Source organism: Janthinobacterium sp. CG3, from assembly GCF_000344615.1.
Lineage (GTDB): Bacteria > Pseudomonadota > Gammaproteobacteria > Burkholderiales > Burkholderiaceae_D > Janthinobacterium.
This window is the reverse complement of record NZ_KB467825.1, coordinates 1-56,310: the sequence shown is the minus strand read 5'-3', so window position 1 is coordinate 56,310 and position 56,310 is coordinate 1. Positions and strand designations below refer to the sequence as shown.

General features: G+C 67.1%; 52 protein-coding genes and 1 riboswitch. Of the genes, 23 read left to right on the top strand and 29 right to left on the bottom strand.

The features are described from left to right. Positions 1–63: 63 nt before the first annotated feature. Positions 64–243: a hypothetical protein gene (locus tag JANGC3_RS33000; protein WP_157406998.1), complete on the bottom strand. Its 180-nt coding sequence runs from the start codon at positions 241–243 to the stop codon at positions 64–66. Between the two features lie 2 nt (positions 244–245). On the opposite strand from JANGC3_RS33000, the gene mraZ reads away from it, so the two are divergent. From mraZ to JANGC3_RS0124775, 16 genes are all read left to right on the top strand, one after another. Continuing rightward, positions 246–674, top strand: coding sequence for a division/cell wall cluster transcriptional repressor MraZ (gene mraZ / locus JANGC3_RS0124850; protein WP_026133482.1), 429 nt, complete (start codon positions 246–248; stop codon positions 672–674). A gap of 9 nt (positions 675–683) precedes the next feature. Then, complete coding sequence (rsmH, locus tag JANGC3_RS0124845; RefSeq protein WP_026133481.1) at positions 684–1,643, top strand: 16S rRNA (cytosine(1402)-N(4))-methyltransferase RsmH; 960 nt, start codon at positions 684–686, stop codon at positions 1,641–1,643. Beyond that, positions 1,640–1,912 (top strand): cell division protein FtsL, encoded by a 273-nt coding sequence (ftsL, locus tag JANGC3_RS0124840; RefSeq protein ID WP_017879201.1) that lies wholly within the window; start codon positions 1,640–1,642, stop codon positions 1,910–1,912. Before rsmH ends, ftsL begins: the two co-directional genes overlap by 4 nt. After that, entirely contained in the window at positions 1,912–3,690 is a 1,779-nt protein-coding gene (locus tag JANGC3_RS0124835) for a peptidoglycan D,D-transpeptidase FtsI family protein (protein WP_017879200.1), read from the top strand. Before ftsL ends, JANGC3_RS0124835 begins: the two co-directional genes overlap by 1 nt. Next, complete coding sequence (locus tag JANGC3_RS0124830) at positions 3,690–5,231, top strand: UDP-N-acetylmuramoyl-L-alanyl-D-glutamate--2,6-diaminopimelate ligase (RefSeq protein ID WP_017879199.1); 1,542 nt, start codon at positions 3,690–3,692, stop codon at positions 5,229–5,231. The genes JANGC3_RS0124835 and JANGC3_RS0124830 overlap by 1 nt, the downstream gene beginning before the upstream one ends. After that, positions 5,231–6,649 (top strand): UDP-N-acetylmuramoyl-tripeptide--D-alanyl-D-alanine ligase, encoded by a 1,419-nt coding sequence (locus JANGC3_RS0124825; protein WP_017879198.1) that lies wholly within the window; start codon positions 5,231–5,233, stop codon positions 6,647–6,649. Before JANGC3_RS0124830 ends, JANGC3_RS0124825 begins: the two co-directional genes overlap by 1 nt. Before the next feature lie 2 nt (positions 6,650–6,651). Then, positions 6,652–7,827, top strand: a complete 1,176-nt coding sequence (gene mraY / locus JANGC3_RS0124820) for a phospho-N-acetylmuramoyl-pentapeptide-transferase (RefSeq protein ID WP_017879197.1) — start codon at positions 6,652–6,654, stop codon at positions 7,825–7,827. After that, a complete protein-coding gene (murD, locus tag JANGC3_RS0124815) occupies positions 7,827–9,326 on the top strand; it encodes a UDP-N-acetylmuramoyl-L-alanine--D-glutamate ligase (protein WP_017879196.1) in 1,500 nt (499 codons plus the stop codon). Before mraY ends, murD begins: the two co-directional genes overlap by 1 nt. Further along, entirely contained in the window at positions 9,326–10,537 is a 1,212-nt protein-coding gene (gene ftsW, locus JANGC3_RS0124810) for a putative lipid II flippase FtsW (RefSeq protein ID WP_026133479.1), read from the top strand. The genes murD and ftsW overlap by 1 nt, the downstream gene beginning before the upstream one ends. After that, a complete protein-coding gene (murG, locus tag JANGC3_RS0124805; RefSeq protein ID WP_035789053.1) occupies positions 10,534–11,601 on the top strand; it encodes an undecaprenyldiphospho-muramoylpentapeptide beta-N-acetylglucosaminyltransferase in 1,068 nt (355 codons plus the stop codon). The genes ftsW and murG overlap by 4 nt, the downstream gene beginning before the upstream one ends. Positions 11,602–11,611: 10 nt before the next feature. Beyond that, complete coding sequence (murC, locus tag JANGC3_RS0124800) at positions 11,612–13,012, top strand: UDP-N-acetylmuramate--L-alanine ligase (RefSeq protein ID WP_017879193.1); 1,401 nt, start codon at positions 11,612–11,614, stop codon at positions 13,010–13,012. A gap of 20 nt (positions 13,013–13,032) precedes the next feature. Continuing rightward, positions 13,033–14,001 carry a D-alanine--D-alanine ligase gene (locus JANGC3_RS0124795; protein WP_017879192.1) on the top strand — a complete coding sequence of 323 codons (969 nt, stop codon included), beginning with the start codon at positions 13,033–13,035 and terminating at the stop codon, positions 13,999–14,001. 7 nt (positions 14,002–14,008) lie between these two features. After that, positions 14,009–14,830, top strand: coding sequence for a cell division protein FtsQ/DivIB (locus tag JANGC3_RS0124790; RefSeq protein WP_017879191.1), 822 nt, complete (start codon positions 14,009–14,011; stop codon positions 14,828–14,830). Between the two features lie 8 nt (positions 14,831–14,838). Next, positions 14,839–16,071 (top strand): cell division protein FtsA, encoded by a 1,233-nt coding sequence (gene ftsA / locus JANGC3_RS0124785; RefSeq protein ID WP_017879190.1) that lies wholly within the window; start codon positions 14,839–14,841, stop codon positions 16,069–16,071. Between the two features lie 174 nt (positions 16,072–16,245). After that, a complete protein-coding gene (gene ftsZ / locus JANGC3_RS0124780) occupies positions 16,246–17,457 on the top strand; it encodes a cell division protein FtsZ (protein WP_026133478.1) in 1,212 nt (403 codons plus the stop codon). 258 nt (positions 17,458–17,715) lie between these two features. After that, positions 17,716–18,222, top strand: coding sequence for a peroxiredoxin (locus tag JANGC3_RS0124775; protein WP_017879188.1), 507 nt, complete (start codon positions 17,716–17,718; stop codon positions 18,220–18,222). Positions 18,223–18,303: 81 nt separating this feature from the next. Here JANGC3_RS0124775 and JANGC3_RS0124770 read toward each other — a convergent pair whose 3' ends face one another. Further along, the gene (locus JANGC3_RS0124770; RefSeq protein ID WP_232429815.1) at positions 18,304–18,618 is read right to left on the bottom strand and encodes a BrnA antitoxin family protein; all 315 of its coding nucleotides are present in this window, start codon (positions 18,616–18,618) and stop codon (positions 18,304–18,306) included. Beyond that, entirely contained in the window at positions 18,560–18,871 is a 312-nt protein-coding gene (locus tag JANGC3_RS31900; RefSeq protein ID WP_081612030.1) for a BrnT family toxin, read from the bottom strand. Before JANGC3_RS31900 ends, JANGC3_RS0124770 begins: the two co-directional genes overlap by 59 nt. A gap of 392 nt (positions 18,872–19,263) precedes the next feature. On the opposite strand from JANGC3_RS31900, the gene JANGC3_RS0124760 reads away from it, so the two are divergent. Together JANGC3_RS0124760 and lpxC are read left to right on the top strand one after the other, a co-directional pair. Further along, positions 19,264–20,106 carry a DMT family transporter gene (locus JANGC3_RS0124760; RefSeq protein ID WP_017879185.1) on the top strand — a complete coding sequence of 281 codons (843 nt, stop codon included), beginning with the start codon at positions 19,264–19,266 and terminating at the stop codon, positions 20,104–20,106. Positions 20,107–20,194: 88 nt separating this feature from the next. Continuing rightward, complete coding sequence (gene lpxC / locus JANGC3_RS0124755; RefSeq protein ID WP_017879184.1) at positions 20,195–21,130, top strand: UDP-3-O-acyl-N-acetylglucosamine deacetylase; 936 nt, start codon at positions 20,195–20,197, stop codon at positions 21,128–21,130. Between the two features lie 47 nt (positions 21,131–21,177). Here lpxC and JANGC3_RS0124750 read toward each other — a convergent pair whose 3' ends face one another. Beyond that, on the bottom strand, positions 21,178–21,672 hold the full coding sequence (locus JANGC3_RS0124750) for a DciA family protein (protein ID WP_017879183.1): 495 nt from the start codon (positions 21,670–21,672) through the stop codon (positions 21,178–21,180). Between the two features lie 252 nt (positions 21,673–21,924). On the opposite strand from JANGC3_RS0124750, the gene secA reads away from it, so the two are divergent. Further along, positions 21,925–24,672 carry a preprotein translocase subunit SecA gene (gene secA, locus JANGC3_RS0124745; protein ID WP_017879182.1) on the top strand — a complete coding sequence of 916 codons (2,748 nt, stop codon included), beginning with the start codon at positions 21,925–21,927 and terminating at the stop codon, positions 24,670–24,672. A gap of 179 nt (positions 24,673–24,851) precedes the next feature. Here the strand turns inward: secA and JANGC3_RS0124740 are convergent, their stop codons facing one another. The 3 genes from JANGC3_RS0124740 to JANGC3_RS0124730 all read right to left on the bottom strand — a co-directional run bounded on the left by JANGC3_RS0124740 (position 24,852) and on the right by JANGC3_RS0124730 (position 28,612). Next, positions 24,852–26,873 (bottom strand): ATP-binding protein, encoded by a 2,022-nt coding sequence (locus JANGC3_RS0124740; protein WP_017879181.1) that lies wholly within the window; start codon positions 26,871–26,873, stop codon positions 24,852–24,854. A gap of 95 nt (positions 26,874–26,968) precedes the next feature. Next, positions 26,969–27,382, bottom strand: coding sequence for a hypothetical protein (locus tag JANGC3_RS0124735; RefSeq protein WP_017879180.1), 414 nt, complete (start codon positions 27,380–27,382; stop codon positions 26,969–26,971). A gap of 9 nt (positions 27,383–27,391) precedes the next feature. Further along, positions 27,392–28,612, bottom strand: a complete 1,221-nt coding sequence (locus JANGC3_RS0124730) for a porin (protein ID WP_017879179.1) — start codon at positions 28,610–28,612, stop codon at positions 27,392–27,394. A 269-nt stretch (positions 28,613–28,881) separates the two neighbouring features. Here JANGC3_RS0124730 and argJ point away from each other — a divergent pair, with 269 nt between their 5' ends. From argJ to JANGC3_RS0124715, 3 genes are read left to right on the top strand one after another with little or no spacing between them, the layout of a single operon-like run. After that, positions 28,882–30,120, top strand: coding sequence for a bifunctional glutamate N-acetyltransferase/amino-acid acetyltransferase ArgJ (gene argJ, locus JANGC3_RS0124725; RefSeq protein WP_017879178.1), 1,239 nt, complete (start codon positions 28,882–28,884; stop codon positions 30,118–30,120). Next, the gene (locus JANGC3_RS0124720; protein WP_017879177.1) at positions 30,117–31,007 is read left to right on the top strand and encodes an ATP-binding protein; all 891 of its coding nucleotides are present in this window, start codon (positions 30,117–30,119) and stop codon (positions 31,005–31,007) included. The genes argJ and JANGC3_RS0124720 overlap by 4 nt, the downstream gene beginning before the upstream one ends. Then, positions 30,994–31,407, top strand: coding sequence for an NUDIX domain-containing protein (locus JANGC3_RS0124715; protein ID WP_017879176.1), 414 nt, complete (start codon positions 30,994–30,996; stop codon positions 31,405–31,407). Before JANGC3_RS0124720 ends, JANGC3_RS0124715 begins: the two co-directional genes overlap by 14 nt. Positions 31,408–31,523: 116 nt before the next feature. Here JANGC3_RS0124715 and yacG read toward each other — a convergent pair whose 3' ends face one another. The 8 genes from yacG to JANGC3_RS0124665 all read right to left on the bottom strand — a co-directional run bounded on the left by yacG (position 31,524) and on the right by JANGC3_RS0124665 (position 40,622). Continuing rightward, positions 31,524–31,706 carry a DNA gyrase inhibitor YacG gene (gene yacG, locus JANGC3_RS0124710; protein WP_026133475.1) on the bottom strand — a complete coding sequence of 61 codons (183 nt, stop codon included), beginning with the start codon at positions 31,704–31,706 and terminating at the stop codon, positions 31,524–31,526. A 14-nt stretch (positions 31,707–31,720) separates the two neighbouring features. Beyond that, a complete protein-coding gene (zapD, locus tag JANGC3_RS30075) occupies positions 31,721–32,476 on the bottom strand; it encodes a cell division protein ZapD (protein ID WP_017879174.1) in 756 nt (251 codons plus the stop codon). Positions 32,477–32,540: 64 nt separating this feature from the next. Next, the gene (gene coaE / locus JANGC3_RS0124695) at positions 32,541–33,191 is read right to left on the bottom strand and encodes a dephospho-CoA kinase (RefSeq protein ID WP_017879173.1); all 651 of its coding nucleotides are present in this window, start codon (positions 33,189–33,191) and stop codon (positions 32,541–32,543) included. A 45-nt stretch (positions 33,192–33,236) separates the two neighbouring features. Then, positions 33,237–34,106, bottom strand: a complete 870-nt coding sequence (locus JANGC3_RS0124690) for a prepilin peptidase (RefSeq protein ID WP_017879172.1) — start codon at positions 34,104–34,106, stop codon at positions 33,237–33,239. Between the two features lie 451 nt (positions 34,107–34,557). After that, on the bottom strand, positions 34,558–35,784 hold the full coding sequence (locus tag JANGC3_RS0124680) for a type II secretion system F family protein (RefSeq protein ID WP_026133473.1): 1,227 nt from the start codon (positions 35,782–35,784) through the stop codon (positions 34,558–34,560). Between the two features lie 10 nt (positions 35,785–35,794). Then, positions 35,795–37,516, bottom strand: coding sequence for a type IV-A pilus assembly ATPase PilB (pilB, locus tag JANGC3_RS0124675; protein WP_035789052.1), 1,722 nt, complete (start codon positions 37,514–37,516; stop codon positions 35,795–35,797). Positions 37,517–37,680: 164 nt separating this feature from the next. Further along, positions 37,681–38,970 carry an HlyC/CorC family transporter gene (locus tag JANGC3_RS0124670; protein ID WP_017879168.1) on the bottom strand — a complete coding sequence of 430 codons (1,290 nt, stop codon included), beginning with the start codon at positions 38,968–38,970 and terminating at the stop codon, positions 37,681–37,683. Between the two features lie 239 nt (positions 38,971–39,209). Then, positions 39,210–40,622: an MFS transporter gene (locus JANGC3_RS0124665; protein ID WP_017879167.1), complete on the bottom strand. Its 1,413-nt coding sequence runs from the start codon at positions 40,620–40,622 to the stop codon at positions 39,210–39,212. Positions 40,623–40,812: 190 nt separating this feature from the next. On the opposite strand from JANGC3_RS0124665, the gene JANGC3_RS0124660 reads away from it, so the two are divergent. Next, the gene (locus JANGC3_RS0124660) at positions 40,813–42,558 is read left to right on the top strand and encodes an alkaline phosphatase D family protein (RefSeq protein ID WP_017879166.1); all 1,746 of its coding nucleotides are present in this window, start codon (positions 40,813–40,815) and stop codon (positions 42,556–42,558) included. A 59-nt stretch (positions 42,559–42,617) separates the two neighbouring features. Here JANGC3_RS0124660 and JANGC3_RS0124655 read toward each other — a convergent pair whose 3' ends face one another. The 14 genes from JANGC3_RS0124655 to JANGC3_RS33965 all read right to left on the bottom strand — a co-directional run. After that, the gene (locus tag JANGC3_RS0124655; protein WP_026133471.1) at positions 42,618–44,084 is read right to left on the bottom strand and encodes a cobyric acid synthase; all 1,467 of its coding nucleotides are present in this window, start codon (positions 44,082–44,084) and stop codon (positions 42,618–42,620) included. 10 nt (positions 44,085–44,094) lie between these two features. Next, entirely contained in the window at positions 44,095–44,982 is an 888-nt protein-coding gene (locus tag JANGC3_RS0124650; protein ID WP_017879164.1) for a cobalamin-binding protein, read from the bottom strand. Next, the gene (cobD, locus tag JANGC3_RS0124645) at positions 44,979–45,971 is read right to left on the bottom strand and encodes a threonine-phosphate decarboxylase CobD (RefSeq protein WP_017879163.1); all 993 of its coding nucleotides are present in this window, start codon (positions 45,969–45,971) and stop codon (positions 44,979–44,981) included. Before cobD ends, JANGC3_RS0124650 begins: the two co-directional genes overlap by 4 nt. Then, positions 45,964–46,917, bottom strand: coding sequence for an adenosylcobinamide-phosphate synthase CbiB (cbiB, locus tag JANGC3_RS0124640; RefSeq protein WP_017879162.1), 954 nt, complete (start codon positions 46,915–46,917; stop codon positions 45,964–45,966). The genes cobD and cbiB overlap by 8 nt, the downstream gene beginning before the upstream one ends. Beyond that, the gene (gene cobU, locus JANGC3_RS0124635; protein ID WP_017879161.1) at positions 46,911–47,468 is read right to left on the bottom strand and encodes a bifunctional adenosylcobinamide kinase/adenosylcobinamide-phosphate guanylyltransferase; all 558 of its coding nucleotides are present in this window, start codon (positions 47,466–47,468) and stop codon (positions 46,911–46,913) included. The genes cbiB and cobU overlap by 7 nt, the downstream gene beginning before the upstream one ends. Beyond that, a complete protein-coding gene (locus JANGC3_RS0124630; RefSeq protein ID WP_017879160.1) occupies positions 47,465–48,787 on the bottom strand; it encodes a cobyrinate a,c-diamide synthase in 1,323 nt (440 codons plus the stop codon). The genes cobU and JANGC3_RS0124630 overlap by 4 nt, the downstream gene beginning before the upstream one ends. After that, complete coding sequence (gene cobO, locus JANGC3_RS0124625) at positions 48,781–49,413, bottom strand: cob(I)yrinic acid a,c-diamide adenosyltransferase (protein WP_017879159.1); 633 nt, start codon at positions 49,411–49,413, stop codon at positions 48,781–48,783. Before cobO ends, JANGC3_RS0124630 begins: the two co-directional genes overlap by 7 nt. Next, on the bottom strand, positions 49,410–50,183 hold the full coding sequence (locus JANGC3_RS0124620; RefSeq protein WP_017879158.1) for an ABC transporter ATP-binding protein: 774 nt from the start codon (positions 50,181–50,183) through the stop codon (positions 49,410–49,412). Before JANGC3_RS0124620 ends, cobO begins: the two co-directional genes overlap by 4 nt. Next, on the bottom strand, positions 50,183–51,208 hold the full coding sequence (locus JANGC3_RS0124615; RefSeq protein WP_017879157.1) for a FecCD family ABC transporter permease: 1,026 nt from the start codon (positions 51,206–51,208) through the stop codon (positions 50,183–50,185). Before JANGC3_RS0124615 ends, JANGC3_RS0124620 begins: the two co-directional genes overlap by 1 nt. A 103-nt stretch (positions 51,209–51,311) precedes the next feature. Further along, entirely contained in the window at positions 51,312–53,285 is a 1,974-nt protein-coding gene (locus JANGC3_RS0124610) for a TonB-dependent receptor (protein ID WP_017879156.1), read from the bottom strand. An 82-nt stretch (positions 53,286–53,367) separates the two neighbouring features. Continuing rightward, positions 53,368–53,586: riboswitch (cobalamin riboswitch) on the bottom strand. Positions 53,587–53,630: 44 nt separating this feature from the next. After that, positions 53,631–54,185 (bottom strand): histidine phosphatase family protein, encoded by a 555-nt coding sequence (locus JANGC3_RS0124605; protein WP_017879155.1) that lies wholly within the window; start codon positions 54,183–54,185, stop codon positions 53,631–53,633. A gap of 2 nt (positions 54,186–54,187) precedes the next feature. Next, positions 54,188–54,991 carry an adenosylcobinamide-GDP ribazoletransferase gene (locus JANGC3_RS0124600; protein WP_017879154.1) on the bottom strand — a complete coding sequence of 268 codons (804 nt, stop codon included), beginning with the start codon at positions 54,989–54,991 and terminating at the stop codon, positions 54,188–54,190. A 10-nt stretch (positions 54,992–55,001) separates the two neighbouring features. Beyond that, the gene (gene cobT / locus JANGC3_RS0124595) at positions 55,002–56,036 is read right to left on the bottom strand and encodes a nicotinate-nucleotide--dimethylbenzimidazole phosphoribosyltransferase (RefSeq protein ID WP_017879153.1); all 1,035 of its coding nucleotides are present in this window, start codon (positions 56,034–56,036) and stop codon (positions 55,002–55,004) included. 35 nt (positions 56,037–56,071) lie between these two features. Further along, positions 56,072–56,310: hypothetical protein (locus JANGC3_RS33965; protein ID WP_232429814.1), on the bottom strand; the 239-nt coding region annotated here is incomplete at its 5' end.

The following is a 56,310-nucleotide window of genomic DNA, read 5'->3' as shown; positions in this document are numbered from 1 at the left end:
TAAGTATCTAATTTATCGATATATTTTGATGTGGAGCTCCTTCAAGGATATCCGCTAAGTCCTTCATTTCATTAATAAAATCACTGTTTCGATAGAAGGAAAGCGCTTGACCACCCTCTTGGCATCCTCTAAAGTGGGCAACTGTGTGAAAAAGTGTGTTTTTGTGGGAATTTTTTGAGAAAAACTTCCCTTCGCCAGCGCCGCGCTCACCCGCTTGTTAATAATTCTGAGGTCAAAGGTCATTCGTGTTTCAAGGCGCGTCCGCAATCAATCTCGATGCTAAGGGCAGGATGTCTATCCCCGCCAAGCACCGTGACGCGCTGTCGATCGAATGCGAGGGCCGCCTGACCCTGACCAAACACCCGGACGGCTGCCTGCTGTTCTTTCCGCGCCCCGTGTGGGAAAACCACCGACAGCAAATCGCCGCTTGGCCGATGGCCGCGCGGGCCTGGCAGCGCATCTTCCTCGGCAACGCCTGCGACGTCGAGCTCGACTCGGCCGGCCGCGTCCTGATCTCGCCCGAGCTGCGCAACGCCGTCGGCCTGGCGCGCGAGGTCATGATGATCGGCATGGGCACGCATTTTGAAATTTGGGACGCGGCCAAGCTGGCCGAAAAAGAGCAGCAGGCGATCGACGCCGGCGCCCCCGATGTCCTATCCAATTTTTCTTTCTAAGGCTCCGCGATGACTACTTTACCGGTGCCGGAATTTCTGCATCGTACGGTGCTGCTGGACGAGGCGGTTGACGCCCTCGATCTGCTCGGCCCGCGCGCCGACGGCATCTATGTCGACGGCACCTTCGGCCGCGGCGGCCACAGCCGCTTGATCCTGTCGCGCCTGGGCGCGCAGGCGCGCCTGGTCGGCTTCGACAAGGACTTGCAGGCGATCGCCACCGCCGAACAGATCGCCGACCCGCGCTTCCAGATCGTCCACGACAGCTTCGCCACCATGCGCGACAGCCTGGCCGCGCGCGGCATCGCCCAGGTCGACGGCATTTTGCTCGACCTAGGCATTTCCTCGCCGCAGGTGGACGACGCCGCGCGCGGCTTCAGCTTCCGCAACGACGGCCCGCTCGACATGCGCATGGACACCACCCGCGGCCAGTCCGCGGCCGAGTGGCTGGCGCTGGAGAACGAACAGGTTTTAGAAAGGGTGATACGTGAATATGGGGAAGAACGGTTTGCTTTTCAGATTGCAAAGGCGATTGTTGCTCGCCGCGCGGTCGAGCCAATTTCAAGCACACGACAGCTTGCCGGCCTCGTGGCGGGCGTTGTCAAAACCCGCGAGAAGGGTAAGGACCCCGCCACCCGCACCTTTCAGGCTATCCGCATTTTCATTAACAAAGAGCTGGAAGACCTCGAAACCGGCTTGAACCAGGCCTACGACTGCCTGGCGCCGGGCGGGCGCATGGCCGTGATCAGCTTCCATTCGCTGGAAGACCGCATGGTCAAGCGCTTCTTCGCCTCCAAGGCCAACGTGGCGCAGCCGGACCGGCGCCTGCCGATCCGCGCGGTCGACCTGCCGCAGCCGGAAATGAAGCTGGTCGCCAAGATGAAACCGTCCGACGCCGAAGTCGGCGCCAACCCGCGCGCGCGCTCGGCCGTGATGCGCGTCGCGCTGCGCCTGCCCTGGAGCGGCCGATGAGCGGCAAGCTGAATCTGCTGCTGACGGCCATCCTGGTCGGCTGCGCGCTGTCGCTGGTGAACGCGCAGTACCAGGCGCGCCACCTGTTCATCGAGTTGGAGCGGGCGCAGGCCTTGTCGCGCCAGCTCGACATCGACTGGTCGCAGCTGCAGCTGGACCAATCGACCTTCGGCAAGCACGAGCGCATCGAGGCGATCGCCCGGCGCGACCTGGACATGACGCCGCTGACGGCGGCGCGCACCCAGTACCTGACCCAGGGCGAGCCGTGATGCGCGGCGGCGGCGCGACTGGCTCGCGCGTGGCGGCTTCCAAAGGGGTGCCGTTCTCGAAGAATCCGATGCTGGCGGTGAGCCTGCCGGTGTGGCGTTCGCGGGTGGTGCTGTTCGTGCTGTTCGCCGCCTTCGCGGCGCTGGGCGGGCGGGCGCTGTGGTTGCAGGGCGTCTCCACGCAGTTCCTGCAAAAGCAGGGCGAGATCCGCTACGCCCGCACCATCGAGCTGCCCGCCACGCGCGGCAAGATCACCGACCGCAACGGCCAGGTGCTGGCCTCGTCGGTGCCGGTCAAGGCGATCTGGGGCATCCCGGACGACGTGCTGGCCTCGCCGCCGGAGAAGATCCGCGCCCTGGCCGGCCTGCTGGAAATGAGCGAGGCCGAGCTGCGCAAGAAACTCGACTCCGACCGCAGTTTCGTCTACCTGAAGCGGCAGGTCGAGATGGACGTGGCCGACAAGATCGCCAAGCTCGACATCGACGGCATCGACGCCCGCAAGGAATACAAGCGCTTCTACCCGCAGGGCGAAGTGATGACCCACGTGGTCGGTTTCACCAACGTCGAGGACGTCGGCCAGGAAAGCATGGAGCTGGCGCAGCAAAAGACGCTGGTCGGCAGCACCGGCAGCCGGCGCGTGATCAAGGACCGCCTCGGCCACATCGTCGAGGACATCGGCTCGATCCACGAACCGCACGACGGCAAGGACCTGGTGCTGTCGGTCGACAGCAAGATCCAGTACATCGCCTTCACGCAGTTGAAGGAGGCGGTCGAGAAGTTCAAGGCCAAGGCCGGCGCCGCCGTGGTGCTGGACGTGCACACCGGCGAAGTGCTGGCGTTGGCGAACTACCCGAGCTACGACCCGAACGACCGGCGCAAGCTGACCGGCCAGCAGTTGCGCAACCGCGTCATGACCGACACCTTCGAGCCCGGCTCGACCTTGAAGCCGTTTACGGTCGCGCTGGCGCTCGACAGCGGCCGCGTCAAGCCGACCACGCTGATCGACACCGGCGCCGGCCGCTACACCATCGCCGACCGCACCATCACCGACACCAAGGCGCACGGCGTCATCAACGTCTCCGAGATCATCGAGCAGTCGTCCAACATCGGCACCTCGAAGATCGCGCTGAGCATGCCGTCGCAGGAAATGTGGGAAATGTTTACCAAGGTCGGCTTCGGCCAGCAGCCGAAGTTCGGTTTTCCCGGCGCCGTCGCCGGCCGCGTGCGCCCGTATAAATCCTGGCGCCCGGTCGAGCAGGCCACCATGAGCTACGGCAACGGCATCTCGGTTTCGTTGATCCAGCTGGCGCGCGGCTACATGATGTTCGCCCGCGACGGCGACACCATTCCGCTGTCGTTCCAGAAGGTCAGCGAGCTGCCGGCCGGGCAGCAGTTGATCAAGCCGAAGACCGCCGCCGACATGCGCGCCATGCTGGAACTGGTGGTGTCGGGCGAGAAGGGCACCGCCAAGCAGGCCCAGGTCGCCGGTTACCGCGTCGGCGGCAAGACCGGCACCGCCTACAAGGTTGAAAACGGCCGCTACGCGATGCCGCGCAAATACATCGGTTCCTTCGTCGGCATGGTGCCGATGTCGGCGCCGCGCTTCATCATCGCCGTCATGATCGACGAACCGACCAGCGGCGGCCACTACGGCGGCCAGGTCGCCGCGCCGACCTTCGCGGCGGTGGCCACCAACGCGCTGCGCGCGATGAATATACCGCCGGACTCCTCCGTCACCGAAATCGTTATCCCGGCCAACGCCGGTCCGGAGTCAATGTAATGTCCGACATGACCATACCAGAAATCAGTTTGTGGATCGCCCAGGCGGCGCCCGGGGGCCAGCTGGCCTCCGATTCGCGCCGCATCCAGGCCGGCGACGTGTTCTTCGCCTATCCGGGCGACGCCGGCGACGGCCGCGGCTTCATCGCCGCCGCCATCGCCCAGGGCGCCGCCGCCGTCGTCTACGAGGGCGCCGACTTCGCCTGGGACGCCGCCTGGGGCGTGCCGCACCTGGCGCTGGCCGGGCTGAAACGCCTGGCCGGTCCGATCGCGCACGCCCGCTACGGCATGCCCGACGCCGCCATGTTCAGCGTCGCCGTCACCGGCACCAACGGCAAGACCTCCAGCGCGGTCTGGCTGGGCCAGGCCCTGGCGCGCGTGGGCGTGGCCACCGCCGTCATCGGCACGCTCGGCGTCGGCCTGGCCAAGCCGCGCGGCGAAGTGGCCTTCGACGCCACCGGCTACACCACGCCGGACGCGGTGCTGTTGGCGCGCACCCTGGCCGAGATGCGCGACGCCGGCGCCGGCGCGGTGGCGATCGAGGCTTCCTCGATCGGCCTGGAGCAGGGCCGCACCGCCGGCATGCACTTCGACGTCGCGCTGTTTACCAATCTGACCCGCGACCATCTGGACTACCACGGCGACATGCCGTCCTACGAGGCCGCCAAGACCATCCTGTTCGACTGGCCCGGCCTGCAAACGGCGGTGCTGAACCTGGACGACGAGATGGGCCCGCGCCTGGTCGCGCGCCTGCGCGGCAAGCCGGCCGGCGCGTTGCCGCTGATCGGCTACACCCTGCGCGACGCGGCGGCCCAGCCGGACCTGGACGGCGTGTGCATGCTGCGCGCCAGCCAGTTCCGTAGCCGCCACGCCGGCACCGATTTCCACCTCGACTGCCAATTCGGCTCGGCGCTGGTGAAAACCCGCCTGGTCGGCCATTTCAATATCAGCAACGCGCTCGGCGTGATGGGCGCGCTGCTGGCCAAGGGCGTCGGCCTGCGCGCCGCCATCGAGGCCATCGAAGCCTTGACGCCGGCGCCGGGACGCATGCAGCAGGTCGGCGGGCAGGACGCGCCGATGGTCGTGGTCGACTACGCCCACACCCCGGACGCGCTGGAAAAAACCCTGGCCGCGCTGCGCCAGGTGGCGCAGGAACGCGGCGGCCAGCTGTGGTGCGTGTTCGGCTGCGGCGGCGACCGCGATCCGGGCAAGCGGCCGCAGATGGGCGCCATCGCGCAAATGGCCGACCACGTCGTCGTCACCAGCGACAATCCGCGCAGCGAAGACCCGCACAGCATCATCGCGCAGATCGTCGCCGGCATGGACCCGCGGCATCCGGCTTCGGTCACGCAAGCCATCGAGAACCGCGCCAGCGCGATCCTCTCGGCGGTCAAGCACGCCGCCAAGGCCGACGTGATCCTGTTGGCCGGCAAAGGCCACGAGGCCTACCAGGAAATCAAGGGCAAGAAGCTGTCGTTCTCCGACACCGACCACGCCCAACTGGCGTTGTCGGCGCGGCTGACCATGATGAGGACCAACTGATGCGCGCGACACTGGCCCAGTTGGTGGCGGCGATTCCGGGCGCGGTACTGGTCCCGGGCCCGGCGGCGCAGTCCGAGCTGGCCTTCGACGGCGTCTCGACCGACAGCCGCAAGGTGCGGGCCGGCGCGCTGTTCGTCGCGCTGCGCGGCGACAGCTTCGACGCCCACGACTTCCTGGCCCAGGTGGCCGGGCAGGGCGCGGCCGCCGTGGTGGTCGAGCGGCTGCCGGCCGGCTGGACCCTGCCGGCCGTCGTCGTGCCGGACACGCTGGTGGCGCTGGGGCGCATCGCCAACCTGTGGCGGCGCCAGTTCGCGCTGCCGGTCATCGGCGTCACCGGCAGCAACGGCAAGACCACGGTCAAGGAAATGCTGGCCTCGATTTTGGCGGCGGCCTACGGCGAAGACGGCCGCCTGGCCACCCGTGGCAACCTGAACAATGAAATCGGCGTGCCGCTGACCCTGTTCCGCCTGGCGGCCGGGCAGCGCGCCGCCGTCGTCGAACTGGGCATGAACCACCCCGGCGAAATCGCCCGGCTGACGGCGGTCGCCGAGCCGACGCTGGCGCTGGTCAACAACGCCCAGCGCGAACACCAGGAATTCATGCACACCGTGGAAGCGGTGGCGCGCGAAAACGGCGCGGTGCTGGCCGGCTTGCCGGCCGACGGCGTGGCGGTGTTCCCGCACGGCGACGAGTTTACCGAATTGTGGCGCGCCCTGGCCGGCGCGCGCCGCTGCATCACCTTCGGCCTGGGCAAGGACGCCGACGTCAGCTGCACGCACCGTCCGGCCGAGGACTTCGGCAGCGACATGTTCGTCAGCGTGCGCGCCGGCGCCGACCTGCCTATGCTGCAATTTTTCGTCGGCCTGCGGGCGGCCGGCGAGCACAACGTGCGCAACGCGCTGGCGGCGGCGGCCTGCGCCTTCGGCGCCGGCGTCGCGCCGGAGGCGATCCGGCGCGGCCTGGAGGCGTTCGCGCCGGTCAACGGCCGCCTGCAGAAAAAGCGCGCGGCCGGCGGCGCCACCGTCATCGACGACAGCTACAACGCCAACCCGGACTCGGTGCGCGCCGCCGTCGACGTGCTGGCGCAAGCCCGGGCGCCGCGCATCCTGGTGCTCGGCGACATGGGCGAAGTCGGCGGCCAGGGCCGGCAATTCCATGAAGAGATCGCCGACTACGCGCTCGCCAAGGGTATCGAGCACGTGCTGGCGACGGGCGAACTGGCGCGCCATCTGCGCGGCGCCAACGTGGAGCATTTTGAACTGTTCGACGATTTGCTGGCGGCGCTAGATGTACATCTTGCGCGTCTGGCGGCTGGTCCGGACGCAACGATATTGGTCAAGGGCTCCCGCTTCATGAAGATGGAACGGGCCGTGCAGCATTTGATTGGATCACAAAACAACAACAAGGAGGCCCACTAATCATGCTGCTCTGGCTCGCTCAATACTTTCAACAAGACCTAGGCCCGCTGCGGGTCTTCAACTTCATCACCTTCCGCGCCGTGTTCGCCACGATGACGGCGCTGGTGATCGGCCTGGGCGCCGGTCCGGCCGTGATCCGCATGCTCACGCGCATGAAGGTCGGCCAGGCGGTGCGCGCCGACGGCCCGCAAACGCATTTGATCAAGCACGGCACCCCGACCATGGGCGGCCTGCTGATCCTCATTTCCATCGGCGTCTCGACGCTGTTGTGGTGCGACCTGTCGAACCGCTTCATCTACCCGGTGCTGGTGGTGACGCTCGGCTTCGGCGCCATCGGCTGGGTCGACGACTACCGCAAGGTGGTGCGGCAGGACCCGAACGGCATGGCCTCGGGCGAAAAATACTTTTGGCAGTCGCTGATCGGCCTGGGCGCCGCCTTCTACTTGGCGTTCTCGGTCTCGGTCTCGGAGCCGAACGCGAGCAACGTGTGGAACCTGATCTACGCCTGGGTGCAGTCGGGCTTTTCGATGGACTTGCCGCCGAAGGCCGACTTGATCGTGCCCTTCTTTAAAACCGTCAGCTACCCGCTGGGCGTGTGGGGCTTCATCGCGCTGACCTATTGCGTCATCGTCGGCACCAGCAACGCCGTCAACCTGACCGACGGCCTGGACGGCCTGGCCATCATGCCGACCGTGATGGTCGGCACCGCGCTGGGCCTGTTCGCCTACCTGACCGGCAGCGCCACCTATTCGAAATACCTGTTCATCCCGCACATTCCGGGCGCCGGCGAGCTGATCATCTTTTGCGGCGCGATGGCCGGCGCCGGCCTGGCCTTCCTGTGGTTTAACACCCATCCGGCCCAGGTCTTCATGGGCGACGTCGGCGCGCTGGCGCTGGGCGGCGCGCTCGGCACGCTGGCCGTCATCGTGCGCCAGGAAATCGTCCTGTTCATCATGGGCGGCATCTTCGTGGTCGAGACCCTGTCGGTGATCGCCCAGGTGACCTGGTTCAAATTCACCAAAAAACGCTTCGGCACCGGTCGCCGGATTTTCCTGATGGCGCCCTTGCACCATCATTTTGAACAAAAAGGCTGGCGCGAAACCCAGGTCGTGGTGCGCTTCTGGATCATTACGATGATGCTGGTCCTGTTCGGTCTCTCCACTTTGAAATTACGCTAATGATCTATTCGGGCAAACACGCATTGGTTTTGGGGCTCGGCGAATCCGGGCTGGCGATGGCGCAATGGCTGGCGCGCAGCGGCGCCTCGGTGCGCGTGGCCGACACGCGCGAGCAGCCGGCCCGCCTGGCGGCGCTGCGCGCCGCGGTGCCGCGGGCCGAATTCGTCGGCGGCGCCTTCCACGCCGGCCTGGTCGAGGGCTTTGACTTCATCGCCGTCAGCCCGGGCCTGGCGCCCGGGGGCGAGCTGGCCGCCATCATTCCGGCGGCGGCCGCCAAAGCCATCCCGGTGTGGGGCGAGATCGAGCTGTTCGCCCAGGCCCTGGCGGCGCTGAAGGAAGAGCGCGGCTATGCGCCGAAGGTGATCGCCATCACCGGCACCAACGGCAAGACCACCGTCACCAGCCTGGTCGGCCTGCTGTGCCAGCGCGCCGGCCTGAGCGTGCGCGTGGCCGGCAACATCAGCCCGGCGGCGCTGGACGTGCTGCGCCAAGCGCTGGAACAGGATCAGCTGCCGCAGGCCTGGGTGCTCGAACTGTCCAGCTTCCAGTTACACACGACTTTTAGTTTGCAAGCCGACGCCGCGACGGTGCTGAACCTGTCGCAGGACCACCTCGACTGGCACGGCGACATGGCGTCGTACGCGCGCGACAAGCAGCGCATCTTCGGCGCCCACACGGTGCGCGTGCTCAACCGCGACGACGCGGCCGTGATGCGCATGGCCGATCCGGGCGCCACCGTGGTCACCTTCGGCACCGACGAGCCGACCGAGGTCGACAGCTTCGGCCTGGAGAACGCCCGCGGCGTGTTCTGGCTGACGGCCGCGGCCCCGGCCGAGGACCTGCCCGAGCGCAAGCGCAAGAAAAACGAGCCGCCGGCGCCGATTCCCTTCATCGCCAAGCACATGATGCCGGCCGACGCGCTGAAAATCCGCGGCCAGCACAACGCCGCCAACGCGCTGGCCGCGCTGGCGCTGTGCCGCGCCATCGGGCTGCCGTTCGCGCCGCTGCTGTACGGCCTGCGCGAATACCAGGGCGAGCCGCACCGGGTCGAACTGGTGGCCGCCATCAACGCCGTCGAATACTACGACGACAGCAAGGGCACCAACGTCGGCGCCACGGCGGCGGCGCTGAACGGCCTGGGTAAAAGCTTCGGCGGCGCCGAGCAGCGCCTGCTGCTGATCGCCGGCGGCGAGGCCAAGGGCCAGGACTTCGCCCCGCTGGCCGAGCCGGTGGCGCGCTACGTGCGCGCGGTGCTGCTGATCGGCCGCGACGCGCCGGCCATCCGCGCCGCGCTGGCGCAGACCGGGGTCGAGCTGATCGACTGCGAAACGCTGCCGCTGGCGGTGCGCCGCGCGCGCGAGCTGGCGCAGGCCGGCGACGCCGTGCTGTTGTCGCCGGCCTGCGCCAGCTTCGACATGTTCAAGAACTACGGCCACCGGGCCGAGGTCTTCGTCGACGCCGTGCGCGAGATCGCGCTGGAACAGGGACAGGATATCTGATGCCCCTGCAACTGCCATTCAGCTTTTCTGGATCGTCGGCGAACAAGCCGATGGACAGTCACGCCCGGCAGTCGAAGATGATGGAGTACGACCAGCCGCTGGTGTGGGTGACCCTGCTGCTGATGCTGCTGGGCATGGTGATGGTGTATTCGGCGTCGATTTCGCTGCCCGATTCGCCCAAGTTCTCGAACTACAAGAACTCCTACTTCCTGACGCGCCAGGCCACCTTCATCGCCATTTCGCTGATGGCCGGCTTGTTCGTGTTCCGCATCCGCATCGCCACCTGGCAGCGCGCCGCGCCCTACCTGTTCATCGGCACCCTGGTGCTGCTGGTGCTGGTGCTGGTGCCGGGCATCGGCGTGGCGGTCAACGGCGGGCGCCGCTGGTTGTCGCTGAAGGTGTTCAACGTGCAGCCGTCCGAGCTGATGAAGGTGGTGGCGGTGCTGTACGCCGCCGACTACACGGTGCGCAAGCAGGAATACATGCACAAGCTGACCAAGGGCTTCATGCCGATGGCCGGCGCGGTCGGCCTGGTCGGCCTGCTGCTGCTGCTGGAACCCGACCTGGGCGCGTTCGGCGTGATTGTCTGTATCGCCATGGGCATCCTGTTCCTGGGCGGCATCAACGCGATCTGGTTCGGCGGCATCGGCGCGGTGCTGGTGTCGGTGTTCGTCGCCATCGTGGCGCTGTCGCCGTTCCGCCGCGAGCGCTTTTTCGCCTACCTGAACCCGTGGCAGGAGGACAACGCGCTGAACAAGGCCTACCAGCTGACCCATTCGCTGATCGCCTTCGGCCGCGGCGAACTGTTCGGCGTGGGGCTGGGCGGCAGCGTCGAGAAGCTGCACTACCTGCCGGAGGCGCACACCGACTTCCTGCTGGCGGTGATCGGCGAAGAGCTGGGCCTGGCCGGCGTGCTGGTGGTGATCGCCATGTTTTATTGGCTGGTCAAGCGCGCCTTCGACATCGGCCGCCAGGCCATCGCCATCGACCAGACCTTCGCCGGCCTGACGGCCAAGGGCATCGGCATCTGGGTCGGCGTGCAGACCTTTATTAATATGGGCGTCAACCTTGGCCTGCTGCCGACCAAGGGTCTGACCCTGCCGCTGATGAGCTATGGCGGTTCGGGCGTGTTGTTCAATTGCGTCGGCCTGGCGATCCTGCTCAGGATCGACTACGAGAACCGGGTGCTGATGCGTGGTGGCAGATTATGAAACGATTGATGATTATGGCGGCCGGCACCGGCGGCCACATTTTCCCCGGCCTGGCGATCGCCCAGACCATGCGCGCGCGCGGCTGGCAGGTAAGCTGGCTGGGCACTTCGCACGGCATGGAGCGCGAGCTGGTGCCGCGGCACGGCGTCGAGATGGACGCCATCGAGTTTTCCGGCATGCGCGGCAAGGGCTTGCGCCACACGTTGACCGGCGGCTTCAAGATGCTGGCCAGCTTCTTCGCCTGCTTCGGCTACATCGGCCGGCGCAAGCCGGACGTGGTGCTGGGCATGGGCGGCTACGTGACGGTGCCGGGCGGTCTGATGGCGCGCCTGCGCGGCGTGCCGCTGGTGCTGGTGAACGCCGACGCGGCCCTGCTGCTGTCGAACAAAACCCTGGTGCCGCTGGCGCAGCGGGTCTGCTTCGGCTTCCCGGCGGACTTCGGCAGCGCCGCCGGCAAGGCCAGCGTCACCGGCAACCCGGTGCGCCGCGAAATCCTCGACCTGGCCGGTCCTCGGGAGCGCTTCGAGGGCCGCACCGGTGCGCTGCGCATCCTGGTGGTCGGCGGCAGCCTGGGCGCCAAGGCGCTCAACGACAACCTGGCGCCGGCGCTGGCGCTGATCGCGCCGGAGCGGCGCCCGCTGGTGACGCACCAGTCGGGCAAGAAGAACATCGAGGCGCTGCGCGGCGCCTACGCGCAGGCCGGCGTGCTCGCCGAGGTGGTCGACTTCATCGACGACATGGCGGCGGCCTACGCCGGCGCCGACCTGGTGATTTGCCGCGCCGGCGCCATTACGCTGTCGGAACTGACGGCGGCCGGCGTGGCCAGCGTGCTGGTGCCGCTGGTGGCCTCGACCACCAGCCACCAGCGCGACAACGCGCAATGGATGGCGCAACAACACGCGGCGATCCACCTGCCGCAAACGGAAATGAACCCGGCCGCGCTGGCGGCGCTGCTGCAAAATCTGACGCGCGGCGCCTGCCTGGAGATGGCGCTGGCGGCGCGCGCGGTCGGCAAGCGCGACGCCAACGACGCCATCGCCCTGGTATTGGAACAACTAGCATGAGACTCGATTCGTGAAACATAAAGTAAAAAACATCCATTTCGTCGGCATCGGCGGCAGCGGCATGAGCGGCATCGCCGAGGTGCTGGTCAACCTGGGCTATAACGTCTCCGGTTCCGACCTGGGCAGCAACGCCGCCACCCAGCGCCTGGCAAGCCTGGGCGCCAAGGTGCTGCTCGGCCACGCCGCCGAGAACGTCGGCAACGCCGACGCCGTCGTCACCTCCGGCGCGGTGCCGCAGGACAATCCGGAAGTCGCCGCCGCGCGCAGCCGCAAGATTCCGCTGGTGCCGCGCGCGGTCATGCTGGGCGAGTTGATGCGCCTCAAGCGCGGCATCGCCATCGCCGGCACGCACGGCAAGACCACCACCACCAGCCTGGTGGCGTCGGTGCTGGCGCAGGGCGGCATGGACCCGACCTTCGTCATCGGCGGGCGCCTTACCAGCGCCGGCGCCAACGCCAAGCTGGGCGCCGGCGACTACCTGGTGGCCGAGGCCGACGAGTCCGACGCCTCCTTCCTGAACCTGTCGCCGATGATCGAGGTGATCACCAACATCGACGCCGACCACATGGAAACCTACGAGCACGACTTCGAGAAATTGAAGGCGGCCTTCGTCCAGTTCACCCAGCGCCTGCCGTTCTACGGCCGCGCCATGTTGTGCATCGACGACCCGCACGTGCGCGACATCATTCCGATGATCTCGAAACCGATCACCACCTACGGCTTCCACGAGGACGCCGAGGTGCGCGCCGTGAACGCCCGCGCGGTCGGCCTGGAGATGCATTTCACGGTGATCCAGGAAGGCTATCCGGCGCTGGACGTGGTGTTGAACCAGCCCGGCATGCACAATGTGCAGAACGCCTGCTCGGCCATCGCCATCGCCCGCGAGATCGGCATCGACGATACGGCCACCCAGCAGGGCCTGGCCGAGTTCGCCGGCGTCGGGCGCCGCTTCACCCGCTACGGCGAGGTGGCGCTGGAAACCGGCGGCAGCTTCGCGCTGGTCGACGATTTCGGCCACCACCCGGTCGAGACCGCGGTGACGGTGGCCGCCGCGCGCGCCGCCTACCCGGGCCGCCGGCTGGTGCTGGCGTTCCAGCCGCACCGCTACACCCGCACCCGCGACCTGTTCGAGGACTTCGTCAAGGTGCTCGGCAGCGTCGACGTGCTGCTGCTGGCCGAGGTGTACGCGGCCGGCGAGGCGCCGATCGTCGCCGCCGACGGCCGCGCGCTGGCGCACGCGCTGCGCGCCCGCGGCAAGATCGAGCCGATCTTCGTCGAACTGATGTCCGACATGCCCGACACCATCATCAGCGTGGCGCGCGACGGCGACGTCGTCGTCACCATGGGCGCCGGCTCGATCAGCGGCGTACCGCACAAACTGACCACTTTTCCAAAGGCCGCTGAATCATGAGCCCTACATTGAGCCCTACCATGAGCCCGACCACAGCCATCGACGTGAGCGCCTTCGGCAAGGTCGGCGTGCTGTTCGGCGGCCGTTCGGCCGAGCGCGAAGTGTCGCTGATGTCCGGCGCCGGCGTGCTGAAGGCCCTGCTTAGCCGCGGCGTCGACGCGCACGCCTTCGACACGGGCGAGCGCGGCCTGGCCGAACTGGCCGGCGAAAAATTCGACCGCGTCTTCATCGCGCTGCACGGCCGCTTCGGCGAGGACGGCAGCCTGCAGGGCGCGCTCGAGCAGCTCGGCGTCGCCTACACCGGCAGCGGCGTGATGGCCTGCGCGATCGCCATGGACAAGGTCTACACCAAGATGATCTGGCTGGCGCACGGCCTGCCGACGCCGAAGTACGCGGTGCTCGACGCCGGCTCCGACCTCGACGCGGTGGCCGTCGAACTGGGCCTGCCGCTGATCGTCAAACCGCCGCACGAGGGTTCCAGCATCGGCATCACCAAGGTCGTCGAGGCCGGCGCCTTGCGCGCCGCCTACGACATCGCCGCCGCGCTGGACGACTCGGTGCTGGCCGAGGAGTTCGTGACCGGGCGCGAGTTCACCGTCGCCGTGTTGGGCCAGGGCGCCGGCGCGCGCGCGCTGCCGCCGATCGAGATCGTCGCCCAGGGTGGCAACTACGACTACCAGAACAAGTACTTCACCGACACCACCGAGTATTTCTGTCCGCCCGAGCTGGACCCGGCCGACCGCGCCGAGATGGAGCGCATCGCCGTGGAAGCCTACCGCGGCCTCGGCTGCGAGGGTTGGGGCCGCGTCGACGTGCTGCTGCGCGCCTCCGACAAGCAGCTGTTCCTGATCGAGGCGAACACCTCGCCCGGCATGACCAGCCACTCGCTGGTGCCGATGGCGGCGCGCGCGCTGGGCATCAGTTACGAGGACCTGTGCCTGGAAATCCTGGCGTCGGCGCGCCTGAAGATGGCCAAAGGGCGGGGCTGAGACGAGCATGTGGCACGACGCTAAATCCCTGAACGCGACCGCCAGCGGCATTTTTGCCGTGGTGATGCTCGCGTGCGTGGCCGCCGGCGTCTGGTGGGTGTCGCAATGGCCGATGTTCACGCTGCAGGCGATCAGCGTGGAGAGCATCGACCAGGAGGAGCTGCGCCACGTCAACCACCTGACGCTGCGCAACGGCACCCGCGGCCGCATCAAGGGCAATTTTTTCACGGCCAACCTGGACGCGGTGCGGCTGGCCTTCGAGTCGGTGCCGTGGGTGCGCCGCGCAACGGTGCGGCGCGAGTGGCCGAACCAGCTGGTGGTGGCGCTGGAAGAGCACGACGCGCTCGGCACCTGGGGCGAGGACGGCCGCCTGCTGTCGGTCAAGGGCGACGTCTTCACCGCCAACCTGGCCGAGGCCGAGGACGACCACGAGCTGCCGCAGTTTTCCGGCCCCGACGGCAGCGAGAAGGAGGTGCTGGCCCGCTACGCCGAGCTGCACGCCTGGTTCGCGCCGATCGACCTGGTGCCGCAGGCGCTGTCGCTGTCGGGGCGTTACGCCTGGACCGTCAAGCTCGACAACGGCATGAGCGTGGCGCTGGGGCGCGAGCAAAGCAAGACCACATTGAAGGAGCGGGTCGACCGGCTGACCGGGATCTACCCGCAACTGGCGAGCCGGCTGCAGAACATCGACACGATCGACATGCGTTATCCGAACGGCCTGGCCCTGAGTTCCGCCGGCCTGGTGATCCCGCCCGAGGGGAAAAAACCGGGCACCGCAGCAAAGAAAAAACCGAATAATTCAACGCCCATCAGCAGGCTCACACAGTAGGCACAGAAATGACAAAAGACGCGAAAAACCTGATCGTCGGCCTCGACATCGGCACCTCGAAAGTGGTGGCGGTGGTGGCCGAGGTGATGCCCGACGGGCGCCACGAAGTGATCGGGCTGGGCCAGCACGAATCAAAGGGATTGAAGAAGGGCGTCGTCGTCAACATCGAGGCGACCGTCGAGTCGATCCAGCGCGCGCTCGAGGAAGCCGAGCTGATGGCCGACTGCAAGATCCGCAACGTCTACGCCGGCATCGCCGGCAGCCATATCCGCAGCTTCAATTCGAGCGGCATGGTGGCCATCAAGGACAAGGAAGTGACCGCCGCCGACGTGGCGCGCGTCATCGAAACGGCGAAAGCGGTTAACATACCGACCGACCAACAGTTACTCCACATGGTGCCGCAGGAATTCATCGTCGACAGCCAGGAGGACGTGCGCGAGCCGATCGGCATGAGCGGCATCCGCCTCGAGGTGAAGGTGCACATCGTCACCGGCGCGGTGTCGGCGGTGCAGAACATCGTCAAGTGCGTGCGCCGCTGCGGCCTGGAAGTGTCGGATCTGATTTTGCAGCCGATGGCCTCGGCCGACGCGGTCCTGACGCCGGACGAAAAAGAGCTGGGCGTGGTCCTGATCGACATCGGCGGCGGCACCACCGACGTGGCGGTGTTCTCGGACGGGGCGATCCGCCACACCGCCGTGATCCCGATCGCCGGCGACCAGATCACCAACGACATCGCGATGGCGCTGCGCACGCCGACGTCGGAAGCCGAGGAGATCAAGATCCGCTACGGCGTCGCCAAGCAGGTGCTGGCCGACCCGGGCGAGTCGCTCGAGGTGCCGGGGCTGGGCGACCGCGGCCCGCGCAACCTGTCGCGCCAGGCGCTGGCGGCGGTGATCGAGCCGCGCGTCGAGGAGCTGTTCGCGATGGTGCACCAGGTGGTGCGCGAATCCGGCTACGAGGGCGTGCTGTCGTCGGGCATCGTGCTCACCGGCGGCACCGCGATCATGCCGGGCATGGTGGAAATGGCCGAGGATATTTTCCTCAAGCCGGCCCGCCTGGGCACGCCCGAGTACCGCGGCCAGCTGGCCGACGTGGTGCGCAGCCCGCGCTACGCGACGGTGTTGGGCCTGCTGCTGGAAGCGAAAAAACAATACCTGCGCGGCCATATCGTGACGCGTCAGGACGGTTCTGTGAAGGCGGTCTGGCAGCGCATGAAGGAATGGTTTTTAGGGAATTTTTAAGGCGCTGGTTTGGCGCCGGCAGCGGAATAAGAATAAGCACAATAAGCACAACAAGCAGAACAAGCATTCAGGAACACACACGATATTTTATATTTAACCGCAGTTTTCAATCTCCAGCTCTCCTATTCGTATGAGGCCTGGCGCCTGGAAACGGCACACTGATAGGAGCACATCATGGAATTCGATATGGTCGATAACGCAGCTGTAGGCACGGTCATCAAGGTCGTCGGCGTCGGCGGAGCAGGTGGCAACGCGGTTCAACACATGATCAACAAGGGCATGTCGGGGGTCGAGTTCATCGCCGCCAACACCGACGCGCAGGCGCTGTCGACCTCGAAGGCCGACAACATCATCCAGATCGGCGAGACCGGCCTGGGCGCCGGGATGAAGCCGCAAGTGGGCCGCCAGCTGGCCGAAGAGTCGCGCGCGCGTATCGAAGACGCGCTGCGCGGCGCGCACATGGTCTTCATCGCCGCCGGCATGGGCGGCGGCACCGGCACCGGCGCCGCGCCGATCGTCGCGGAAATCGCCAAGTCGCTGGGCGCGCTGACGGTGGCCGTGGTGTCGAAGCCGTTCTCGTACGAAGGCCAGAAGTGCATGGACATCGCCGACGAGGGCCTGGAGCAGCTGTCGTTGCACGTCGACTCGCTGATCATCATCCTGAACGAAAAACTGGAAGAGATCTACGAAGACGAAAGCATGCTGGAGTGGATGCAACACGCCGACGATGTGCTTAACAACGCGGTCGCCGGTATCGCCGAGATCATCAACGTACCGGGCCATATCAACGTCGACTTCAACGACGTCAAGACCATCATGGGCGAGCAGGGCAAGGCCATGATGGGCACGGCGACCGCGTCCGGCGTCGACCGCGCGCGCATCGCCGCCGAGCAGGCGGTGGCCTCGCCGCTGCTGGACGGTATCGACCTGTCGGGCGCGCGCGGCGTGCTGGTCAACGTCACCGCCAGCCGTGGCCTGAAGGGTAAGGAAATCAAGGAAGTCATGGCCGCCGTGCGCGCGTTCGCGGCGCCGGACGCCTCGATCGCCCAGGGTATCGCCTACGACGACAACATGGGCGACGACATCCGCGTCACCGTGGTGGCTACCGGCCTGGGCCGCGCCAAGAAGTCGATCCAACTGGTGCCGCAGCAGATGCTGCGCACCGGCACCCACAACGGTCCGCTGACGCCGTCGGCGGCTATGGGCGGCGTCGGCGGCGCCGGCAGCACCACGGTCGGCATGGCCGTGCCGGGGCAAGCGTTCGACGGCATGAAGGCGCCGGCGGTATGGCGTCGCGAATCGGCTTCCGAGCAGGTGCGCGCGATGGAAAAGAACGGCATGGAAACCTACGACATCCCGGCCTTCCTGCGCAAGCAGGCGGACTAAGCGGCGCAGGTTTTGTAGGCCGGCTTAGCCCATTGGGCGTAACCCGACAACCTTGGCCTGGAGCGGCGTGCCTCGCTTCGGCCAACGTTGTCGGATGACGCTTCGCGAATCCGACCTACATGACATTGGGTTCGGCGTGTTTCCTGCACAAACGAAAAGACTCAGGCATACTGCTGTCCAGTGCTTGGGTATGCCGCGCCCCGCGCGGCTTTTTTATGCCCCGGCCACCCCCATAACCCCCTACACAAGGAGTCAAGCATGACTATCAAAATCGGCGATGCCCTGCCAGAAGGCACCCTGTCGGAATTCATCGAATCCGAAACCGAAGGCTGCGCGCTGGGTCCAAACACGTTCAAGGTTGAAGAGCTGACCAAGGGCAAGAAGATCGCCATCTTCGGCCTGCCGGGCGCCTACACCCCGACCTGCTCCGCGCAACACGTGCCGGGCTACGTCCAGCACGCGGAAGAATTGAAAGCCAAGGGCGTCGATGAAATCTGGTGCATCTCGGTCAACGACGCCTTCGTCATGGGCGCCTGGGGCCGCGAACTGAAAGCCACCGGCATCGTGCGCATGATGGCTGACGGCAACGCCGCCTACAGCAAGCTGCTGGGCCTGGACGCCGACTTCAGCAAGTTCGGCATGGGTACGCGCTCGCAGCGCTACTCGCTGCTGGCCGAGAACGGCGTCGTGACGCAGTTGAACGTCGAGCAGGGCGGCAAGTTCGACGTGTCGAACGCGGAAACGCTGCTGGGCCAACTGGCTTAAGCTGCGCCCGTATCGGCAATGGAAAACGGCGCCGCGGCGCCGTTTTTGTTGCCCACATGCGCCGTTTGGCAACGCGACGCCTTAGATTTCCCGCTGACCCCGCATATCGTGCGACTCGACGTAGTCACGCAAGGCATCGTTGATGCGGGTTTGCCATCCTTGGCCAGTCATCTTGAACGCATTCAGGATATCCAGGTCAAGGCGAAGGCTGATGGCAACTTTGGTCACGTCTGAAGGGGGACGGCCGCGGCGCCGTGTGAATTGGGCCAACTCCTCCGGCGTTGACGGTAGCGCGTCCGGATCACTCAGGGCGGCCGCCGTGATTGCCGCCTGTTCTTCATCTGTGGAGCGGATGAATGGAGTCGAGCGGGGGTTGCGCTTCATACTGGCTTGCATATTCATCCTCCTCCGTTTGCGTTGCTTTGCGCAGGCTAATAATACGCAGGACATCACCGCGCTCGACATAGATGACCTTGTACAAATGGCTGCCTATCGTACCAATACCAGCTTCCCTGTCTTCGCCATAGTCTTCGCGGCGATCTAATTTCCACAGGAAGTCTTGCCAGTTGAAGTGCTCTGCCTCTGCCAGCGACACCCCATGCTTGTTACGGTTCAGTCTGTCTTTTTCCGGGTCAAATGTGATCTTCATTTAGTGTATGTACAAAAAAAAGAGAAGTCAATCGGGTTTGACACCGCGTCGCCGTCAACGCAGTGCGACTATCGCTTCGGTTCATTCTTTATAAAAGCGGCCGCGTCATCCCCCAATACTGTTTTTTGTCTAATTCTTGCCAGTTTTGATGGATCTCAAGACCGCGGCAATGCGCCGCTTTTCTCTTAGACGCGTCTCTTCACGGTGTGAAAATTGCCCGCCAAACACGGTTGGCAACGCCTTGCTATAATTCCCGCACAACATTGGTGCACATTCATCAAGCGGCTTTTGCTGGCTGGGGATATCTATCCCGCGCGCACCCCGCCGCGGGGACCACCAGCGAGGAGCCCGCTTTGACACCCCAAGCCCAAAACCTGCGCAGCATTTATGCGATGCTCATCGCCGTCGCCATGTTCTCGCTGATGGACACGGCGATGAAGCTGCTCTCGGCCACGTATCCGGCGATGCAGGTGACGGCGCTGCGGGCGCTGTCGTCGCTGCCGCTGGTGTGCATTTACGTCGCCTGGCGCGGCGCGTTCAAGGGCGTGCTCAAGGTGCGCTGGCCGCTGCACCTGCTGCGCGGCTTGCTCGGCATCGTGATGATTACCACCTTCGCCTACGGCCTCAAACTGCTGTCGCTGGCCGAGGCGTATTCGATCTTCTTCATCGCGCCGACGCTGATCACGGCCTTGTCGGTTTTCATCCTGAAGGAAAAAGTCGACGCGGCGCGCTGGTGCGCGGTCGCCGTCGGCATGGGCGGCGTGCTGGTGGTGCTGCGCCCGACCGGCGGCGATTTCTTTTCAATCGGCGGGCTGGCGGTGCTCGCTTCGGCGGCCTGCTACGCCGTCTCGGCCATCACCGGGCGCGTGCTCAGCCGCAGCGACGCCAGCGAAAGCATGGTGTTCTGGCTGATGCTGATGATGGCAATCGGCGGCGTGGCGCTGTCGGCGCACGAGTGGGTGGCGATCCGCGAGCAGGACTGGCTGCTGCTGGCCGGCCTGTCGCTGAGCGGTTTCCTGGGGCAGTTGGCGATCACCGAGGCGTTCCGGCTGGGCAAGGCGTCGAGCGTGGCGCCGTTTGAATATTCGGCGCTGGCCTGGGGCATGGGGCTGGACTGGATCCTGTGGCAGGTGCTGCCCGACCAGTACACCTTGCTGGGCGCGGCGATCATTATCGCCAGCGGCGTGTACCTGATCCGCCGCGAAGCGGTGCACGCCGAGTCCGAGCATCCCTGAGCCGGCGACGCAGGCTTGCTGTTGTCCGCGGACGGGATCTGTGATGCCGCGGCGAAACGGTTTCGCCGCAAGTTGATATAATCTTCGGATGTTAAAACAACGCACCATCAAGAAACTGGTCCGCACCGTCGGTGTCGGCCTGCACTCCGGCACCAAGGTGGAGCTGACCCTGCATCCGGCCGCGCCGGACACCGGTATCGTGTTCCGCCGCGTCGATTTGCTGCCCATCGTCGAATTCCCCGCCAGCGCCGGCATCGTCGGCGACACCCGCATGGCCTCGGTCCTGGTCAAGGACGGCGCCCGCGTCTCCACCGTCGAGCATTTGATGTCGGCCGCCGCCGGCATGGGCATCGACAACATGGTGGTCGATATCAGCGCCGAGGAAATCCCGATCATGGACGGTTCCGCCTCGTCCTTCGTGTTTCTGCTGCAGCAGGCCGGCGTGCAGGAGCAGCCGGCGGCGAAGAAGTTCATTCGCCTGCTGAAGCCGGTCGAAGTGCGCCAGGGCAAGGGCGATGCCGAGAAATGGGCCGGGCTGAGCCCGTACAACGGCTTCAAGCTCGATTTCTTCATTGAGTTCAACCATCCGGCGGTCGACGGCACCACCCAGCGCGCCTCGGTCGATTTCGGCGACGTGTCGTATGTGCACGACGTGGCGCGCGCCCGCACCTTCGGCTTCATGCAGGACGTCGAGAGCTTGCGCGGCATGGGCCTGGCCCGCGGCGGCTCGCTGGAAAACGCCATCGTGATGGACGAGTACCGTATTTTGAATTCGGACGGCTTGCGCTACGACGACGAGTTCGTGCGCCACAAGATCCTCGACGCGATCGGTGATTTGTATCTGATCGGCCATCCGCTGCTGGCCAGTTACACGGCGCACAAGTCGGGCCACGCGCTCAACAACCTGTTGCTGCTGGCGCTGCTGGAGCGGCCGGACGCGTACGAAATCGTCTCGTTCGACACCAACGCGGCGGCGCCGCCGTCGTATCTGCGCCAAATGGCCAGGGAGTGGGCGCTGACTTAAGGCGTCTATGCACCGGCCTTGCGTGCCGCCGGCCGCGTCGCGGCGACTTAGCCGCCCGGTTCGCGGCGCCGCTGCACCATCGCCCGCAGCGCGGCGATCAGGCCGTTGTTTTGTTTCGACTCGGGCAGGCTGTTGCTCAATTCGTCGAAGGCCGACACCGCCATGCTCGGCAGCAGCAGTTGGCGCGTGTGGACCACCGGCGCGATGCTTTTCGTCACCTGCACCTTGAGTTTGATGCCGCGCACCTGCCAGCCGCGCTTTTCCAATTCCGCCTGTAATTTCGGCAATTGCTGCTTCAGCTTGGCCGCCACCGCCGACGTCGGCGTCGCCAGCACCAACTGGCCGTCCTCGAACTGCAGGATATCGCAGTTGTGGAACATGGCCGGCAGCGCGCCGGCGCAATCCTTTTGCAGCGCCATCATGCGGTTCACCGCCGGCATCAGGGACGCCATCGTGGCGTTGCTGCGCAGGAAGTCCGTGGCGCCGGGCAGCGCCGGACCCGAGCGGGCGCGGCTTGCTTGGTAGAAGGTGTGGGATCGCATTTGCCGAAACATATCACAGCCGGGGCCGCGTGGCGAGTCCGGCGCGCGCGGGGAAATATTTGGCGGAAAGCCTCATCTGCGCCGGTTTTCGCGACATTGTTTATCATTTAGCTATTGTGATACAAGTCAATAACCCAATCTTCGCCACATCGCATGATAAAATCACCGTCTTTTGCCATATTCGAACTCCGTGCGGTAACGCGATGTAACCAACAGAGCTTTTTTTAACGGCGTTTTTTCAAGAATTCAAGCATGTCATTACTGACCCAGATTTTCGGTAGCCGCAACCAGCGGCTGCTCAAGCAATACCAAAAAACGGTACGCGAGATCAATGCGCTCGAGCCGTCCATCGAAAAGCTGTCGGATGCGGAGCTGCAAGCGAAAACCCCCGCCTTCAAGGAGCGCATCGCCAAGGGCGAAACGCTGGACGCGCTGCTGGTGGAGGCGTTCGCCGTGTGCCGCGAAGCCAGCCGGCGCGTGCTGCGCATGCGCCACTTCGACGTGCAGCTGATCGGCGGCATGGTGCTGCATTACGGCAAGATCGCCGAAATGGGCACCGGCGAGGGCAAAACCCTGATGGCGACCCTGGCCGCCTACTTGAACGCGCTGTCGGACAAGGGCGTGCACATCGTCACCGTCAACGATTACCTGGCCCAGCGCGACGCCGACACCATGGGCCGCCTGTACGGCTGGCTGGGTCTGTCGACCGGCGTCAACCTGTCGCAGATGGAGCACGATACCAAGCAGCGCGCCTACGCCGCCGACATCACCTACGGCACCAACAACGAATTCGGTTTCGACTACCTGCGCGACAACATGGTGTTCGAGTCGCGCGAGCGGGTCCAGCGCGCGCTCAACTTCGGCATCGTCGATGAAGTCGACTCGATCCTGATCGACGAGGCGCGCACGCCGTTGATCATCTCGGGCCAGGCTGAAAACCATACCGACCTGTATCACAAGATCAACGAATTGCCGGGCATGCTGACCCTGCAAGTCGGCGAGGAAACGCCGGACGGCAAGGGCAAGATCGAGGTGCCGGGCGACTACACGAAGGACGAGAAGGCGCACCAGGTGCTGCTGACCGAAGCCGGCCATGAAAAGGCCGAGGGCATCCTTACCCAGATGGGCCTGCTGCCGGAAGGCGCCTCGCTGTACGACTCGGCCAACATCACGCTGGTGCACCACCTGTACGCGGCGCTGCGCGCGCACGCGCTGTACTTCAAGGACCAGCACTACGTGGTGCAGAACAACGAAGTGGTGATCGTCGACGAATTCACCGGCCGCCTGATGACGGGCCGGCGCTGGTCGGACGGCCTGCACCAGGCGGTCGAGGCGAAGGAGGGTGTGAAAATCCAGAACGAGAACCAGACGCTGGCCTCGATCACCTTCCAGAACTATTTCCGCATGTACGGCAAGCTGGCCGGCATGACCGGCACCGCCGACACCGAGGCCTACGAGTTCCAGGAAATCTACGGCCTGGAAACGGTCGTGATTCCGCAAAACCGGCCCTTGCAGCGCAAGGACCGCCAGGACCAGGTCTACAAGTCGGCCGAGGAAAAGTATGGCGCGATGCTCAAGGATATCGCCGACTGCTGCGAACGCGGCCAGCCGGTGCTGGTCGGTACCACCTCGATCGAGAATTCCGAGCTGTTGTCGGGCATCCTGACCAAGGCCAAGCTGCCGCATAACGTGCTGAACGCCAAACAGCATGCGCGCGAGGCGGAAATCATCGCCCAGGCCGGCCGTCCGAAAGCCATCACCATCGCCACCAACATGGCCGGCCGCGGCACCGACATCGTCTTGGGCGGCAACGTCGAAAACCAGATCAAGGTCATCGACGCCAACGCCGCGCTGTCGGACGCCGACAAGGCGGCCCAGGCGCAGACCCTGCACGACGAATGGCAGTCGCTGCACGACCACGTCGTCAACGCCGGCGGCCTGCACATCATCGGCACCGAACGCCACGAATCGCGCCGCGTCGACAACCAGTTGCGCGGCCGCGCCGGCCGCCAGGGCGATCCGGGTTCGTCGCGCTTCTACCTGTCGCTCGACGACGCGCTGCTGCGCATCTTCGCCGGCGACCGCGTGCGCGCCATCATGGACCGGCTGAAAATGCCGGAAGGCGAACCGATCGAGGCGGGCATCGTGTCGCGCTCGATCGAATCGGCCCAGCGCAAGGTCGAGGCGCGCAACTTCGACATCCGCAAGCAACTGCTCGAATACGACGACGTCGCCAACGACCAGCGCAAGGTGATCTACCAGCAGCGCAACGAGCTGCTGGAGACGACCGACGTTTCCGAGCTGATCGCCTCGCTGCGCCACGGCGTGTTCACCGACCTGGTGCGCGTCAACGTGCCGGAAGAATCGGTCGAGGAACAGTGGGACATCAAGGCGCTGGAGGCGACCCTGGCCGCCGAATGGCAAATCGACCTGCCGCTGCAGGCGATGATGGCGGCCGAGACCAACCTGACCGACGAGGACCTGCTCGAGCGCGTCATCGGCGCGGCCGACGCGGTCTACCAGTCGAAAATCGACATCGTCGGCAAGGAATCGTTCGGCGGCTTTGAACGCAACGTTATGCTGCAGGCGGTCGACAGCCATTGGCGCGAACACCTGGCGGCGCTGGACCATCTGCGCCAGGGTATCCACCTGCGCGGCTACGCCCAGAAGAATCCGAAGCAGGAATACAAGCGCGAAGCGTTTGAACTGTTCGGCCAGATGCTCGACATGATCAAGAACGAAGTGGTCAAGCTGGTCATGACGGTGCGCATCCAGTCGCGCGAGGAAATCGACGCGGCCGAGTTGGCGATGCAACAGTCGCACGTGGAAAACCTGCACTACGAGCACGCCGACTTCAACCCGAACGCGGCGCCGGAGGATTTGCTGGCGCCGAGCGCGGCGCCCGGCGAGGTGGCCGAGGGCATGCGCGTCGGCCGCAACGACCCTTGTCCTTGCGGCAGCGGCAAGAAGTACAAGGCTTGCCACGGCAAGCTGGCGTAAGCCGCGAGGCTGAATGGAAAAGGGCGGAGAATGCGAATTCTCCGCCCTTTTTTGCGTTAACAATGCGCGCGCCGCGACGCCGAAAAAACCAGCGGCGAAGAGCCGGGGGCCGGCCTTCTCGCCTTGCCGCGGGGGAGGGCTGGCCCCAGGGTTGCGCCCCTGGTCTTTGGATGCGCCGCCTACACGGCCAGCGCCGCCGCCGTGCTCTTCTTGCCGCCGTCGCGCAGCGGCGCCGCGCGCGGCATGACGATGCGGATCGTCGTGCCCCGGTCCGGCGCGGTGGTGACGTTGATGCGCCCGCCCAGCACGCCGGTGACGATGTTGTAGACGATGTTCATGCCCAGGCCGGTGCCGCCCTGGCCCATCTTGGTGGTGAAGAAGGGGTCGAAGACGTGGCGCAGCACCTCGTCGCTCATGCCGTTGCCGTCGTCGCCGAACTGCAGCGCGATCTGGCCGTCGCCGATGTCGCAGGCCTGTATCGTGATGGCGCCCGAGGCGCGCCGGTCGAAGCCGTGCACCAGGGCGTTGTTGATCAGGTTGTTGAGCACCTGGTACAGGCTGCCCGGGTACGAGTCCATCGTCAGTCCCGGCGGAATCTCCAGGCGGGCCACGCAGTGGGCCCGGCGCAGGCGCGGCAGGTAGGTCGCCAGCGTATCCTGCAGCACCAGCAGCAGGTCGAAGCTGCGGCGCTGGTCGTTGGTCTGGTCGACCGCCACCTGCTTGAACGAGGAGATCAGGTTGGCGGCCTTTTGCAGCGAGCCGGAGATCAGGCCGGCGGCCTGCTTGACCTCGTCCAGGTGCGCCACCAGCGCCGAGCGCCGCAGCGCGCCGCCGGCGATCACCCGGTCGAATTCGACGACCCGGTCCGACAGCGTCGTCGAGGCCAGCAGGCTGTTGCCGATCGGCGTGTTGAGTTCGTGCGCGATGCCGGCCACCAGCGAGCCGAGCGAGGCCATTTTCTCGGCCGCCAGCAGGTCGTGCTGGGTGCGCTGCAGCGTGTCGAGGGCGTCGCTGAGGTCGCCGTTGGCGCGCTCCAGCTCGGCCGAGCGCTCGCGCACCCGGCTCTCCAGCGAGGTGTTGAGTTCCTTCAGTTCGCCCTTGGCGTTGAGTTCCTCGGTCAGGTCGAGCAGCGCCCAGATGATGGCGGTGGCGCCGTCCAGCGACAGCGACGAGGTCCAGATCGCCACACTGCCGGCGCGGCCGTCGGCCAGCCGTACCCGGGCGATTTCACCGTCGACGGCGCCGTCGCGGGCCTGGATCGCCATCACCCGGCGCGGTTCGGCGGCGTCTTCCCAAAACGAGATGTCGGTGGCGTTCTTGCCGACGATGGCGCCGGCGCCGGCGTTGAAGGTGCGTTCCAGCGCCAGGTTGGCGGCGATGATGGTGCCGTCGCGGTCGGTCACGCTGAGCGGCACCGGCGCCACGTCGAACAGGATCTTGAAGCGCGCCTCCGACTCCGACAGGCGCCGCTCGGCCTGCTCGAGCTGGGCGATGCGGGCGCGCAGCGCCAGGTTCATCGTGTTCAGCGAGCGCGACACCACTTCGATCTCGTCGCCGCCGTGCTCGGGCAGCAGGGCGCCGTAGTCGCCCTGCACCAGGCGCTGCGACTGCGCGTTCAAGCCGTCCAGGCGCCGGCCGATGCCGCGCGTGAAGGCGTAGAACAGCAGCAGGCCGATGCCGAAGCCGACGATCGAGATCACGCTGCCCTGGCTGAGCACCTCGTCGCGCGCCTGCGCCAGGTCCGAGGTCGACAGGCCGAAGTGCAGCGAGCCGACCTGGTTGTCCTTCAACAGCAGCGGCGCGCGCGCGTGCAGCATGGCGTCCACCAGCAGCGTTTTCAAGCCCTGGTTGGTGCGCACGCCGGGCCGTTGCAGCAGCGCCGGCAGCTTCGGCGGCACGCTGCCGGCGACGATGATGGGCAGCTCGTCGCGGTCGAGTACGACGATGTAGCGCACGAAGCTGTCGGCCGGATCGGCCAGCATTTCGTTGAGGTAGGAGCGCAGTTCGGGCAGCCGGCCCTTGCTGGCATAGGCGCCCAGCGACAGGTTCAGCGTGACCGCGTATTCGTGGGCGACGCGGTCGGCGTTGTTGCTGACGGCCTGGTCCATGATGCGCATATTGTTCCAGATCAGCAGGCCGACCACCAGCGCCTGCACCACCGCGCTGAGTATCAGGAATTTCGCCCGTAGCGACAGGTTCACGCTGCTCTCCCCACTGTCCGGCCGACGCCGGCGTACCAATCGGATGCCTTCGGCCGCGGCCGCAGGCGCTGTGTCGCCGTCGCCGCCACGGCGGCTCAATGCACGATCAGGACCACCCTGACGGTATCGTCGACGGCGGCCTTGTCGATGTAGCCGATCGCGCCGCTGTCGGCGGCGACGGCTTTCTTAACGTCGGCCGGGCTATTGTATTCCTTGGGCGGAAAGCCGCGCCCGGTGAAGACGATCTTCGACCAGATCGCCTTCACCTGGTCCTGGTCCTTGCCGGCGATTTTCTGGTAGAAGTCGCTGCGGGTGGCCGAGTTGTCGGCCAGGTCGATCGGCGTCAGCTGGTTTGATTTGCCAAGGAAGATCTGGGCGGCCTGGTCGCTGACGATGCGGGTGGCGGTGTTGCGCGCGCTGACGATGATGGCGGTGGCGGCGCACGCCGGCGCCAGCGGCGCGCTGAACAACAGCGCGAGCAACAGCGCGAGGGCGGACGGTGTTTTCATCGCGCCCCCTTAAAACACGGCGTCGAGCGCGAACGCCACGACCACCACAGGGTGCTTCAGGCCGTCCGCGGGGCCGTTGATCAGGCCGCCGGATTTGCGCGTCGGCCGGAGCCGGTCGATCTGCACCTTCAGCGCGCGCGCCTTGGCGAAATTCCAGCGCAGGCCGAGCAGGTCAGAGTGTTGCTCGGCCGCCGTCAGGTAGCCGAAGTCGACGCGCCGCGCCAGCGCCCCGCCGGCGGGGAAGTTGGCCGGCAGCGTCACCGAGCGGCCCTTCTGCCACACCGCCGCGTGGGCGTAGTAGGGCAGCAGCGCGCCGACCCGGTAGCCGGCCATCACATAGTAGGCGTCGTTGTCGGGAATGTAGACCGGCTCGTTGGCCTGGCGCCGGCCGTATTCGCCCTGCAACAGCAACTGCTGCCAGTCCATGGTCGCGCCGACCGAACTGAAGCTGATCTTCTTGCCGCCCACCAGCGTCAGCTCGCGCGCCAGCGCCGCGAAGCCGGCCTGCCGCAGGCGCGCCGTCAGGGTGTTGAGCATGCGGAAGTCGCGGCTTTCCAGCTCCGTCGTCAGGCGGCTCAGGCGCAGCGTGAACGGGCCGTTTTCCAACGCCAGGTTGAGCGCGTAGAGCGGCGCGCGGATGGTGGCGATGGAACCGCCGCCGCCGGCGACGAACAGCTTGCCGTGGCTGACGCCGGCGGCCAGCTGGGCCGTCACGGTGCTGGCGCCGAAGGAGCGCTGGTACGTCAGGTCGGCGCCGTCGATGTGCTCAATCGCCGCCAGGCCGTACATCTCCAACGGCGGGCGCATCATCGTGTTGGCGTAGCCGACGTTCTGGTAGTCGGACATCATGAAGCTGGGCACCACCACCCGGCCCGCGCGCAGGCTCAGCTCGTCGCGCAGCTGGTACTTTAGAAAGGCCCAACTCAGTTCGGGGGCGTAATGGGTGCTGGTGTATTGGCGCGTGAGCACCTGCGCCGTGGCCGACAGCTCCGGCGTGAACTTGTAGCTCGCCTGCAAGCCCAGGTTGCTGTCGGTGCCGCTGTTAACGCCCGAATCGACGCCCTCGGCCTGGTTGTAGCGGACGAATTGGGCCTCGTCGCTGTTGGTGCGCGCCATGCCGAAGGTGGCGAAGCCGCTCAGGCTCAACTTGCCGTCGGCCGGCAAGCCGTCGGCGCAGGCGGGCGCGACGGGCAAGCCAGCCAGCAGCAGCGCCAGGATTCGTGGATTCATCGTGCTCTCGTCATGTGTTGTCTTTCATATGCGTAAGTTGTCACTCCGCAATTGATAGTTCCGTAACATAACGCGATTTGCTATGGAGGGGGAAGGAAATATGCCATTTCAGCGATATGAAGCCGATCTGTTGTTTTTTTGACTCGATTGCCATCGCCGGCGCGGCGCCGCCGCCGCGTCGATCCCGCGCGCGATTCCAGCCGCCGGCGCTGCGCCGCGCCCGGAGGCATTACAATAGCGGCTCCCATTTCCCTACCAGAAAAACTCATATGGCCGTCAATTCCCCCAAGCCCGTCGCCGCAGACTTGAAAGCCGTCGCCGGCATCGACATCGGCGTTGCTGAAGCCGGTATCAAGAAACCGAACCGCAAGGATGTGCTGGTGTTGGCGCTGGCGCCGACGGCGTCGGTGTCGGGCGTGTTCACGCTGAACCGCTTCTGCGCCGCGCCGGTGCAGGTGTGCAAGGCCAACCTGGCGGCCGTGGCCGCCGGCGCCGCGCCGATCCGCGCGCTGCTGGTCAACACCGGCAACGCCAACGCCGGCACCGGTCCGTCCGGGCTGGCCGACGCCCACGCCAGTTGCGCCGCGCTGGCCGACCTGCTGGGCTGCGCGCCCGGCCAGATCCTGCCGTTTTCGACCGGCGTGATCCTTGAACCGCTGCCGCTGCAGCGCCTGGTCGCCGGCCTGCCGCGGGCCGTCGGCGCGCTGAGCAACGACAACTGGTTCAGCGCCGCCGAGGCCATCATGACCACCGACACCCAGCCCAAGGCGGCCTCGCGCAGCGTCGTCATCGACGGCCACACGGTCACGCTGACCGGCATCAGCAAGGGCGCCGGCATGATCAAACCGAACATGGCGACCATGCTCGGCTTCCTGGCGTTCGACGCCACCGTGGCCCAGCCGGTGCTGGACCAACTGGTCAAGCAGGCGGCCGACAAGTCGTTCAACTGCATCACCATCGACGGCGACACCTCGACCAACGATTCCTTCATCGTCGTGGCCACCGGCGCCGGCACGCTGAAGGTCGATTCGCTGGACACGCCGCAGTACGCCGCGCTGGCGGCCGCCGTGACCGAGCTGTCGACCTTCCTGGCGCAGGCCATCGTGCGCGACGGCGAGGGCGCCACCAAGTTCATGACGGTCACCGTGGAAGCCGGCCGCGACGCCGGGGAATGCCGCAAGATCGCCTACTCGATCGCCCATTCGCCGCTGGTGAAAACCGCCTTCTTCGCCTCCGACCCGAACCTGGGGCGCATCCTGGCGGCGATCGGCTACGCCGGCGTGGACGACCTCGACGTCGACACGCTGAACCTGTACCTCGACGACGTCTGGGTCGCCAAGAACGGCGGCCGCAATCCCGACTACCAGGAGCAGGACGGCCAGCGGGTGATGCAGCAAAGCGAGATCACCATCCGCGTCAACCTGGCCCGCGGCGACGCCACCGCCACGCTGTGGACCTGCGACCTGTCGCACGACTACGTCAGCATCAACGCCGATTACCGCTCATGACACCACTCGACCAATTCCTGCGCCGCGCCGAGGCGCTGATGCAGCGCGTCGAGGCGGCGCTGCCGCCGCCGCAGCGCGCCACCGACTGGAACCTGGGCCACGCCTACCGCTGGCGCAAGCGCGCCGGCGGCGCCAGCTACCTGCAGGCGGTTGCGCACGTGTCGCAGATCGGCCTGTCGGACCTGCACAACATTGGCACGCAAAAGAGCCAGATCGAGCAGAACACGCGCCAGTTCGTCAGCGGCCGGCCGGCCAACAACGTGCTGTTGACGGGCGCGCGCGGCACCGGCAAGTCGTCGCTGATCAAGGCCTGCCTGAACCAGTTCGCCAAGGACGGCCTGCGCCTGATCGAGGTCGACAAGGACGACCTGGCCGAACTGCCCGACATCGTCGACCTGGTCGCCGGGCGCGCCGAGCGCTTCATCGTCTTCTGCGACGACCTCTCGTTCGAGGAGGGCGAGAGCGGCTACAAGGCGCTCAAGGTGGCGCTCGACGGCAGCATCTCGGCGCAGTCGGACAACGTGCTCATTTACGCCACCTCGAACCGGCGCCACCTGCTGCCGGAGCGCATGTCCGACAACAGCAGTTACCGCCAGACCGAGGACGGCGACCTGCATCCGGGCGAGACGGTGGAGGAGAAAATCTCGCTGTCGGAGCGCTTCGGCCTGTGGCTGTCGTTCTACCCGTTCAAGCAGGACGACTACCTCGACATCGTGGCGCACTGGCTGGGCACGTTCGGCTGCGACGCCGCGCAGATCGCCGCGGCGCGCGGCGACGCCTTGCGCTGGGCGCTGATGCGCGGCTCGCGCTCGGGCCGCGTGGCTTGGCAGTTCGCCAAGGACCACGCCGGCAAAATGCCGGACGGGCCAGCCGATGAGCCAGCTTAAGGCGGCGCCGGTCGACGTCGCCGTCGGCATTTTGATGAAGCCGAACGGCGACGTGCTGCTGGGCCAGCGGCCGGCCGGCAAACCCTACGACGGCTACTGGGAATTCCCGGGCGGCAAAGTGGAGGCGGGCGAGGCGATCCTCGACGCGCTGAAGCGCGAATTCGTCGAAGAGCTGGGCCTGCACATCGTCAGCGCCGAGCCGTGGTGCGGCGTCGAATACGTCTACCCGCACGCGCACGTGCGGCTGCACTTCTACATCAGCCGCGAGTGGCGCGGCGAGCCGCAAAGCCTGGAGGGACAGGCGTTCGCGTGGCAGGGCGAAGTCGGCGTCGCGCCGCTGCTGCCGGCCACCATTCCGCTGCTGGAATGGCTGGACGTGGTGCGGCGCGAAGCGCGGTAAAGGTGCCGCCGGGGCGTTTAAAACCCCTGGCAAAGTGCTGGCGCCAAGGCGGGAAGGTCAGACCTGGAGGTCTGGCTCCGGGGTTGCGCCCTCGGTGTTGATTCTTTCAACGAACATCAGGTGGCGCTGTCATCGTCCAGCACATCGTCGGGCGATTTCACCGCGGGGATGCTGTACTTTTCCTCGGCCCAGGCGCCCAGGTCGATCTGTTTGCAGCGCTCCGAGCAAAACGGGCGGAAGGTGTTTTTTTCAGTCCACTCGACTTTGGCGGAACAGGTAGGGCAGTTAACAACGGTCATGGTGTTCAACAAATTTAAAAATTACAGAGCGTAAGCTCGAAAGGGACGTCGTCTTCCAGCGGCTTCGGCTTCAAGTCGCCGCCCTGGGTGGTGAAACGCACCCACAGCATGTATTTATTGGCCGAAATCTCCGGGATCGCGCCGGTGGTTTCGTCCAGGCTCAGGCGCAGCATCTGGTACACCTTGCCTTGCAACATCTGCTGGTAGCTACCGGCGCCGGCGATCATCTTGACCGGGCGGCCGGAGTCGCGCAGCAGGCGCAGCACCAGCGACAGCGCGTCGAACAGCGGCGCCAGCGGCGCAAACCAGCCGCAAATATCGGCGAAGCGGTGTTGGGCGCTGCGCTTTTGCCAGGCGAAATACGACGGCAGGTCAAACTCGCAGGCGCCGCCCGGGATGATGGTGCGCCCGCGTATGCTCATCAGCCATTCGTTGTCGCGGATGTTTTGCCCGGTCTTGCCCTGCGACGCCACCAGCGCGCTGCTGACCGCGTCGAGTTCGGCCAGGATGGCGTCCAGCGTGTCGGCGGCGACGTTCGGGTTGGAGCGGTAGCCCAGCAGGCTTTGGCGCTGGCGTTCCAGCTCTTGCAGCAAATCGGACTTCAAATCGGCGCGGCCGGCCACCTCGAGCATGTCGAAGATGGTGGCGAGGGCGACGTGGTGTTGCATTGGATGTTCTTGGTGGACAAAGAACTTGAATTTGTCGTACAGGTCTTCCAGCCGCAACAAAGTACGTATGCGTTCGTTGAAAGGGTATTCGTAGACAATCAAAATAACATCCCTTTAAATATGGAACCGCAAAGAATCCCGTGATTCTGAACCAAGAGTCGACAAATTACAAACGTTGTGATGGTATTGTTGGCATTCTTTCCGCAAAAGCCAAGTATAGCCGGTGCAGGCGCTCCACTTGCGGCGCCAGGCGCTCTACAGCGCCGTCGTTGACGATGACGTCGTCGGCCGCCGCCAGCCGCTGCGCCCGCGTCGCCTGGGTCGCCATGATGGCTTGCACTTGCTCGGGCTGCAAGCCGTTGCGCGCGATCACCCGTGCAATTTGCAGGCTTTCAGGGCAGTCGATCGCCAGCACGCGCTCGACCCGCTCGCGCCAGCCGCCCGATTCGACCAGCAGCGGCACCGCGAAAATCACGTAACTGCCGCCGGCGACGGCCGCCGCGGCCATGGTCGCGGCGCGTATGCGCGGGTGCAAGATGGCTTCCAGGCGGACTTTGGCGCGCGCGTCGCCGAACACCAGCGTGCGCATCTTGGCGCGCTCAAGCGCGCCGTCGGCGTCGGCGAAGGCGGCGCCGAACTCGGCCAACAGGGCCGGCATGGCGGCGCCGCCGGCACCGGTCAGGCTATGGGCAATCAGGTCGGTGTCGACGATGCTGGCGCCGCGGACGGCGAACAGGTCGGCGACCGTGCTCTTGCCGCAGCCGATGCCGCCGGTCAGGCCGACGCTGAAGTAGGCTGCGTGTTGGACTTGTTCCATCGATATCCTGGTACTGGTGCTGGTGCTAGTGCTGGTTCGGAAGGCTCAGCCCAGCAGGCCGAGCGTGAAGCGCGAAATGGGCGCGCCGTACAGCAGCGCGATCAAGCCGGCCGCCGCCAGATACGGGCCGAACGGAATCGGCTTGTCGCGGCCGCGCTTGGTGAAGACGATCAGGCCGATGCCGACCAGCGCGCCGACCACCGAGGACAGCAAAATAATCGTCGGCAGCATGGTCCAGCCCAGCCACGCGCCCAGCGCCGCCAGCAACTTGAAGTCACCATACCCCATTCCCTCCTTGCCTGTCGCCAGCTTGAAGGCCCAGTAAATGCTCCACAAGACCAGATAGCCGGCGGCGGCGCCGACCACGGCGTCGTGCAGCGGCACGAAGGTGCCGTTCAGGTTGACCATCAGGCCGGCCCACAGCAGCGGGTAGGTCAGGTCGTCGGGCAGCAATTGGGTGTCGGCGTCGATGAAGGTCATGGCGACCAGCGAGCAGCCGAAAAACAGCGCCGCCAGGCCGGCCCAGCCGCTGCCGAAATGCCAGACCAGCGCGAAAAACAGCGCGCCGGTGAGCGCCTCGACCGCCGGGTAGCGCGCCGAGATCGGCGCCTTGCACGCGCTGCACTTGCCGCCCAGCGCCAGGTAGCTGGCGACCGGGATGTTTTCCAGTGCCGTGATCTGGTGGCCGCAGTGCGGGCAGCACGAGCGCGGCAGCATCAGGTTGAACTGGTCGGTGTGGGGCTCTTCCTTGCCGCTTTCCGAGGCGACATAGTTGTCCGACTCGCGCTGCATCATCTTCGGCACGCGGTAGATCACGACGTTCAGGAAGCTGCCGATCAGCAGGCCGAACAGGGCCGCCACCAGGCTCACGACCAGGTTCGCGGGGGCGGCAAACAACAGCGTTTCTTCAGGCATCGTATTTTTCCCGGCGGGTCGGATTGGTCGGTGGGCGCGCTTTTTGTTGCTGTACGCCCGTATTAGACCGCATGAATGGGGCGGGTGGCAATGCCGCTCAGTGAAAGATTCTCGTGGGTCGGGTTAGCCCGCCAGGGCGTAACCCGACAACGTTGACCCGGAGCAGCGCGTCTCGCTTCGGCCAACATGGTCGGATTACGCTTCGCTCATCCGACCTACGACACGCCAACGCCATTCGCTACAAGCGCTCGTCCTTGAGCGCCGCCTCGATCCGCCGCAGTATCCGCAGCTGATACGACGCGTTGCCCGATGGATTGCCGTCGTCGAGTTTATTCATCATCACCGTGTAACTGACGCCCGACGGGAGTTGGCGGGCGCCGGGTCCGGGCGGACGCGGCTGCCGTTTCGTCGTGCGGATCGCCGCGCCGCCCGGGCCAGCTGCGCCGCCGCGCTAGACCACCGAGCCGAGCTTGAAGATCGGCAGGTACATGGCGATCACCAGGCCGCCGATCAGCACGCCCAGGATGACCATGATCAAGGGTTCCATCAGCGACGACAGCGCGGCGACGGCCTCGTCGACCTCCTCCTCGTAGAAGTCGGCGACCTTGCCGAGCATCGCGTCGAGCGAGCCGGACTCCTCGCCGATGGCCACCATCTGCGTCACCATGTTGGGGAAGACGTCGGCGTTCTGCATCGCCACCGTCAGGCTGGTGCCGGTGCTGACCTCGTTCTGGATGCGCCGGGTGGCGTCCAGGTAGACGGCGTTGCCGGCGGCGCCGCCGACCGAGTCGAGCGATTCGACCAGCGGCACGCCGGCGGCGAACATGGTGGCCAGCGTGCGGGTCCAGCGGGCGATGGTGGCCTTGCGGATCACCTCGCCGAAGATCGGCGCCTTGAGGATCAGCACGTCCATGAAGCGCTGCATTTTCAGCGAGCGCCGCCAGGACTGGAAGAAGAAGTAGATCGTGGCGAAGATGCCGCCGAAGATCAGATACCACCACTGCACGAAAAACTCCGACACCGCCATTACGAACAGGGTCGGCGCCGGCAGGTCGGCGCCGAAGCTCTGGAACACCTCCTTGAAGGCCGGCACCACCCAGATCATGATGACGGCGGTGACGATGAAGGCGATCGCCATGATCGAAATCGGGTACGTCAGCGCCGACTTGATCTTGCCCTTGATGGCGATGGTCTTTTCCTTGTAGATCGCCAGCCGGGTCAGCAGGTCCTCCAGGATGCCGGCCTGTTCGCCGGCGCCGACCAGGTTGCAAAACAGCGGGTCGAAGTACAGCGGGTATTTGCGGAACGCCTGGTTCAGGCTGGTACCGGTCTCGATGTCGGCGCGCAGGTCCATCACCAGCTTCGACACCGACGGGTTGGCGTGGCCCTTGCCGACGATGTCGAACGACTGCAACAGCGGCACGCCGGCCTTCATCATCGTCGCCAACTGGCGCGTGAACAGCGAAATGTCCTTGTCGGTGATCTTCTTGCCGCTGCGGTAGGCCTTCTTCTTGACCTTGGTGACCATGATGCCCTGGCGCCGCAACGTCACGTTGACCACGGCTTCGCCGCCGGCGCGCAGCTCGCCGCGCACGGTCTTGCCGGACTTGTCCTTGCCCTCCCAGGCGTAGATCGATTCCTTCACCTGCATCCCCGCCGCGCTGCTTGATGTGGCCATGATGTGCGTCCTATTCGTTGGTACAGCCTAATACTTCCTCGAGGCTGGTCAGGCCCTGGCGCACCTTCATCAGGCCGGAGCGGCGCAGGGACTTGACGCCCTCGGACTCCGACTGGCGGGCGATTTCCAGCGAGTTGCCATGGTTCAGGATGATTTTCTCGATCGCCTCGGTGATCGGCATGATCTGGTAGATGCCGACCCGGCCCTTGTAGCCGCCGCCGTTGCAGCGCTCGCAGCCGACCGGGCCGTAGGGTTTCCAGCTGCCGTCGAGCTCGTCGGCCAGGAAGCCGGCCTTGAGCAGGATGGTGTCGAGGATGGCGACCGGCTGCTTGCAGGTGCACAGGCGCCGGGTCAGGCGCTGCGCGGTGATCAGGATCACCGAGGAGGCGATGTTGAACGGCGCCACGCCCATGTTCATCAGCCGCGTCAGCGTCGACGGCGCGTCGTTGGTGTGCAGCGTGGAAAACACCATGTGGCCGGTCTGCGCCGCCTTGATGGCGATGTCGGCCGTTTCCAGGTCGCGGATCTCGCCGACCATGATCACGTCCGGGTCCTGGCGCAGGAAGGACTTGAGCGCCACCGGGAAGGTCAGGCCGGCGCGGTCGTTGACGTTGACCTGGTTGACGCCCGGCAGGTTGATTTCGGCCGGGTCCTCGGCCGTCGAGATGTTGATGCCGGGCTGGTTGATGACGTTCAGGCAGGTGTACAGCGACACCGTCTTGCCCGAGCCGGTCGGCCCGGTCACCAGCACCATGCCGTAGGGCCGGCTGATGGCCTCGAGCAGCGTGGCCTTCTGGTCCGGGTCGTAGCCGAGCGCGTCGATGCCCATCTGCGCCTGGGTGGCGTCGAGGATGCGCATCACGGTTTTCTCGCCGAACAGCGTCGGCAGCGTGCTGACGCGGAAATCGATGGTCTTCGTGGCCGACAGGATCAGGCGCATGCGCCCGTCCTGCGGCACGCGCTTTTCCGAGATGTCGAGCTTGGACAGCACCTTGATGCGCGAGACCAGCTTTTCCTTGATCGACACCGGCGGCTGGGCGTGCTCGCGCAGCACGCCGTCGACCCGCAGGCGGATGCGGTAGAACTTCTCGAACGGCTCGAAGTGGATGTCGGAGGCGCCCAGGTTGACCGCGTCCATCAGGATCTTGTTGAGGAACTTGACGATCGGCGCGTCTTCGATCTCGTTGGCGCCCGGCTCCGGCGCGGCCGTGGCCTCCTCGGCGAACTGGATTTCCTGTTCGTCGCCGATCATCTCGTGGATGCTTTGCTCGGCGCTCTTGTTGAGCCCGGCGAGAAACTGCAGCAGCACGTCGTGCTGGACGATCACCGGTTCGACCGAGGACTCGGTCTGGAACTTGATCTGGTCCAGCGCCTGGCTGTTGGTCGGGTCGGACATCGCCACCGACATCTTGTTGCCGCGGCGCGACAGGGCGATCACGCGCTGGCTTTGCATCAGCTTGCCGTCGATGACCTTCGGCGGCAGCGCCTCGACGTTGTAGCTGCCCAGGTCCAGCAGCGGATAGCCGAAGGTTTCGGCGCAAAACAACGCCAGCGCGGCGGCGTCGATGGCGTCGCTGGCGAGCAGGGCGTCGATGAAGGGGAGTTTGTCGGCGCTGGCCTTCCTTTGCAGCGCCTCCGCCTGCGGCGCGCTCAGGCGGCCCGCTTGCAGCAGCGCCCGCGCCAGCCCCGACATGGACGTTGCGGCGGTCGAGTTGGGAAGGACTGCTGCCATGGGAGCGCTGTCAGGAAAACCACGTTGTGGAAAGGCGCGCCGGCGCAGAACGCGCAAGGCCCCCAGATCCATCGATCATGCCCCGCAGCATCATGTTTGTAAAGCGATTGTCGCGCCGGGGACGCGGCGGAACAACGCAATTGCCGAATCGGCAAGCGGACCGGCTAGTCCGTCCCGGCCGGCGCCGGGCGCGTCAGCTTGACCACCTTGATGGACTGGTTCTGGGTCTGGATCACCTCGATGACGCAGGCGCCGATCTTGACGCTGATGGGCGCCTCCGGTATGTCCTGCAGCAATTCGAGCAGCATGCCGTTGACGGTTTTCGGCCCGTCCAGCGGAAAATCGAGGTCCAGGCGCTTGTTGATGTCGCGCAAAGCGGTGGCGCCGTCGAGCAGGCACTCGCCCTGCGCGTCCCAGCCGAACGCGTCGGCGCGGGCCGCGCCCGGCATTGAGGTGGTGAATTCGCCGATCATTTCCTCGATGATGTCGTCGAGCGTGACCAGGCCCTGCAGCTCGCCGTACTCGTCGACGATGATGCCGAGGCGCTCGTGGTTTTCCTGGAAATATTGCAACTGGGTGAACACCCCGGTGTCCTGCGGAATGAAGTAAGGCTCGCTGAGCAGGGCGCGGAAATCGGCGGCCGTCAACGCCACGTCCTGGCCCAGCAGCGCCATCGCCTTGCGCACGTGCAAAATGCCGACGACGCGGTTGATCTCGCCCTCGTACACCGGCAGCTTGTTGTGGTAGCAGGTGGTCAGCTGGTGGCGGATCTCGTCGACCGGCGCGGCCAGGTTCAGCGCCTCGATTTGCGAGCGCGGCGTCATGATGTCCTCGACCGAGATGGTTTCCAGGTCGAACAGGTTGAGCAGGATGCTCTTGTGCTTTTGCGGGATGAAGTTGCCGCCCTCGAGCACCATCGAGCGCAATTCCTCCGGCGACAGGCGGGAATCGTGCAGGTTGCCGCCGCGGCGGATGCGCAACAGCTTGAGCAGCAGCGACACGAACAGGTTGACGAACCAGCTGACCGGTTTGGCGGCCGCCATCAGCGGCTTGAGCACGCCGCTGGCCAACAGCGCGATTTTTTCCGGATAGGTGGCGCCGATCACCTTCGGCGCGATCTCGGCGAAGACGATCAGCAGGAAGGCCACGACGCCGGCGGCGACCAGGATCACGTTCTCGTCGTAGCCGAAGGTAGCGATGGCGATCGCCGTGACCAGCGCGGTGGCCAGCGCGTTGACCAGCGTGTTGGCGATGAGCACCACCGACAACAAGGTGTCGGCGCGTTCGAGCAGCCACAGCGTGGTGGCGGCGCGGCGGCTGCCGCGCTTGGACAAGTGGCGCAGGCGGTGGCGGTTGGCCGACATCAGCGCGGTCTCGGCCATGGCGAAAAAGGCCGAGCACAATATCAGGAAGCCGAGCGCAAACAATTGCGCCCAAAACGGCACGGTATCCAAGGGGTCACCGTAAAGAAACTTGCGTGGGGAAACTGGTCGGCGGCATAGCTTGCGCCGGCCCAGAGCGGTTTGGCCGCGCTGCGCGCGGTCCAAGAGCTAGCGATTCTAAGGCAAGCGCAGTTTCCATGCAAGTTTGACACCTGCCGCGCGCGCGCCCGCGCGGCCGCTTCGCGCCCTTGCTTTGCGCCGCCACCCGATACCGCGGCGCCGGCCGGGTAGCTCGCGGGTATGCCTCGGGGCTAGGTTTTCCCGGCGCCGGCGCCTTTGCTGATGCTTTCGCCGTCTTCCGGACGCAGGCGCCAATAGGTGACCGATGAGGCGATGGTCAGCGCCGCCAACGTCAGGAAGGCGTGGTGCAGCGCGCCGGTCAGCGCCAGGCGTTCGCTTTGCGCCAGGCCGCCGAGGAACCAGCCGGTGATCAGGGAGCCGCACGCCAGCCCAAAGCTCATCGATAGTTGTTGCATCGAGCTGGCCATGGTGCTGGCCATGCTGGAGTCGGCGCCGTCGACGTCGGCGTAGGCCAGGCTGTTCATGCTGGAAAATTGCAGCGAGTTGAAGAAGCCCAGGCACAGGCTGAGCGCGACGATGGCCGCCAGCGGCGTGCCCGGCCCCACTTGCGAGTACATGGCGATGGTGGCGCCGATCAGGATGGTGTTGACGATCAGCACGCGGCGGTAGCCGCGGCGCGCCAGCACCCGCGCCGAAATGAATTTCATGCCCATCGCGGCGGCCGCCGACGGCATCATCATCAGCCCGGATTGCCAGGCCGGCAAGCCCAGGCCGAGCTGGTACAGCAGCGGCAGCAGGAAGGGCAGGCCGCCGACGCCGAGGCGGGTGACGAAGCCGCCCGCCACCGAGACGCGGAAGGTGCGGATGCGTAGCAGGCCCAGGCGCAATAGCGGGTGCGCCACCCGCCCGGCGTGCCAGACGTAGGCCGCCAGCATGGCGACGGCCAGCAGCAGCAGCGCCGCCGCCGGCGCCGGCCCCAACTGGTGTTCGCCGAACACTTCCAGCAGCCACGAGAGCAGGGCGGCGCCGCCGCCGAACAGCGCCAGGCCGACCAGGTCGGGCGGGCGCGGCTGTTCGGCCTGGTAGTCGGGCATGTAGCGCTGCGCCAGTAGCAGCGCCGCCAGGCCGACCGGCACGTTGACGAAGAAAATGTCGCGCCACGTCAGCCAGTGCACGATCAGGCCGCCGACGGTGGGGCCGAGCAGCGGCCCGATCAGCGCCGGGATGATGACGAAGTTCATCGCCGCCAGCAACTCGGACTTGGGGAACGTGCGGATGATGCAGATGCGCCCGACCGGCATCATCATCGCCGCGCCCACGCCCTGCAACACGCGCGCGGCCACCAGCATCGGCGCGTTGACCGACAGGCCGCACAGGATCGAGGCCAGCGTGAAGATCGCCACCGCGCTCGAGAACACGCGGCGGGCGCCGAAGCGGTCGGCCATCCAGCCGCTGATCGGTATGCACACGGCCAGGCTGAGGATGTAACTGCTGACCACCGCCTTCAGGCTCAGCGGCGTGACGTTCAGGCTGGCGGCCATGCTGGGGATGGCGGTGTTGACGATGGTCGAATCGAGCTGTTCCATGAACAGGGCGGTGGCGACCACCCAGGGCAGGTAGCGTTTTGTGGCGGAACTGCTCATCTGTGGCGTTGCCTGCGGGTTGGGGGTGCGGTAGCGCCCGATTGTCACATAGTTTCCCGGACGCCGCCGCCGGCCTCGCCGCTCGCCTTGCCCTTGCTCTTTTTAGCGCGCGCTTGGCGCAGGTCATGCCGCGGTCATCAATCGGGCGTAAGTTTGCAGCCATCGGCGTGGCGAAGGAAGGTGGGTGCGTATGCAAACGTGGTTTCCCGAAGCGGCGCAGGCCGACGCCGCGGCGCAGCCGCCGCGGCGCCAGTTCATCCGCCAGTTGTGTTCGTCGGCCTTGATCGGCGCCGGCGGCCTGGGCGCGGCCGGCTGCGGCAGCACCGCCGCCGGGCTGGCCGACGCCGGCGCCGTGCATTTCCTGCACGGCGTGGCCAGCGGCGACCCGCTGGCCGACCGGGTGGTGCTGTGGACCCGCGTCACGCCGCGCGACGGCCACGACGGCGGCGACGTCGTGGTGCAGTGGCAGGTGGCGGCCGACGCCGAGATGCGCCAGCCGCTCGCCAGCGGCAGCGTCACCACCGGCGCGGCGCGCGACTACACGGTGAAGGTCGACGTCGACGGCCTGCTGCCCGGCCACGTGTATTTTTACCGCTTCGGCACGGCCAGCGTGAAGTCGCCGCTGGGCCGCACCAAGACCCTGCCCAGGCGCGACGTCAGGCAGGTGCGCCTGGCGGTATTCTCGTGCGCGAATTATCCGGCCGGCTATTTCAACGTCTATGCCGACGCCGCCAAGCGCGACGACCTCGACGCGGCGCTGCACATCGGCGACTACATCTACGAGTACGAGAGCACCGGCTACGCCTGCGAGCGCGCGGTGGCGCTGGGACGGGTGTCGGAGCCGGCGCAGCCGCTGATGGCGCTGGACGACTACCGCCGCCGCTACGCCCAGTACCGCTCCGACCCGGACCTGCAGGCGCTGCACGCCAGCCTGCCCTTTATCACCGTGTGGGACGACCACGAGATCGCCGACGACACCTGGATGGACGGCGCCGCCGAGCACCAGGCCAGCCGCGCCGGCCCGTTTTCACTGCGCAAGGCGGCGGCGGTGCGGGCCTACCACGAGTGGCTGCCGATCCGCGCGCCCGAACCCGGGCGGCCGGAGCGCATCTACCGCTCCTTCGATTTCGGCAAACTGGTGTCGCTGCACATGCTAGACACCCGCGTCATCGGCCGCGGCCAGCAGTTGATGCTGTCTTCGTACTATGGCGAGGACGGCGCCTTCGACGCCGGAAAATACCGGCGCGACGTGGCCTCGCCGCAGCGCCAGCTGATGGGGCGCGAGCAGATCGACTGGCTGGAGCGGCAGGTCGGCGCCTCGCCGGCGCGCTGGCAGATGCTGGGGCAGCAGGTGCTGATGGCGCGCATGGAATTTCCGACGCCGGTGCTGATGGGGCAGATCAGCCGGGAAGACTATGTCGCCTTGAAGCGGCGCGCCGGCAGCGACCCGGCAGCCGTCAGCGCGGAGGAGCAAGCCTGCCTGGCGGCGCCGACGCTGCCCTGCTATCTGGATTCCTGGGACGGCTACCAGAACGACCGCGAGCTGCTGTTCGGGATCATGCGGCGCCAGCGCAAGAACCTGGTGGTGCTGGCCGGCGACACCCACAACGCCTGGGCCAGCGACCTGCGCGACGGCGACGGCAAGCAGGTCGGCGTGGAATTCGCCACCGCCTCGGTGTCCTCGCCCGGCCTGGAGCGCAGCTACCCGAAGCGCACGCCGGACCAGGTGGCGAGCATGATGGAGCAGTTGATCGAGCCGCTGTACTACGCCCAGACCAGCAAGCGCGGTTACATGGTCGTCACCGCAACCGACGACGAGGTGCGCTGCGACTGGCGCTTCGTCGACACGGTGCACAGCCGCCAGTTCAGCGCCGCCACCGAGCGCAGCCTGCGCACCCTGGCCGGCCCCGGCAACCGCAAAATCGTCGAGTGCTGAGGTCGGGTTAGCCCGCCAGGGCGTCAGCCGACTGGCGTCGGCATCGGCTCGGCGCCGGCTTACGCCCGCCTCGGCGCCTTCAAGCGCAGCAGCGCGTCCAGCAGCGGTTGGGTGGCGTCGGCGATGCGCTCCAGGCTGTCCTCGCGCAGTTGCGCGGTGTCGACGCGCACCTCGGAGTCCAGCCCGGCCCAGCGCAGCAGCGCGGCGCAGGCCGCCGGCGTGTCGAACAGCCCGTGCAGATAGGTGCCGAGGACCTGCCCGTCGGCCGAGCAGGCGCCCTCCGGCCGGCCGTCGATGCGGAACGCCGGCCGCTGCAGCGCCGCCCCGCTCGACGTTCCCATATGGATTTCGTAGCCGCTGACGGCGGCGCCGGCGCCGGAGTCGAACGCGCACACGCCGCTGGCCCGCACCAGGCGCTTGTCCAAGGTCAGCTCGGTGCGCATCTCCAGCAAGCCCAGCGCCGCCGAGGCGCCCGCCGCGCCTTCGACGCCGTGCGGGTCGTCGACGCCCTCGCCGAGCATCTGGAAGCCGCCGCAAATGCCGATGACCTTGCCGCCGTAGCGCAGGTGCCTGGCCAGCTTGCCGCGCCAGCCCTGGGCCAGCAGCCATTCCAGGTCGCCGCGGGTGTTTTTACTGCCGGGCAGGATCACCAGGTCGGCCGGCGGAATCGCCTGGCCCTGGCCGATGAATTGCAGGTCGACGTCCGGGTGCGCGCGCAGCGCGTCGAAGTCGGTGTGGTTGCTCATGCGCGGCAGCTTCGGCACCACCACGCGGAAGGCGCCGCGCGCCGCCTGGGTCGACTCGACCGCGTCCTCGGCGTCCAGGAACAGGCCCTGCAGATACGGCAGCACCGCCAGCACCGGCTTGCCGGTTTGTTGTTCCAGCCATTCCAGGCCGGAGTCGAGCAGCGTGATGTCGCCGCGGAAGCGGTTGATGACGAAGCCGACGATGCGCGCGCGCTCGCTCTCGGACAGGCAGGCCAGCGTGCCGATGATGTGGGCGAAGACGCCGCCGCGGTCGATGTCGGCCACCAGGATCACCGGGCAGTCGACCGCCTCGGCGAAGCCCATGTTGGCGATGTCGCGCTCGCGCAGGTTGATTTCGGCCGGGCTGCCGGCGCCTTCGACGATGATGGCCTGGTATTGCGCGCCCAGCCGGGCGTACGACTCCAGCACCGCCTTCATCGCCACGGTTTTGTAGTGCTGGTAGTCGCGCGCGTTCATCTCGGCCTGCACCTTGCCGTGGATGATCACTTGGGCGCCGGTGTTGGAGGACGGCTTCAGCAGCACCGGGTTCATGTCGGTGTGCGCCTCCAGGCCGGCGGCGATGGCTTGCAGCGCCTGGGCGCGGCCGATCTCGCCGCCGTCGGCGGTGACGGCGCTGTTCAGGGCCATGTTCTGCGGCTTGAACGGCACCACGGCCACGCCGCGGCGTTTCAGCAGGCGGCACAGGGCGGCCACCACGGTGGTTTTGCCGGCGTCGGAGGTGGTGCCTTGCACCATCAGGGTCGGGTAGGGGAAGGACATGCTTCGGCTCTCAGTTTTTTCTGCGCTGGCGCGCCAAGTCGAGTTTTTCGCACAGGGCGGCGGCGCCGGCGATCATGCGCGGGCCGGCCCGGTTCAGCAGGTTGCCGTCCAGCGCGAACAGGTTGTCGTTGCGCACCGCCTTCATCGACGCGTATTGGCGCCACATGTTGACGCCGCCGGCCGACGGCTCCCTTTCGACGCTGCCGACGACCGCCTCCGGGTCCTCCTGCAGCACGCCTTCCGGGCTGACCTGCGGCGCCGTCACCTTGAGTTTGGCGAAGACGTTTTCGCCGCCGCACAGGCGGATCGCGTCGCTGACGATGTGCTCGCCGTTCAGGGTGTACAGCGGCTTGTCCCACACTTGGTAAAACACCCGCACCGGCGCACGCTTGCTATATTGCGTCGCCAGCCTGGCCAGGGTTTTGCGCAACTCGGCGGCGGCCGGCCCGGCGACGCCGCCGGTGCCCATCAACTGGCCCACCCGTTCCAGGTTGTCGGCGATACCGGCCAGCGTCGTCGGCTCGCTGTGGAACATCGGAATGCCGAGTTTGCGCAGCGTGTCGAGCTGCCGTTCGGAGCTGCCGTGCAACCACACCACCAGCAGGTCGGGCTTTAGCGCGGCGACGCGCTCCAGGTCGATCTGGCGGCTGTCGCCGATGCGCGGGATGCGCTTGGCCGCCTCCGGATAGTCGCTGTAGTTGACGGCGCCGACGACCAGGTCGCCGCCGCCGGCCGCGAACAGCAGCTCGGTCACGTGCGGCGCCAGCGCGACGATGCGCCGGGCCGGCTGTTGCAACGTGAGGGTGTTGCCGTCGTCGTCGCGCACGGTGATGGCGGCGCTGGCCTGGCCGGCCAGGCCGGCCGCGGCGCAGGCCAGCGCGCATAAAAGTCGGTTCATTGCTTGTCCTTGCTCCATTCGTTCAATGCCAGTGCCAGGCGCCGCCAGCCGGCTTCGTCCGGCGGCAGACCCAGGCGGATGCCGCGCGCGGCGTGCTGGAACAGGCGCACCCAGATGCCGCGTTCGGCCATGTGCAGCCAGAAGGCGTCCGGTTGCGGCTCCGGCCACCATTGGAATAGCGCGCTGCCGCTGGCGTCGACGTGGTGCTGTTTTAACAGCTGTCGCAGGCGCGCGCCGTCGGCCAGCAAGCGTTCGCGCGTGGCGTCCTGCCAGGCGCGGTCGAGCAGGGCGGCGTGGGCGATCTGCTGCGCCGGGCCGCTGACGGCCCACGGCCCGAGCAGGTCGGCCAGCGCGCGCAGCAAGTCCGGGTGCGCGGCGACGAAGCCCAGGCGCACGCCGGCCAGGCCGAAGAATTTTCCGACCGAGCGCAGCACGACCAGGCCGGGCTGGCCGCTGTGGGCGGCCACGCTGCCCAGCGGCGCGGTGTCGCCGAAGGCCTCGTCGACCACCAGCCAGCCGCCGCGCGCGGCGAGTTGGCCGGCCCAGTGCAGCAGGCGTTCGGCCGGCACGCTGGCGCCGGTCGGGTTGTTCGGATTGCAGACCACCATGACGTCGCAGTCGCCGACGGCGGCGTCGAGGTCCGCGTAGGCGAGCTGGCGCATGCGGTGGCCGTGCAGCGCCCAGTGGTGGGCGTGTTCGGCGTAGGACGGCGCGGCCACCACCACGCGCGAGGGCGGGCGCAGCCGCGGCAGCGCCTGGATCGCCGCCTGGGTGCCGGCCACCGGCAGCATCAGCGGCGCGCCGTAGAACGCAGCGGCCGCCTGCGCCAGCGCCGGGTCGGCTTCGGGCAGGCGGTGCCAGGCGTTGCCGCTCAACGGCGGCGGCGGATACCAGCGCGGGTTGATGCCGGTCGACAGGTCGAGCCAGTCTTCGGCGGCGCGGCCGAAGCGCAGCGCGGCGTCGCGCAGGTTGCCGCCGTGTTCAAGCATGGGTGCTCCAGATCAGGTGGTGGGCGAGGGCGGCCAGGCCGGCGCAGGCCAGCCACAGGGTGGTGGTGTGGGCCACCAGGCGCCAGGCGCGGGCGATGTCGGGCGCGGCGGCGCCGCGGCCGCTGCCCAGCGGCGGACGCTGTTCCAGCACGCCGTCGTAGATGGCGGCGCCGCCCAGCGCCAGGCCGAGCGCGCCGGCGCCGGTCGACATCACCGGACCGGCGTTCGGGCTGCTCCAGTTGGGCGCCTGCGCGCGCCAGCATTGCCAGGCGCGGCGCTTGTCGGCCAGCGTCGCGCCCAGCGCGATATAGGACAGCGCGGTGAGCCGCGCCGGCAGGTAGTTGAGGGCGTCGTCGATGCGCGCGGCGCAGCAGCCGAACCAGTCGAAGCGCTCGTTGCGATAGCCCCACATGGCGTCGAGCGTGTTCGCCAGCCGGAACAGCACGGCGCCGGGGCCGCCGGCGACGGCGAACCAGAACAGCGTGCCGAAGACGGCGTCGTTGCCGTTTTCCAGCAGCGACTCGGCGCTGGCCTTGGCCAGGTCGGCGGCGCTGGCGTCGCCCGTGTCGCGGCTGACGATGCGCGCCGTCAGCAGGCGCGCCTGCGCCAGGTCGCCCCGCGCCAGCGCCTGGGCGATTGGCAGGTTGTGTTCGCGCAGGCTGCGCAGGCCGATGCAGAAGTACAGCATGACGGCGTGCGCCGCCAGTCCCAGCGCGCCGCAGGTCCAGGCGCTCAGCGCGGTCAGCGGCGCGACCGCCAGCAGCCAGGCCAGCGCGCCGCGGGCGAAGCGCCGGCGGCCGCGGTTGAGGCGGCGTTCGATGGCGTTGGCCAGGTTGCCGAAGCCGACCAGCGGGTGCCAGCGGCGCGTTTCGCCGAGCAGCAGGTCGAGCAGCACGCCGGCCAGCAGCAGCAGCGCGACGGCGCCGGGCGACAGGCCGCTCAGCATGGCGCGCCCTTTAATATCAACGGCAGGCCGGCCGCGACGAAGGCGACGTGGTCGCAGAGCGCCGCCACCGCCTGGTTCAGGCGGCCCGATTCGTCGGTGAAGCTGCGCGAGATGGCGCCGTAGGGAACGATGCCCATGCCGACTTCGTTCGACACCAGCAGCAGGTCGCCGCCGACCCGCTCCAGGGCGCGCAGCAATTGCTGGCGCTGGTCGTGGAAGAGCGGCGGCAGTTCGATGTCGCCGACGTCGGGGTACTCGGCGGCGCCGGAGAACATCAGGTTCGACAGCCACAGCGTCAGGCAGTCGACCAGCACCAGGCGCCCCGGCGTGCAGTGGCGCAGCACGGCGTCGGCCAGTGCCAGCGGTTCTTCCACCGTCAGCCATTCGGCCGGACGCTGGCGCCGGTGCTGGCGGATGCGGCTGGCCATTTCGCCGTCGCCGTCGCGCGCGGTGGCGATGTAGACGACTTCCTTGCCGGAGCCGATGGCGAGCCGTTCCGCGTAGGCGCTTTTGCCGGAGCGCGCGCCGCCGAATACCAGGGTGCGTGTCATGCCGCCTCGCCGCGCAGGAACAGGGACGCCGCGGCGGCCGGGTTGGACGGGAAGTAGGCGTGGAAGTAGGAGGCCGTCAACGAGCCGACCCGGTACAGCGCCTCGCCGGCGGCGCCGGACGGGTGTTTGACGGTGTGCGCGGCCGCGGCCACCTCGGTTTCCAGCCGCGAGTAGTGGAAGGTGTGGCCGCGCAGCACGCCGTGCGGCGTCGCCAGCCCTTGCGAGCCGAGGCCGGCCAGGCGCGGCTGCATGACGATGCGTCCGCCCAGCAATCCGACCATGCTCCAGGTGTCGCCTTTCTGATCGGTCAGCGATTCGGCCAGCGCCATCATGCCGCCGCATTCGGCGACGATCGGCACGGCGGCCGCGTGGGCCGCGCGGATCGATGCGTGCCAGTTGTCGGCGCGCGACAGCGTTTGCGGATGCAGCTCCGGGTAACCGCCCGGCAGGTAGACGGCGTCGGCGCCGGCCGGCACCGCCTCGTCGGCCAGCGGCGAGAAAAATTGCAGCGTCGCGCCCAGTTGGCGCAGCGTGTCCAGGTTGGCCGGGTACAGGAAGGCGAAGGCGGCGTCGCGCGCGATGGCGACGGTTTTGCCCGCCAGCGCCGGCGCGGTTGCCGGCGCCGGCGCGGGAAGTTCGATGCGGGTGTTGCGCAGCTTGGCCCAGGCGGCGTCGTCGAAGGCCAGTTGCTCGGCCAGTTCGTCGAGCATGGCGTCGATGTCGATCACCTCGCCCGGCAGCACCAGGCCGAGGTGGCGCTCGGGCATCGAACGGGTCTGCCGCGGCAGCGTGGCGAACAGCGGAATGTCGCGCAGCGAGGCGGCCACCATGGCGGCGTGGTTTGGGCTGGCGACGCGGTTGGCGATGACGCCGGCCATCTCGACCGGGCCGTAGTCGCGCAGGCCGAGCACCAGCGCGCCGGCGGTTTGCGCCATCGCCGAGGCGTCGATCACGGCCATCACCGGGAAGCCGAAGGCGCGCGCCAGGTCGGCCGACGACGGCGTGCCGTCGTACAGGCCCATCACGCCCTCGATCAGGATCACGTCGGCGTCGCGCGCGGCGGCGGCCAGCTGGCTGCGGCAATGCTCGGCGCCGACCATCCACATGTCGAGCGACTTGACCGGCGCGCCGCTGGCGCGTTCCAGCAGCATCGGGTCGATGAAGTCGGGGCCGCACTTGAAAACGCGCACGCGCTGGCCGCGCTTGGCCAGTTTGCGCGCCAGCGCCGCCGTCACCGTGGTCTTGCCCTGGCCCGACGACACCGCCGCCACCAGCAGCACGCGCACATCGACGTATCCGTCGGCCGCCGGCGTCACCATTCGGTGCCGGCCTGGGCGGTGATGCCGGCCTGGAAGGCGTGCTTGACGACGTTCATCTCGGTGACGGTGTCGGCGATGGCGATCAGCTCCGCCGGCGCGCCGCGGCCGGTGACGACGACGTGCTGCATGTCGGGCCGTTCGAGCAGGTCGGCGATGACGGTGTGGACGTCGAGGTAGCGGTATTTGAGCGCGATGTTGAGTTCGTCGAGCAGCACCAGGCCGATGGCCGGGTCGGCCAGAAACAGCTTGGCCTGCTGCCACGCCAGCAGCGCTTTTTCGGTGTCGCGCGCGCGGTCCTGCGTGTCCCAGGTGTAGCCCTCGCCCATAGCGTGGAAGCTGACCTCGTCGGGGAAGCGGCGCAGGAAGGTCTCCTCGCCGGTCGACATGGCGCCCTTGATGAACTGCACCACGCCGACTTTCATGCCGTGGCCCATGGCGCGGATCGCCATGCCGAAGCCGCTCGAACTTTTGCCCTTGCCGTTGCCGGTGTTGACGATGATGATGCCGATTTCCTTTTGCGCGCCGGCGATCTTGGCGTCGATGACGGCCTTCTTGCGCTCCATGCGCAGGCGGTGGCGCTCGTTGATGGCCAGGGTGTCGGCGTTGTTGTCGATGTTTTCGCTCATGCTATGTCCTCTTTTGGAATGAAGATGCGGCGTGTGCCGTGTTCGATGATGTCGATCGGATGGCCCAGGTATTCGCTGAGGATCTCGGCGCGCATGACCTGGGCCACCGGCCCGGCCAGCCAGCGGCCGTCGCCCATCAGCAGCAGCGCGTGGCTGGAGACGCTGTGCGCCAGGTTCAGATCGTGGCCGACCATGACGGCGGTCTTGTTCTGTTCGCGGCACAGGCGCGCCAGCAGTCCCATCACGCTGACCTGGTGCGCCAGGTCGAGCGCGTTGGCCGGTTCGTCGAGCAGCAGCAGCGGCGTGTCCTGCGCCAGCATGGCGGCGATGGCGACGCGCTGGCGCTCGCCGCCGGACAGGGTGCGCACGTCGCGCTCGGCCAGCTCGGCCACCTGCATCGAGGCCAGCGCGGCGTGGGCGATGCGGTAGTCGTCGCTGCCCTCCCAGTAGCGGTTGGCGTGGTAGGGGTGGCGCGCCGCCAGTACGGTTTCGATGGCGCGGTAGGAAAAGGCGTCGCTGCGCGACTGCGCCAGGAAGGCGCGTTCGCGCGCCAGCTGCTCCAGCGGCCAGTCGGCCAGCGCGCGGCCGTGGATGGCGACGCCGCCGGCGTCGGGCCGGCGCAGCCCGGCCAGGGTGCGCAGCAGGGTGCTCTTGCCGGCGCCGTTGCGGCCGATCACGCTCCAGCACTGGCCGGCGTCGATGTGCCAGTCGAGTCCTTCGACCAGGGTGCGCGCGCCGACGTCCAGGCGTAGTTGATGGGTGCTGATCATCACGCCCTCCGCAGCCGGTGCAATTGGTACAGGAACACCGGCGCGCCGATCAGCGCGGTCAGCACGCCGACCGGCAACTGCTGCGGCGCCAGCACGGTGCGCGCCAGCGTGTCGGTCAGCACCAGGAAGGTGCCGCCGGCCAGCGCTGCGGCCGGCACCAGCAGACGGTGGTCGGGACCGCAGGCGAAGCGCAGCGCGTGCGGCACGATCAGGCCGACGAAGGCGATGCTGCCGGCGCTGGTGACGGCGCTGGCGGTCAGCAGGCCGGAGCAGAAGAACAGGCCCTTGCGCAGGGCGCCGACGCGGATGCCCAGGGTGGCGGCGGCTTCGGCGTGCAGCGCCATCACGTTCAGCGCGCGCGCGCTGCGCAGCGCGAACAGCAGCGCCGCCGCCAGCACCAGCCAGGGCGCGAGCCGCAGCGGCACGCCGGAGAGGTCGCCGATCATCCAGAACACCATGCTGCGCAGGCGGCTTTCCGGGGCGATCGACAGCATCAGCGTGACGGTGGCCATGCAGGCCGACGACAGCACCGCGCCGGTCAGCAGCAATACCGAGCTGCCGCCCTCGGCGGCGCCGCCGCCGCGCAGGTCGCCGCGGGCGAACAGATACAGCGTCATCGACACGGCGACGGCGCCGGCGAAGGCGGCGGCGTCGACCATCCATAGCGCGCCCATGAACAGCAGCGCGGCCAGCGCGCCCACCGAGGCGCCGGCCGAGATGCCCAGCACGTAGGGGTCGGCCAGCGGATTGCGCAGCAGCGCCTGCATCATCACGCCGGCCAGCGACAGCGCCGCGCCGGTGACGAAGGCGGTCAGCGCGCGGCCCAGGCGCAGTTCGAGCAGGGTGGCGGCGAGCGTGGCGGAGCCGCCGTGGGCGATCTCATTGAGGGCGGCGGGAATGTCGGCGAGCGGCAGCGCGATCGAGCCGGTCATGCCCGAGAAAACCAGGCTGGCAAGGGTGAGCGCGACCAGGGCGGCCAGGACGATGGCGGTGCGGTGGCGCAGGTTGCGGAAAAAAGGGTGCATGCACAGCCTTGTGGTTTTGGGAATGGCATTGTGCGGGAAAATGGCCCGCCGCGGCGAAAAGTGCGGTTCAGCGGCGAGCCATTTGTTACCGCCTCACACCCGCTTAGAAATCATAGCGGGCCGAGACTTTCAGCTGGCGTCCGTCGCTGGAGTAGATGCCTTTCCGGCAGCCGAAGGCGTTGCTGTAGTACTGCTTGTCGGTCAGGTTCAAACCGCTCAGCGCCAGTTCCCAGGCGCCCAGTTTCCTGGCGTAGCGCGCGTCGATGGTGGTGTACGACGGGATCTGGCTGGAGCAGGTGTTGCTGAAGTCGCTGCCGTAGCGCTGGCTGTCGACCCATTGCGCGCCGACGTCGGCGCTTTGGCCGTCGTTCGGCACCCACGACAGGCGGGCCGAGACGACGTTTTTCGGCACCAACGCCATTTCCTTGCCGGCGTTGGCGCCTTCGCTGAAGGTCGCTTTGACGTGCTGCAGGTGGGCGCTGACGCGCCAGTCGGCGGCCAGCTGCACGCTGGCGTCGATTTCCAGGCCCTGGCGCTTGGTCGGGGCCAGGTTGGTGTTGCCGCCAAAGGCGCCGGCGGTCGGATCGTAATAGATCTCGTTCGTCAGCTTGTGGCGGAACAGGCGCGCGGTCAGGCTTTGCGCGGCGCCGCCGAGGGTGGCGCCGAACTCGAGGTCGTGCGACTTTTGCGGTTTCAGCGGCTGGCTGGTCGAGGTGTAGCCGTTCTCGTCGGCGTTGGCGATGCGGTAGCTCTGGCCGGCCTTGGCGAACAGGTTCAACAGCGGCGTCGCGTTGAAGCTGCCCTGCAGCTCCCAGGCGTTCAGGCTTTGCTTGAAGTCGTAGTTGGTGTAGCCGGACAGGCGCTCGACCGAGTCCTTGTCGAAGCGTTCGTGGCGCGCGCCGACGGCGACGCGGGCGTTGCGCGGGCCGTCGAATTTCACCTCGTCGCGCAGATACACCGCCTGCGATTTTTGCGACGAGTCGTCTTTTGCGTAGCCGTCGTCGGTGAGGCGGTTCCAGCTGATCAGGTCGACCCCGGCGACGACTTCGTTGAGCAGGCCGCCGAACTGGCCGAGGTGGCGCAGGCGCGGCGAGAACTGGGTCTGTTCGCTGGTGTAGGTGGCTTTGAAACCGCTGTCGATGTAGTTCGACCTGGCGGTCTTTTCGCGGCGCGACAGTTCGGCGGCCAGGTCGACGGCGCCGAAGCGGCGCTCGACGAAGGCGGTCAGGCGGTCGCTGTCGAGCGAGGCGAAATTGTCCGGCGTCTTGGTTTGGCGCGGATCGGTGTCGTACTGCGCCAGCGTCAACGAACCCGCCAGGCGGTAGTCCTGCTCCGAGCGCACCAGGCGCACGCCGATGCGGCCGTCCTGGATCGCCCACTGCGCGCCGACGTTCGCATTGGTTTGCTTGAATTCGTTGTTGTCGCGGTAGTTGTCGGTTTGCTGGGTGCCGATGGCGGCGTCGAGCGTGAAGCCGTCCCAGGTTTGCGCCGCCGAGGCGCGCACTTCGCGCTGGCCGAGCTGGCCCACTTCGGCGAATACGCTGCCGCGGCCGCCTTTGGCCGGGCGTTTGGTGATGATGTTGATGACGCCGCCGGTGGCGCCGTCGCCGTACAGCACGGCGCTGCCGCCGCGGGTGATTTCAATACGTTCGACGCTGTCGATCGTGATCGTCGACAGCGCGGCCGCGACCAGTTCGTTTTCCGACATGCGTACGCCGTCGAGCACGATGACCATGTTCTGGTTGCTGTTGGAGCCGAAGCCGCGCAGGTCGAGGCCGAAGTCGGGGCTGCCGTCCAGGCTCTGGCGGCCGAACACGCCGCCGATTTTGCGGATGGCCTGGTTGACGTCGGCGGCGCCGGCGCGGCGGATCTGCTCGGCGGTGATGACGCTGGCGCCGATCGGCAGCAGCGCCGGGTCGCTGCTAAAACGCGCGCCGGTGACGAGCACCGGGGCCAGGGTCTGGGTGGCGCTCTGGGCCAGGGCCGGGGCGGCCGCGACGAAGCACAGGGAAATGGCGGAGACCAGTGCGCGCGGGGTCAGTGCCAGGGCGCGGCGGTGCGATACGGGAGCGGTCATGTTATTCGTTTCATCGGAAAGAGCATCCGGCTTGCGTCCCCGCAGGCCGGATTTAACGGAAGGAGCGGCGCCGTCACGGCCCGCACTTCCACCTGTTCTGGCCGGTATCCGGGCTGACAAGTCGGACCGCCCCACCTTCCCATGCTACGCACAGTGGTTGTCAGAGGCAGTTCGCCGCCCGAGGGCGGCACTTGCTTACCGTTGCGGGGGCAGCACACGTTCGCTATGACAGCGGCATCGTGTTTCCCGTTTAACTGCGTCCATGGACATGGACGCGGGCACCAAAACCCGGACATTATACGGCTTCGCACCGCGGCGGCAACCGCCCGGGGCGCCGCGGCCCCCTCAGGAATCGAGAACCAGGCACTGGCCATAGCCGATCTGGTGCGGCGCGCAGGCGGCCTTCAGGGCCATCTGCGCCAATGACAGGCCGGCGTGGCGCGCCGCCAGCAGGCGCATGGTGCCGGCGTGGCACACCACCAGCGCGCCGGTGTACTGTTTGCGCAACAGCTGGTCGTGGAATGCGGCTACCCGGGCCGCCATCTGCAGCACGCTCTCGCCGCCGCCGGGGCGGTAGGCCGCCACGTCGGCGGCCCAGGCGTCGATGTCGGCGCGCGGAATGTCGTCCCAGCGGCGCATCTCCCACGCGCCGAAATCGATTTCGACCAGGCGGGCGTCGAACGCGAGCGAGGCGCAGGGCAGGGCGGCGGCCACCGCGGTGGCCAGCTCGGCGCAGCGGCGCAGCGGGCTGGAGAACAAGGGCAGGCCGGGCGGCAGGGTAGGGCCGAGTTCGGTCAGCACGCGCGCCAGCTCCTCCGGCGCGACGGCCAGGTCGGTGCTGCCGTAGCACAGGTCGGGCGCGACCAGCGGCCGGGGATGTCGGATGAGAGTCAGGCGCATGTTCAGTGCCAGGTGCCTTGCCCGACGGCGGCCAGCACGGCCAGGTACAGCACCACCTCGGTCAGTTGCTGCACCGCGCCGAGGCAGTCGCCGGTGTAGCCGCCCAGGCGCCGCGCGCATTTGCGCGCCAGCCACAGCGTCGCCAGCGCGGCGGCCAGCGCACCGCCCAGCAGCGCGCTCCAGGGCAGATGCCCGCCCAGGCCGAGGAGGGCGGCGGGCAGGGCCGCGCCCAGCGCGGCAATCGCAAACTCCGGTGTCGTCATTTCCTGCGCCAGCGGCTTGGCCTTGCCTTCGGCGCGGGCGTAGTCCATGCGCCAGATCAGCGCGCAGGCGGCTAGGCGCGACAGCGGGTGCGCGAGGAACAGCGCGCCGACCACGGCTGCCGGCGGCAGCATGGCCAGCACCGCGCATTTGAGCGCGAGCAGGCAGCCGATGCCGATCGCGCCGTACGCGCCGATGCGCGAATCCTTCATGATTTCGAGCACCCGCTCGCGCGTCATGCCGCCGCCGAAGCCGTCGCACATGTCGGCGAAGCCGTCCTCGTGGAAGGCGCCGGTGGCGTAGATGCCGGCCGCCGTCGCCAGCAGCGCCGCCACCGGCGCCGGCCATAGCCAGGCGGCCAGCGCGTACACCGCGCTGGCGATGGCCGCCACGACGACGCCGACCAGCGGAAAGTAGCGCGCGGCGTGGTGCAGCCAGCCGGCCTCGAAGCCGACCCATTGCGGAATCGGCAGGCGCGTGAAAAACTGCAGCGCTATAAAGAACAGGCGGCACTGGTGCAGGGCGGCGGTGAGCGGGCGCGGCATGCGGCGCGCCTTAAGCCGATTTTTCGCTGACCTGGGCCGACTCGAAGGTGGCCATCTCGCGCAGGAAGTTGACCGACGCGCGCAGCAGCGGCAGCGCCAGCGCCGAGCCGGTGCCTTCGCCCAGGCGCAGGTCGAGGCGCAGCAGCGGGCGCGCCGCCAGGTTGTCGAGCAGGCGCTGGTGGCCGTTTTCGTCGGAGCAGTGCGAGAACACGCAGTAGTCGAGTATCGCCGGTTGCAGGCGCGCCGCCACCAGCAGCGCGCTGGTGACGATGAAGCCGTCGATCAGCAGCACCATGCGGCGTTCGGCGGCTTTCAGCATCGCGCCGGCCATCATCGCAATTTCGAAACCGCCGAAGGTGGCCAGCACGTCCAGCGGCTCGCCGGCCGTCGCGTGGTGCAGCACGGCGGCCTCGATCACCCGCTGCTTGTGCAAAATGCCGTCAGCCGACAGGCCGGTGCCGGCGCCGACGCAGGCCGCCACCGGTATGCCGGTCAGTTTGTGCATCAGCGCGGCGGCGGCGGTGGTATTGCCGATGCCCATTTCGCCGAAGCCGACCACGTTGCCGTCCAGTTCGGCGACCAGGGCCATGCCGGCGGCGAGGGCGGCATTGCATTGCTCCGCCGTCATGGCCGGTTCGACCGCGAAATTGCGGGTGCCCAGTCCGACTTTGCGGCTGAGCAGGCCGTCGCGCGGCCCGAAGTCGTGGTTTACGCCCGCATCCACTATATATAAGGCGCATTCGTTCTGGCGGGCAAACACGTTGATTGCCGCGCCCTTGGACAAGAAGTTCTCCACCATCTGCCAGGTGACGCTTTGCGGATAAGCGGAAATGCCCTCGGCCACCACGCCATGGTCGGCGGCGATTACCACGATGGCCGGATGATGCAATTCCACCTGTGTGGTTTTCTGGATCATGCCGACCTGTTTGGCGAGCGTTTCCAACACACCCAGGCTGCCGAGCGGCTTGGTCTTGTTGTTGATGGCCTTATCCAGCAGGGTTGCCAGGGCGTCGTCGCGGGTCGATGTGATGTGTGGAATAGTCATATAGGGGATGAATATGGTGGGAGGGGGAGCCGTCGCTACGATAGCACACAGGTATATTTCAACCACCACCCAAAAATCCTTGCCAAGGCCGACAGCGCTTTGCTATAGTTCGCCTCCCCAATGAGGCGCACCTGATGCGAACCAGAAAGGGAGCCCGGAAACGGTGCTGCAAGGAAATTAGGGGGTTGACGAAACAAGCGAAACGCTGCATACTCTTCCTTCTCTGCTGACGACAAACAAAACGCTTTGTCGGTGACGAAGAAGGCACTACAGA

Bases quoted from the DNA above. Each gene is read 5' to 3' on its own strand.
- JANGC3_RS0124600 (WP_017879154.1), bottom strand. From the start codon at position 54,991: ATGCCGCGCCCGCTCACCGCCGCCCTGCACCAGTGCCGCCTGTTCTTT.
- yacG (WP_026133475.1), bottom strand. From the start codon at position 31,706: ATGACCGTTGTTAACTGCCCTACCTGTTCCGCCAAAGTCGAGTGGACT.
- ftsW (WP_026133479.1), top strand. From the start codon at position 9,326: ATGCCCCTGCAACTGCCATTCAGCTTTTCTGGATCGTCGGCGAACAAG.
- JANGC3_RS0124690 (WP_017879172.1), bottom strand. From the start codon at position 34,106: ATGCCTGAAGAAACGCTGTTGTTTGCCGCCCCCGCGAACCTGGTCGTG.
- JANGC3_RS0124715 (WP_017879176.1), top strand. From the start codon at position 30,994: ATGAGCCAGCTTAAGGCGGCGCCGGTCGACGTCGCCGTCGGCATTTTG.
- ftsZ (WP_026133478.1), top strand. From the start codon at position 16,246: ATGGAATTCGATATGGTCGATAACGCAGCTGTAGGCACGGTCATCAAG.
- JANGC3_RS0124760 (WP_017879185.1), top strand. From the start codon at position 19,264: ATGCTCATCGCCGTCGCCATGTTCTCGCTGATGGACACGGCGATGAAG.
- JANGC3_RS0124610 (WP_017879156.1), bottom strand. From the start codon at position 53,285: ATGACCGCTCCCGTATCGCACCGCCGCGCCCTGGCACTGACCCCGCGC.
- JANGC3_RS0124630 (WP_017879160.1), bottom strand. From the start codon at position 48,787: ATGGTGACGCCGGCGGCCGACGGATACGTCGATGTGCGCGTGCTGCTG.
- coaE (WP_017879173.1), bottom strand. From the start codon at position 33,191: ATGGAACAAGTCCAACACGCAGCCTACTTCAGCGTCGGCCTGACCGGC.
- mraY (WP_017879197.1), top strand. From the start codon at position 6,652: ATGCTGCTCTGGCTCGCTCAATACTTTCAACAAGACCTAGGCCCGCTG.
- murD (WP_017879196.1), top strand. From the start codon at position 7,827: ATGATCTATTCGGGCAAACACGCATTGGTTTTGGGGCTCGGCGAATCC.
- cobU (WP_017879161.1), bottom strand. From the start codon at position 47,468: ATGACACGCACCCTGGTATTCGGCGGCGCGCGCTCCGGCAAAAGCGCC.
- ftsL (WP_017879201.1), top strand. From the start codon at position 1,640: ATGAGCGGCAAGCTGAATCTGCTGCTGACGGCCATCCTGGTCGGCTGC.
- ftsA (WP_017879190.1), top strand. From the start codon at position 14,839: ATGACAAAAGACGCGAAAAACCTGATCGTCGGCCTCGACATCGGCACC.
- cbiB (WP_017879162.1), bottom strand. From the start codon at position 46,917: ATGCTGAGCGGCCTGTCGCCCGGCGCCGTCGCGCTGCTGCTGCTGGCC.
- JANGC3_RS0124790 (WP_017879191.1), top strand. From the start codon at position 14,009: ATGTGGCACGACGCTAAATCCCTGAACGCGACCGCCAGCGGCATTTTT.
- JANGC3_RS0124775 (WP_017879188.1), top strand. From the start codon at position 17,716: ATGACTATCAAAATCGGCGATGCCCTGCCAGAAGGCACCCTGTCGGAA.
- JANGC3_RS0124795 (WP_017879192.1), top strand. From the start codon at position 13,033: ATGAGCCCGACCACAGCCATCGACGTGAGCGCCTTCGGCAAGGTCGGC.
- JANGC3_RS0124830 (WP_017879199.1), top strand. From the start codon at position 3,690: ATGTCCGACATGACCATACCAGAAATCAGTTTGTGGATCGCCCAGGCG.
- argJ (WP_017879178.1), top strand. From the start codon at position 28,882: ATGGCCGTCAATTCCCCCAAGCCCGTCGCCGCAGACTTGAAAGCCGTC.
- JANGC3_RS0124620 (WP_017879158.1), bottom strand. From the start codon at position 50,183: ATGATCAGCACCCATCAACTACGCCTGGACGTCGGCGCGCGCACCCTG.
- JANGC3_RS33000 (WP_157406998.1), bottom strand. From the start codon at position 243: ATGACCTTTGACCTCAGAATTATTAACAAGCGGGTGAGCGCGGCGCTG.
- murG (WP_035789053.1), top strand. From the start codon at position 10,534: ATGAAACGATTGATGATTATGGCGGCCGGCACCGGCGGCCACATTTTC.
- secA (WP_017879182.1), top strand. From the start codon at position 21,925: ATGTCATTACTGACCCAGATTTTCGGTAGCCGCAACCAGCGGCTGCTC.
- JANGC3_RS0124665 (WP_017879167.1), bottom strand. From the start codon at position 40,622: ATGAGCAGTTCCGCCACAAAACGCTACCTGCCCTGGGTGGTCGCCACC.
- lpxC (WP_017879184.1), top strand. From the start codon at position 20,195: ATGTTAAAACAACGCACCATCAAGAAACTGGTCCGCACCGTCGGTGTC.
- cobO (WP_017879159.1), bottom strand. From the start codon at position 49,413: ATGAGCGAAAACATCGACAACAACGCCGACACCCTGGCCATCAACGAG.
- JANGC3_RS0124770 (WP_232429815.1), bottom strand. From the start codon at position 18,618: ATGCAAGCCAGTATGAAGCGCAACCCCCGCTCGACTCCATTCATCCGC.
- cobT (WP_017879153.1), bottom strand. From the start codon at position 56,036: ATGACTATTCCACACATCACATCGACCCGCGACGACGCCCTGGCAACC.
- JANGC3_RS0124650 (WP_017879164.1), bottom strand. From the start codon at position 44,982: ATGAACCGACTTTTATGCGCGCTGGCCTGCGCCGCGGCCGGCCTGGCC.
- JANGC3_RS31900 (WP_081612030.1), bottom strand. From the start codon at position 18,871: ATGAAGATCACATTTGACCCGGAAAAAGACAGACTGAACCGTAACAAG.
- JANGC3_RS0124605 (WP_017879155.1), bottom strand. From the start codon at position 54,185: ATGCGCCTGACTCTCATCCGACATCCCCGGCCGCTGGTCGCGCCCGAC.
- JANGC3_RS0124835 (WP_017879200.1), top strand. From the start codon at position 1,912: ATGCGCGGCGGCGGCGCGACTGGCTCGCGCGTGGCGGCTTCCAAAGGG.
- JANGC3_RS0124750 (WP_017879183.1), bottom strand. From the start codon at position 21,672: ATGCGATCCCACACCTTCTACCAAGCAAGCCGCGCCCGCTCGGGTCCG.
- JANGC3_RS0124735 (WP_017879180.1), bottom strand. From the start codon at position 27,382: ATGAAAACACCGTCCGCCCTCGCGCTGTTGCTCGCGCTGTTGTTCAGC.
- JANGC3_RS0124680 (WP_026133473.1), bottom strand. From the start codon at position 35,784: ATGGCCACATCAAGCAGCGCGGCGGGGATGCAGGTGAAGGAATCGATC.
- rsmH (WP_026133481.1), top strand. From the start codon at position 684: ATGACTACTTTACCGGTGCCGGAATTTCTGCATCGTACGGTGCTGCTG.
- cobD (WP_017879163.1), bottom strand. From the start codon at position 45,971: ATGCTTGAACACGGCGGCAACCTGCGCGACGCCGCGCTGCGCTTCGGC.
- JANGC3_RS0124730 (WP_017879179.1), bottom strand. From the start codon at position 28,612: ATGAATCCACGAATCCTGGCGCTGCTGCTGGCTGGCTTGCCCGTCGCG.
- JANGC3_RS0124615 (WP_017879157.1), bottom strand. From the start codon at position 51,208: ATGCACCCTTTTTTCCGCAACCTGCGCCACCGCACCGCCATCGTCCTG.
- JANGC3_RS0124720 (WP_017879177.1), top strand. From the start codon at position 30,117: ATGACACCACTCGACCAATTCCTGCGCCGCGCCGAGGCGCTGATGCAG.
- JANGC3_RS0124655 (WP_026133471.1), bottom strand. From the start codon at position 44,084: ATGTCCTTCCCCTACCCGACCCTGATGGTGCAAGGCACCACCTCCGAC.
- pilB (WP_035789052.1), bottom strand. From the start codon at position 37,516: ATGGCAGCAGTCCTTCCCAACTCGACCGCCGCAACGTCCATGTCGGGG.
- JANGC3_RS0124825 (WP_017879198.1), top strand. From the start codon at position 5,231: ATGCGCGCGACACTGGCCCAGTTGGTGGCGGCGATTCCGGGCGCGGTA.
- JANGC3_RS0124660 (WP_017879166.1), top strand. From the start codon at position 40,813: ATGCAAACGTGGTTTCCCGAAGCGGCGCAGGCCGACGCCGCGGCGCAG.